Genomic DNA, 57,037 nt, shown 5'->3' on the forward strand with positions numbered 1-57,037 from the left:
CAATGAGTAGTGTCGCCGAGAAGCTCCAGAAGAAGGCGAAGCGACCCGTCGGCACCCGCCAGGTGCGACTCCGACTGGTCTACCTCGACTTCTGGTCCATGGTGAAGCTGAGCTTCCTCATCTCGTTCGCCGGGTCGATCGTGATCGTCGTGGCGACCGGGCTGGTGTGGGTCATCCTGAACCAGACGGGCGTGTTCACCCAGGTGGACTCGCTGCTCAAGGACGTCACCGGTCAAAACACCTACTCGATCATGGACCAGTTCTCGCTGGGCCAGGTCCTCGGGTTCTCCATCGTGGTGGGGATCTTGAACGTGGTCGTGGGCACCGTCCTCGGCGCGATCGTGAGCGTCCTCTACAACCTCAGTGTGCGGATCACGGGCGGCCTGCTCGTGGGCTTCACGAACAACTGACACACCCGGGCCGGGTGGGCCAGCCGCTCGATTTCGTTCTGCGAGATCGGTGGGGTAGGCTTTCATCCGGTCTGAGGGGCTATAGCTCAGGCGGTTAGAGCGCTTCGCTGATAACGAAGAGGTCCAAGGTTCAAGTCCTTGTAGCCCCACCATCCACTCCCCAGAACCGACTGACACCGCGGTAGCATGAACGGTGTTCCGGGGCCTTAGCTCAATTGGCAGAGCACCGCCTTTGCAAGGCGGGGGTTAGGGGTTCGATTCCCCTAGGCTCCACTCGTAGTTCCGGCTGTTCGACAACTTCGTTGTCTTTCCCGGTGACTCGTTCAGTGCCCATTCGCGCCGCCGCCCCTGCGGCGCGGGCGTCGTGCGTGGTGGCGGTCGCGAGTCCCGTGCCGTCCTCCGGCCCTCGTTGAGGGTCCGTTGGTGCCGACGCTGCGGCTACGGGTGCAGCGAGGTCGGGGGAAGTGCCGCGGGGGATCGCGGGCGTGGTCTGTTGTGCGACCCGGGTGGCGGGGGACGGGGTGCGGTGCGACGTCGAGGGACGAGTTGCGCTCCGGTCGCCGCGGTACACATGGCCGCTCGGCGGCTCGGAGTGCTGCAGGCGCCGGGACGACGAAGGGCCCCGGCTGGTGCCGGGGCCCTTCGGTCGAACCGTGGAGGTCAGGCGGCGGGCTTCTCCGCCGTGTCCGCGTCATCGGCGACCCAGAGGTCGTCGTCAGCGCGGAGCGTCTGGTACGCGGCGTAGGCAGCACCGGCGACGGCGACGATCCCGACGATGATCAGGGCGACTCCGCCGAAGCCGATGCCCTTCTTGTCGTTCACGCTGACCTTCGCGGCGGCCTTCTTCGCGTTCTTGCCCTTCTTCTGGGCATCCTTGACGATCTTCTGCACGCGCGGGTCCTGCACGAGGTCGCGCACGCTCAGCACCGAGCCGGCGGTGGACACGAGGCCCGGAACCACCTCGGTCTGGAAGCGGTGCGACGCGGTCTGCGCTGCGGACGTCGCGGCGTGCACACCTGTGGCGACCGCCGGGCGGATGCCGTTGTCGATCGCGTTCTGCACTCGGGGAGCGATGTCCTTGCGCGCTGCATCGGCAGCGTGCGAACGGGCCTCGGCGAGGATCGCGTTCGCGTGCTCGAGGACCTTGCGCTGCTCGCCCAGGAGCGCGGCGGTCTTGCCCTTGAGCTTCTTGATCTGCTTCCGACGCTTGCGCGGGATCTCGATCGTCGTCATCTGGTACCTCCATCGGAACGGCGTGACCCCATCCTGCCACCGCAACGCCTGACAGGTCACGGAGGCTCTCCTGTGCGTACCATCCGACCGTCAGCAGTACATGCGAGAATCGGAACATGTCTCTGCACACCGCTGTCGCAACGATCCACACGAACAAGGGCGACATCCGCGTCAACCTGTTCGGCAACCACGCTCCCAAGACCGTCCAGAACTTCGTCGGGCTGGCGACCGGCACGCAGGAGTGGACGCACCCCGGTACGGGCAAGGTCTCGACCGACAAGCTCTACGACGGGGTCGTCTTCCACCGCATCATCAAGGACTTCATGATCCAGGGCGGGGACCCGCTCGGTCAGGGCGTCGGCGGTCCTGGCTACCGCTTCGACGACGAGATCCACCCGGAGCTCACCTTCCAGAAGCCGTACATCTTCGCGATGGCCAACGCCGGCATCCAGGGCGGACGCGGCACCAACGGCTCGCAGTTCTTCATCACCACCGTGGCCACCCCGTGGCTCCAGGGCAAGCACACCATCTTCGGTGAGGTCGCGGACGACGAGTCCCGTGCCGTCGTCGACTCGATCGAGGGCGTCGCCACCGACGGCCGCGACAAGCCGCTCGAGGACGTCTTCATCCAGAGCATCGACATCGAAGAGGTCTGAGCCACCACGTGACCGACCAGGGGTACACCTCGGGCAACACCTGCTACCGCCATCCGGACCGGCCGAGCTTCGTGCTCTGCCAGCGGTGCGGCCGGACGATCTGCCCGGAGTGCCAGACACCGGCCGCGGTCGGCGTGCACTGCCCGGAGTGCGTCCGTGAGCAGCGTGCGCAGTTCTCCGCGAACCGTCGTGCCTCCGGGGCGCCGAGTGGCCTCACGGTCGCCCGACGCCGGTTCGCGATGCTCGACCAGAAGGCGACTGTGGTGCTCGTCGTCGTCTCGGTGGCGATCTGGTTGCTCGACCAGGTGACGGGCGGGTTCCTCTCGGGGCTGCTCGCGTACAACTCCGCCCTGCTGCCCACGCAACCGTGGCGGATGGTGACGGCACTGTTCGTCCACTCCGGGATCTTCCACGTTGGATTCAACATGTGGGCGCTGTGGATCTTCGGGCGGATGCTCGAGAACATGCTCGGCGCCTGGCGGTTCCTGGCGCTGTACTTCATCGCCGGGCTCGTGGGCTCGATGGCCGTGACGTTCCTCGCTCCGGGCACGTGGGTCGTCGGTGCCTCCGGTGCGATCTTCGGCCTGTTCGCCGCGTTCTTCGTGCTGCAGCGCAGCCTGGGGAACAACGCGGTGCAGCTGCTGGTGATCATCGGCCTGAACCTGGCGATCGGGTTCCTGCCCGGCACGAACATCGCGTGGCAGGCGCACCTCGGTGGCATCGTCGCCGGCTTCGTGACCGGCTACGTGTTCGCGAAGACCCGGAACATCCGGCAGCGCCCGCTGCAGATCGCGTTGCTCGTGGCCGAGGCCGTCGCCTCGATCGTCCTGACGTACGTCGGGTACGCGGTCACCTTCGGCTGAGCCCGAGCCCGAGCCTCTGCCTGGGCCCGAGTCCGAACGGCAGGGGCCCGGACAGCACCGGCTGGAACGGCCTGCACTCCACGTTCGACACGAACGCCTCAACACGAACGCCTCGACACCTCCGGTGCCGGGGCGTTCGTGGTTTCCACAGGCATCGACCGGGTTCTCCACAACTGGGGACAACTCGGTGAGTTACACGCGTGTGATTATCCCCACTGTGGATTCACCTGTGGATAACTTCGTGGTCCGGGTGTGGATGGTCGTGTGGAGAACCCGAAAAGGTGTGGAGAACGACGAGCGGCAGTGCGGAGAGCGGCCTGGTCGAGCGCGTGCGCTGTGGAGAACCTCGCCCTCGTGAGGATCACCGACGCGCGAGCGTGCACGGATGGTGACCGGCCAGCGTGGTTGCTGCCGCCCGAGGCCACGGCAGGGATCGCAGGGTGAACGACGACGCCCGCCGCACCGGAGTGCGACGGGCGTCAGGGAGCGGACGGGGTCAGCGCCAGCGAGTGGTCATGAGGAAGCCGACGAACATGATCCCGAACCCGATCAGGATGTTCCAGGAGTGCAGGGACGGAACCGGCAGGACGCCCTGCGAGATGTAGAAGACGATCACCCACGCGAGTCCGACGAGCATGAAGCCGAACATGACCGGCTTGAACCACACGGGGTTCGGTGCGTCCCCGGTGGTGTCGACCGAGTCGGCTCGGGTCTGCCGGGCGGGCTTGGTGCGGTCCTTGTCCTTGGCCATGGCCGGTATCCTACCGTCAACACGTGTGTCCCAGGGCCCGGCCCCGCTGCGCACATCCCCCACGAGTACGGTGAACCGACCATGACCAGGATCCTCGTCGTCGACAACTACGACAGCTTCGTGTACACGCTGAACGGCTACGTCCAGCAGCTGGGCGCCGACACGGACGTCGTCCGCAACGACGCGTTCCCGGAATCCGAGATCGCGGACCGCATCGCCGACTACGACGGTGTGCTGCTGTCTCCCGGCCCGGGCACGCCGGCCGACGCTGGCGTCTCGATCGCGGCGGTGCACGCCGCCATCGCGGCTGACAAGCCGCTCCTGGGTGTGTGCCTTGGCCACCAGGCGATCGCCGAGGCACTCGGAGCGACCGTGACGCACGCCGACGAACTCATGCACGGCAAGACCTCGCAGGTGGACCACGACGACAGCGCGCTCTTCGTCGGGGTGCCGCATCCGTTCACCGCGACGCGCTACCACTCGCTGGCGATCGTCGACGGGACGGTGCCGGACGAACTCACCGTCACCGCCCGGACCGGGGGCGGCGTCATCATGGGCGTCGAACACCGCGAGCACCCGGTGTACGGCGTGCAGTTCCACCCCGAGTCCGTGCTGACCGAGGGCGGGTACCGCATGGTCGGGAACTGGCTCGAGGCGACGGGCCTCCAGGGCGCCGCGGAGCGCGCCGCCGGACTCAACCCGTTGATCGCGGCGCACCGCTCCTGAGCGGCCGGTCCTCCGGGGACGGGGGCCGTCGCAACCACCGGGCCGTCGCAACATCCGGGGCCCGTCCACCGGGCCCGTTCCGCTGAGGTCATGACCCAGCCGCCTGCGGTGCCGGGTCTCGAGACGGGCTGGCGCCGCGCCTCCAGGCCGGGAGGCACGGATCACCGCCACTGACCGTCCTGCCTGATGCGGACTCGACGCCGACCCATCGGCGCCGGGTCAGACGAGCGGGGTCGCGATCACTTCCCGCCGGTGCCGCCGTTGCCGGCATTGCCACCGATACCGGCGGTGCCACCGCCACCGCTGCCCGTGCCACCGGCCCCGTTGCCCGGGGTCGCCGGGGCGGAGGGCTGGAACGAGGCCGCGCAGTAGGTGAGGACGACGGTGCTGCCCTGTGCGATGTCGCCGGCGGGCTGGTCCTGTTGGGTCACCATGCCGCCAGTGCAGGCGTAGGACGGGTTGGCGGTCACCTTGAGCCCGAGGTCAGCGAGGGTGCTGTTGGCCGTCGTGAAGGGCTGCTGCGTCACGTCCGGCAGCTGCACCTTCCCGTTCGAGACGGTCAGGTTCACCACGGTGCCCTTCGTGTGCGCCGACCCCGCTGCGGGATCGGAGCTGAGCACGGTGCCGGCCGGGACGTCGGTGGAGTAGTCGGTGCTGACGGCACCCACGGTGAAGCCCGCGGCCACGAGGGCCTGCTGCGAGGCGTCCTGCGTCTGGTTCGCGACGGTCGGGACGGGGATCTGTTGCGGGCCGGAGGAGACGAGGACGCGGACGTTCTGGTGGCGACCGACCTGCTCGCCCGACCCGGGGTCGGTGCCGATCACGGAGCCCTTCGCGACCTTGTCGGAGTTCTGGTCGACGCGGACCGGCGTGAGCTCCGCCTTCTGCAACGCCTTCGCCGCGGAGTCGTAGGTGGCACCCGACAGGTTCGGCACGATGACCGACGACGACACGGGCGGCTTGCCGGGCTGCAGGTTCGCCACGAACCAGATCGCGCCGGCGATCACCCCGATGACCAGGATGATGCCGACCCAGATCCAGGCGACGGGCGGTCGGTTCTGCGTGCGCTGCGGTCGGTGCTCCGCGGTGTCCTCGAGCTCGCGGAAGGCCACGGTCGGGTTCGACGTCGTGCGCGGGTTGACGCCGAACAGCATCGTCGACGCGTCACGAGCGCTCTGCGGCACCTTGCGGGAGGACGCGGGCACGTGGCCGGCGGCGGCCTGCTGCAGGTCCGTGCGGAACTCCGCGGCGTTCTGGAACCGACGCGTGCGGTCCTTCACCAGGGCGTGCAGGGTCACGGCGTCGAGTGCCGGCGAGACCGCGGGCGCGATCGACGAGGGTGCGACGGGCTGCTCGCTGACGTGCTGGTACGCGACGGCGACCGGGGTGTCCCCGAGGAACGGGGGGCGGCCGGTCAAGAGCTCGAACAGCACCACGCCGGTCGAGTAGATGTCCGTGCGGGCGTCGACCGTCTCGCCGCGCGCCTGCTCCGGGGAGAAGTACGACGCGGTGCCCAGGATCGAGGTGGTCTGCGCCACCGTGGCCGAGGTGTCGGTGATGGCGCGGGCGATCCCGAAGTCCATCACCTTGACCTGCCCCGTGGGGGTGACCATGACGTTCGCCGGCTTGATGTCGCGGTGGACCACACCGGCGCGGTGCGAGTACTCGAGCGCGGTCAGGATGCCCTCGGTGATGCGCACGGCTTCGTCCGGGGCGACGGGGCCGTCGCTGATGATGTCGGAGAGCGGTCGGCCCTCGACGTGCTCCATGACGATGAAGGGGACCTGGACCTCTGCACCGGAGGGCTCGGTGACGGTCTCTTCGCCGGCGTCGTACACGCGGACGATGGTCGGGTGCGCCATGCGTGCCGCCGCCTGCGCTTCCTGACGGAAGCGGGTGCGGAACGCTGGGTCGTTGGCGAGGCTGGGCTTGAGCAGCTTCACCGCGACCTTGCGGCCGAGACGGGTGTCGTTCCCCAGGTGCACCGTTGCCATGCCGCCGCGACCGATGACGTCACCGATCTCGTACCGGTTGGCGAGGAGCGTGATCCCCGCGGTCACACCTTCTGGCACGTACTCCTCCGTCTGTTCGTCCGGGCCAGTGTACGGCAGCACTTCTGACCGACACCCTGGTCACGGGGGCGTCGACCGAACCGTTACCGAACGGTGTCGAGCCCCCGTGTGGGGGACGTGTCAGTTGTTGTCCTGCGGACCTGAACTCGGGTTCGTCCCGTCCGTCGGATCGGTCGTCGGGGTGCCCGTGGACTCCCACGTCGCTGTCGCCGGGTCGGAGTTCTCCGAGGCGGTGAGGTTGCCGCAGGTCACGTTGTACGTGAACGTCACCGGCTTGCCGACGGCGTTCGCCTGGACGGTGACGGCCGGCGAGCTCGTGTCGCCCTGGAACGCGCCCGATGCGTCCTTCGCGCCGGCGACCGACCACGAGTACTTCGACACCGTGTACCCGGTGGGGCACGTGGCCGCGGACCAACTGAAGGTCACCGAGCCCGTCGAGGACACCGTGCCCGCGGTCGGGGTGTTCGGCTTGTTGACCGTCGGGGGCGCCGTGTACTGCTGGATCACGACGAGCGACCCGGGAGCCAGGCTGCCCGTCGGACTGATCGACTCGACCGTGTTCGCCTTCGCGGGGCTGTCGGCGGTGTCGCCGTCCTCCACGCGGGACGTCAGCTGCATGTCCGCGAGCTTCGCCTGGGCGTCCGCGACGGAGAGCCCCTGGAAGTCGGCCGCGTTCACGATGACCCGCACCGGGGCCGGGGTCGACGAGGGCGTCGACCGCGGGGGCTCGGGTGTCGAACTGGTCGGGGGAGTCCCGCCGGCCTTCGGGTCGTTGCCGTTCAGGGCGAGGGCGGCGATGACCCCCGCGATCGCGAGCACCACGACCGCGGCGACGAGCCACCAGATCCAGGCACGTCGCTTCTTCGGCTCGTCGTCCGTGAGGGGTGACGCCGGCGTGGTGGGACGACCCGTCAGAGCGCCGGCCTGTGTGCCGATGAGCGCGGTCGCAGCGTCGTTCCCCTGCGCGTGCGGGGGGTTGAACGCGACCGTGCCCGCCTGGGCGATGGACGGAACCGCGACGGTGGCCGCGGCGACGTCCCCGCGGCGGAGCGCCTGGGCTGCACGAGCCAGGTTCGCGGCCGTCGCCGGACGGTCGGCGGGCTTCTTCGCGATGCACGACATCACGAGGGCCGCCACCGGCTCCGGGACGTCGCCCGGCAGCGCGGGCGGCTGCTCGTTGATGTGCGCCATCGCGATCGCGACCTGCGACTCGCCCGTGAACGGACGACGGCCGGCGAGGGCCTCGTACGCCACGATGCCGAGCGAGTAGATGTCGGTCGACGGCGATGCGGGGTGTCCGCTCGCCTGCTCCGGCGACAGGTACTGCACCGTGCCCATGACCTGGCCGGTCGCGGTGAGCGGGACCTGGTCGGCGATGCGGGCGATCCCGAAGTCGGTGATCTTCACGCGGCCGTCGGGTGTGATGAGCAGGTTGCCGGGCTTGATGTCGCGGTGGACGAGGCCGACGGCGTGCGCGGCCTGCAGGGCGTTCGCGGTCTGCGCCACGATGTCCAGGACCTTGTCGACCGGCAGCGTGTGCTCCCGCTCGATCATCGTCGACAGGGCTTCGCCGGGGACGAGTTCCATGACGAGGTAGGCGCTGCCGTCTTCCTCGCCGTAGTCGAACACGTTCGCGATGCCCTCGTGGTTCACGAGTGCCGCGTGCCGGGCCTCCGCGCGGAAGCGCTCGAGGAAGCCCGGGTCACCGAGGTACTCGTCCTTGAGGATCTTGAGCGCGACGGTACGGCCGATGACGAGGTCGGTCGCCTGCCACACCTCGCCCATGCCGCCGATCGCGACCCGGGAGGAGAGCTGGTACCGCCCACCGAAGGTGAGTCCGCTGGTGGGTCTCATTTGTTCAGCACCGCCTCCATGACTTTCTTCGCAACCGGAGCCGCGACCGTGTTGCCGACTCCGGACTGGCCGAGACCGCCGCCGTTGCCGACGACGACCGCCACGGCGACCTCCGGGTTCTTCGCGGGCGCGAACCCGGTGAACCACAGCGTGTAGGGGTCGCCCGTGCCGTTCTCGGCCGTGCCCGTCTTCCCGGCGACGTCGACACCGTCGATCTTCGCATTGGTCCCGGTGCCGGCGTTGACGACGCTCTGCATCGCCTCGGTCAGGTCGCTCGCTTCGGAGGAGGACAGCGGGTCGCTGTACTGCTTCGGCGAGAAGGACTGCACGGTCTTCAGGTCGCTCGTGGTGATCGAGTCGACGAGCGACGGCTGCATCACGGTCCCGCCGTTCGCGATCCCGGCCGAGACCATCGCGATCTGCAGCGGGGACACGCGGACGCTCGCCTGGCCGAAGGAGCTCAGCATGAGCTGGGCCGTCGAGTCGACGTCGGGGTACTGGCTCGCGGTCGCCTTCATCGGCACCTCGATCGCGTCGCCGAAGCCGTACTTGTCGGCCATCCGCTTGATCGCGTCGTACCCGAGCTTCTGCCCGAGTTCCGCGAACGGGATGTTGCACGAGTGCTGGATCGCCGTGCGGAGCTTGACCTTGGCGCCGCCACCGCAGCTGCCGCCCTCGGCGTTGTTGATGAACGAGCTCGTGCCCGGGAGCTGCAGTCGGGAGGGGTTGTCGAACTCGGAGTCCAGGTTGTACTTGCCGCCCTCGAGCGCGGCCGAGGCGACGACGAGCTTGAACACGGATCCCGGCGTGTAGAGGTCACCGCCGATGGCGCGGTTCTGCAGCGGCGTCGGGGACTGCCCGAGCAGGGCGTCGTACTGCGCCTTCACCTTGGCGGTGTCGTGCGAGGTGAGCGTGTTGGGGTCGTACGACGGCTTGGACACCATCGCGAGGATCTTGCCCGTCTTGGGCTGGATCGCCACCACCGCGCCGGAGTTCGACCCGAGTGCGTCGTAGGCGGCCTGCTGCACCTTGGGGTCGATCGTCAGGTTGACGTTGTCGCCCTGGATGTCCTGTCCGGTGAGGATCGCGTTGAGGTTCTGGAAGAACGAGTCGTCGGAGTTGCCGGAGAGCACGGTGTTCTCCGATCCCTCGATGCCGGTGTTGCCCTGTCCGATCGTGAAGTAACCGGTGACGGCCGAGTAGAGCGCGCCGTTCGTGTACTTCCGCTGGTACTGGTACTGGTCGTCCACCGGGGTCGACTCGGCGATCGGGCTGCCGTTCACGAGGATCGCGCCGCGCTTGGTCGAGTAGCTGTCGAGGATGGTGCGGGAGTTGCGGGAGTCGGCGCGGAGGGAGTCGGCTGCGAAGAACTGGATGGACGTCGTCGACACGAAGAGCGCGACGAACATGAGCACGATGACGGTCGAGACACCGCGGAGCTGTCGGTTCACCGGCTGCGCTCCTTCCTGGTCCGCCCGCGCGCGGCGGGGATGGCGCCCTGCTGGACGCGTTGCTCGGCGGGGATCGCGTCGGTCAGGCGCAGCAGCATGGCCGCGATGATCCAGTTCGCGACGAGGGACGACCCGCCCGCGGCCATGAACGGTGTCGTCAGACCCGTCACGGGGATGATCCGGGTGATGCCGCCGACGACGACGAAGACCTGGAGGGCGAGGATGAAGCCGAAGCCCACTCCGAGGAGCTTGCCGAAGTCGTCCTGCGCCATGAAGCCGACGCGGATCCCGCGTGACGCCAGCACGATGAAGAGCGCCAGGATGGCGAAGATCCCGATCAGGCCGAGCTCCTCGCCGAGCGAGGCGATGATGTAGTCCGCGTTGGCGACCGGCGTGATGTACGGGCGACCCTGACCGAGCCCCGTGCCGGTGATCCCGCCGTTCGCGAACCCGAACAGGCCCTGCACGAGCTGGTAGCTGCCCTGGGTCTGCCGCGCGAAGATCTGCTGGTCGAACGGGTTGAGCCACTGCTCGAACCGGCCGTGCACGTAGACGAGGGCGCTCTGGGCGACGAGCGCGCCACCGACGAACAGCACGAGGCCGATGACCACCCAGCTGAGCCGTGCGGTCGCGACGTAGATCATCACGAGGAACAGGCCGAAGTACAGCAGCGCCGTGCCGAGGTCACGCTGGAACACGAGGACCGCCATCGCGGCGCCCCACATCACCAGGATGGGGCCGAGGTCGCGGGCACGGGGGAACGTCATCCCGAGGACCTTGCGCCCGACGATCGACAGCGAGTCCCGGGCGGTGACGAGGTACCCGGCGAAGAACAGCGCCATCGTGATCTTCGCGAGCTCGCCGGGCTGGAACGAGAACGGACCGAGCTTGATCCAGACGCGTGCGCCGCCGACGTTCTCGCCGATGCCCGGCAGCATCGGGAGGAGCAGCAGCGCGATGGTCAGGAACATGAAGATGTACCGGTAGCGCTGCAGGAACCGGTGGTTGCGCACGAGCACCAGCGTGGCGATCGCGAGCACCATCGCGAGCAGGGTCCACACGATCTGCTTCACGCCGATCGCGGACCACCCGGTCAGCCCGTTGTGCACGTCGATCCGGTAGATCTCCGCGATGCCGATGCCGTTCAGGACGAGGGCGATCGGCAGGACGAACGGGTCTGCGTTCTTCGCGACGACCCGCAGCACGACGTGCATCACGAGGGCGAGACCGAGGATGGTCGCGCCCGTCCACAGCACGGAGGTGTCGAAGATCCGACCCTTGGTGCCGAGCTGCACGAGGATCATCGCGCCGGCACAGATGCCGCAGGCGATGACGAGCAGGACGAGTTCGAGGTTCCGGGCGCGTGCCGGCTCGCGCAGCTTGATGGTGATCGCCTGGGTGAGGGACTGGGACGTCGTGGCGCTCACTTGCCCGCTCCTGACGACGGCGTCGGGGCCCGTGACGGCGTCCCGGTGGTCGACGGCGTGGGGCTCGGCGACGACGATCCGCCGTCACCACCCGTGCCGGCCTGGTCCTGCCCGGTCGCCGCGGCCTTGCGCAGACGGTCGACGATGTCCCGGGCGTCGGACAGGGACTGGGCGTTGATCGTGGAGCGGACGTTCTCGCGGGTGTAGTCCGGCAGCGTCGACACGGAGACGTCGGTGTCCTCGTAGACGTCCGAGAGCGCGATCGGCCCGATCGACTGCTGCACGCCCTTGAAGATCGCGACCTGGCCCTTGTCGGTGCCGACGTAGTAGTGGTCCTGGATGATCCGCCAGCCCAGGAACACCGCGCCCACGAGGGCGGCGACGGCGAGGACGAGCGCGATCGTCCACGAGATGCGTCGGCGGATGCCGCGGCGGCGGTCCTCGGCGATGAGCTCGGCGAAGAACTGGTCCGACTCGGGCTCGAAGTGCGAGTCCTCGGGGGCGGTGGTCACCTTGAGCGGGTGGAGCAGGATCGTCGGGAGGCGGATCGGCTTGCGCCCGGTCGACGCCTCGAAGGTCAGGGGAGCCGCGGCGGACCCGACGGTGGTCGCGGCGTCGTCGTCGTCCTCTGGCTCGGTGTCGGTGACGTCCATCACCACGACCGTCACGTTGTCCGGTGCGCCGTGGTCGAGGGTCTCCTTGACCAACCGCTGCGTGACCTGGTTGGCGTCCATGGTCGACGCGAGGGCATGCCGGATGCGTTCCTCGGCCAGGTAGGACGACAGGCCGTCGGAGCAGAGCAGCCAGCGGTCACCCGGCTGGATGTCCATCACCGCGGTGTCGACCTCCGGTGCGGCGTCGACGTCGCCGAGCACGCGCATGAGCACCGAGCGACGGGGGTGCACCGCGGCTTCCTCCGGCGTGATCCGCCCGCTGTCCACCAGGCGCTGGACGAAGGTGTGGTCCGAGGTGATCTGCTGCAGTTCCCCGTCGCGCAACCGGTAGATCCGGGAGTCCCCGATGTGGGCGATGGCGATCTGGTCGCCGACCCGGATCATCGCGGACACCGTGGTGCCCATGCCGGTGAGTTCCTGGTGCTCGAAGACCGTCTCGGTGATGAGCTGGTTCGCCGCGATGAGCGCCGACTGCAGGGCGAACTCGGCGTCGTGCGCCGAGGGGAACTCGCGATCGACCTCACGGATGCGCCGGATCGCGATCGCCGAGGCCACGTCGCCGCCGGCGTGCCCGCCCATGCCGTCCGCGACGGCGAACAGGTGCTGGCCGGCGTACCCGGAGTCCTGGTTGTTGGCGCGGATGCGTCCCACGTGGGACACAGCGGCGCTCAGCGTGCGAGCTGGCATCCGGGGGCTACCGCCGCAGCTCGAACGTCGTCGTCCCGATCGTGATCGGCGTGTGCTCACCGATGAGCACGGGGGCGGTCACCTTCTGACCGTTGACGAACGTGCCGTTCGTGGACTCGAGGTCCGTGATGACCCAGCCCTCGGGGCGGAGGTCGAGGCGCGCGTGGTTCGTCGACGTGTAGTCGTCGCGGATGACGACGTTCGACTCGCTCGAGCGGCCGATCGTGATCGGGCCGCCGCCGAGGGGCATCTCCATGCCCTCGCGCGATCCCTCGGTGATGACGAGACGGGTGGCGAGCTGCGAGGCGGGCTGCTGCGCGCCTCCCGACTGGTCGATGAGCTCGGTGAAGGCGCCGCCGGAGGCGGCAGCAGGGGCCGCGGCAGCCGGAGCCGTCGGGGTCGTCGGACCGGAGGGTCCGGCCTTCGGGTCGGTGGGGATGGTGCGCAGGCGTTGGCCGAACAGGTCGCTCCGCAGCGCGAAGACGATCACGAACACGAACAGCCACAGCACCGCGAGGAACGCGAAGCGCAGGACGAGCAGGGTCAGCCCTGTGGTCATCGAGCACCTCCGTCGCTCTCGGGGATCACCCGGAACACCATACGGGTACGACCGATCTCGATCGTCGAATCCGGCTCGACGATGGCCTGTTGGAAGCGCTCACCGTTCAGTTTCGACCCGTTCGTGGACCCGAGGTCGTTGGCCTGGGCGTGCTTGCCGTCCCAGATCACCTCGACGTGCTTGCGGCTCGTGCCGGTGTCGGCGACGGTGATGTCGGCGTCCGTGCCACGCCCGATGACGGTGCGTCCGCGGTGCAGCCGGTGCCGCTGCGAGCCGATGTCGAGGACCGCGACCCAGGCGACGTCGCGCTGCACGGTCGTGGAGTCGATCTGCAGGAGCCCGGTGGAGAGCGTGCCGTCCTGCTGCAGGCGGATCGAGACCGGTCCGGAGAACGAGTAGTTCTGCGCGACGGCGTGCTGCTGCACCATCTGCGTCAGTTCGTCGACCAGGGGACGGCCCACGTCGTTCATGCGGGAGAAGTCCGGCGGCGACAGGCGCACCGTGAACTCGTTCGGCACCAGGATGCGCTCGCGGGACACCACGGCGGCCTTCGTGTCGAGCTCGCGACGGAGCGCGCTCGAGATCTCCACGGGCTGCACACCGGAGCGGAAGGTCTTGGCGAACGCGCCGTTGACGGCGCGCTCCAGCCCTCGCTCGAAGTTGTCCAACAGGCCCATGGGTCTCCAGTGTCGTCGGTCGGGGACCCCTGCATGGTAGTGGGTGGCACCTGAGGCCGTCTGTGCGTGCTATTGTTTCGGGGCTGGCGCGAGTGGCGGAATTGGTAGACGCGCACGGTTCAGGTCCGTGTGCTGGAAACGGCGTGGGGGTTCAAGTCCCCCCTCGCGCACCAGGGGTTCTTCGAGGTGTTCCGAGTGGAATGCAGAAGGATCCAGCAGCAACAAAAGGCCGGTCCCCTCGGGGGCCGGCCTTCTTGCTTGTTGTGGGTCAGTCTTCGGAGTGGGTCTCGAGTTCGCCGAGGCCGCCGTCGAAGGCTTCGGCGGGCTGGGAGCCGTCGAAGAACCCGTTGCGTGCTTTGCCTCGTCCGGTTGCCGGCGCTCCTCGTGACATCGCTGCTCTTCGTCTGGCGCACCCGGGCAACCCCCTCTGGAGACGCGACCTGTGGCTCACCATCGGCGTGCACGCCGTGTGGAACGCGACCGAGGCACTGCTCGGCCTGGTCCTGGCCGTGGTCGGGCTCCCCCTGGCGAGCGACGCACGGACGGAGCTGCTCCTGCGGTGACGTCGATCCTGGTGACGAGCGGTCCGCGCCGGCCTCCTCTGGACCATGCCCGGCCTGGAACTGATCGGTCTACCCGCATTGAGGGCACGTCTGGTGACTTGTGAGCAATCCACAACGGCCGCTATGTTCGCTGCGGGGGGGCCACGAAGTGGACTGTGAAATGGGGGCTGTGCTGCGCGCTGAGCAGCACGGGGCCGACTACGGCATACCGGTGCGGGTGGAGACCCGTCACCGTTCGGCAGCGACGCTGCACGATGCGATCAGTGTCGTGCTCACGAGCTGGCCGTCGCTCCGATCTGTGGTCCAGGACGGTCGACTCGTCCGCATCGATGGCGATGTGCGGCGTCACCACGTGGATCACGGGCTGCTCGACAGGACGTCGCGGGCAACGTCCGGTCAGGCGTTGTTCCGCTACGCCGTCGCGGAAGACGGGAGCACCGTCGATCTCCTCTTCCACCACGCCGTCGCTGACGGTTCCGCCGTGCAGGCGTTCCTCGAGGACTTCGCTGCCGTCCTGTCCGGCGGGCGGCCGGACGGCGACGGGGTCGTCGAACCCCCGCTCGGGACCATCGACGATCAGGTCGCGTTCGGTCCCGTCGCACCGGCCGCCCGGCCCGATCCGAGCCTTCTCGCTGAACAACGCCTCACCGCGGCTGCATGGTCGTCGATCTCCGCATCGAGTCCCTCCGTGACCCCGTTCGCTCGGCTCGCGGCCGCGGTCGCCTCCGCGTTCCCGGGCCTACCGGTGCGCGCCGGACTCGACCAGCGCCTCCTGGCCGTGCGTCCCCCTCGCGGTGGCGACCAGACCGTGCTGGTCACGCTCTCCGACGGACGGCACCTGGCCGCCGAGGCCGTGCCGACGGCGATCCTGCGCGGTGGCGCTGCACCGGCTGAGCACGTGCAGGACGGCGTGGTGGTGTCACTCGCCGCCGCGCCCGAACTCGACCACGAGGACATCGTCACAGTGCGGTTGGGTGACTACACGCAGAAGTACCGCTCGCACGTCCAGGTCGTCGCCGCCTCCGACGGGGTGGTCGTGAGCGTCCGTGCCCAGACGGACGCGCAGGACAGACTCGCGTCGATCCTCACCGGACTCGGACTCGGCCTCGACCGGGGGGTCGACGAGCTCACCCGGTCGGTATCCGTGAAGACCCCGCAGGCGATACGTTCGCCACTGACCGCCCTACTCGCTGCAGAAGCGGATCAGCCGCTCTGGGAACTCGGCCTCGACTCACTCGACCTCGTCACCCTCCGTGATGAGGTGACGAACCGTCTCGGGGTCGAGATGCCGCTCGTTGCGTACTACTCGTGGGAGACCGTCGGCGACGCGCAGGGAGCGATCCGACGCGCGCTCCCCGTTGCGTCGAGGGGCGACGACCCCGAGCTCGTCGAGCTGCCCTACGCGCTCGACGTGTTCATCGACGCGCTCCGGGCGGAAGCACCGGGGACGTACGAGATCGACGTGCTCTGCACGCTGCGGGACGGCGTGGTCCTCGATGAGCTCGTCGCCGCGGTCGACCGGGTGTTCGCCACCGTGCCGTTGCTCGGGCGGTCCCTCGACTTCACGGACGGCACCGTCGTGGCGCGGCGGTCGGAGGCCGTCCGGTGTGCGGTCGACGAGGAAGCGCCTCGGCTCGCCCTGCGTGCCCCGCAACGCCTCGCCTGGTCCGGTGTCCACCGCGGACAGCGCACCTTGCAGCTGCGCCTGCATCACGTGATCGCGGACGCCGCCGGCGTCTGGGCACTCCTCGGTCTGATCGACGCCGAGCTCAGCGGACGACCGCTCCCGACGCAGCCGTCGCTGACACACCTCGCCGAGCAGTTCGCTGCGGCTCGATCGGTCGCCGTCGATCGGTGGCGCGACCGACTGGCGGCGCAGCCCTACCCCAGTCCGGCCGGGCGCGGAGCGGGTCCCGCCCGCGGCGACCACCACGAGGTCCGGGTCCGGGTGCCGCTGCGTCACGAGCAGCCGGGCGCCACCGAGGTCGTGGCTCGCGCGGCGCGCGTCGTCGGACTCGCGACGGGTGCGGTGGCGGGGACCGTCGGCGTCGGCTTCTCCGGTCGCGGAGACGTCGGTGGTTCCCGAGCTGTCGCCTCGACCGCCCGGGTACTCCCGGTCCGGTACGACCGAGAACTGCCCGGGACGACGAGTGACGACCTCGAGTTCGCCCGCTCCGCGCAGCACCTGTCCGCTACGGAGCTCGGCTCGATGGGGGCGGCCTTCCCACGCACGCTCGTGCAGTTCGTCCGCTCGGGTGCCACCCCGTCGTCCTTCGCTTCGGACGTCGTGTTCACCGGTGGTGGCGCGAAGTTCGAGCTCGGAGTCGACGTGGTCGAGTCAGCGGTGCGGGAGATCCTCGCCTACGGGTTGCGGGACCTCTACACCCTCGCCGAGATCGAGGCCGTCGCGACCCAGGTCGCCGAGGAGCTCGCATGACGGCGACCGCCCCGCTGACCGGGATGCAGACCAAGATGCTCGTGATGTCCGTCGGGGACTCCTACCGGGTCCCGGTGGTCTTCCCGATGGCCGACGGGACCGGGGCCCGCCACGCGGCCCTCCGGGTGACCGAGGCCGTCGAGCGCTTCACCACGCTCCGCAGCCGTCCGCGCCACGACCGCGGCGCGTTCACGCTCGAGATCGGTGTGGTCCCGACGCCGGACGTCGGCGTCGAGGTCGGCGACCCCGACGCCCTGCTCCGGTCCGGTGCGCTCCGGGCGACTCCGGACATGCCGTTCCGTGCTGCTGTGGTCCGCGCCGGGTCCGGCGAGGTCAGCGTCGCGGCGGAGATGCACCACATCGCCATCGACGGCCCCAGCCTGCCGGTGTTGGCCGCGTTCCTCGCCGGGACGGACACACCGCCGACGACCCCGGAGGACGTCCGGCGCGTGCAGGAGCAGGTCTGCGCGTGGGAACGGGAACAGGACACCGTCCGGGCCTCCGAGGACCCCCTCCACGACCCCGTCGTCGATGACGTGCGTATGGGTTCGACCGAGCGGCTGTCCGTCAACCTCGACGGCGACGTCGTGGTCATCGGTGCACGGGCAGCGCGTGTCAGCACCCGGGCCCACGTCCAAGCCGCGTTCGAGGTCGCCGCGGAGCGGGTCCTCTCCGGTTCCGCGTACGGCGTGACGCAGTCATGGCGGTGGGGACTCGACCTGGACCGGTACGTCGGCTGCACACCCGTCATCGTCGAACGACGGATCGGGGTCGGGACGGTCGCCGAGCGCGCTCATGCCGTCTCCACCGCGACAGCGGATCCGCGGATCCGCACGCAGGACCGCGTCGTGGAGGCCCCGACCACGGTGTTCTCGTACGAGAGCTTCGGTTCGACCAGGTACGTCGAGGTCGACCGTGTGCCCAAGTCGGTCGTGCACGTGCGCTACGTGGACCTCGGCCGGAGCAGTCGGGTCGTCTGCGAGTACGACGACCGACGGATGGGCGCCCGCACCGCGGAGGCGCTCGTGTCCGAACTCGTGTCGGCGCTCGACGCCGGGGACAGGATCGTCGTCGGCCAACGCTGACGGCATCGGAGGGGGAACGATGAGCATCACTGGAACACAGCCTGTCGGGGGACGGACCGGCGTCGGAATGGACGTCGACCTCGGTCGACGCATCGAGGAGGCCTTGCGCGCTGCCGGTCACCGGACGGTGGTCATCGGGGGGTCCCGGTCGATCAGCGGCGTCGAACTGGAGCGCACGACCCGGGTGATGGCCCGGCGGCTGATGGACGGTGGAGCCGGTCGCGGAGGCGTGGTCTCCATCCGGCAGGACGACCGGACGGACGTGATCGTCTCGGTCATCGCGACACTCCGTGCCGGAGCAGCGTTCTGCGTCGTCCCGCGCTCGTACCCGGAGGAGCGCGTCGCGATGATCCACGACGCGATCTCGCCGGTCCACGTGTTCGAGGAGCCGCTCAGCGTTGAGGAGCACCTCGGCGATGCGGCGGCGACGGAACACGACGGTGCGTACCTCCCGGTCCGTGAGCCCAGTGACCTCGCGTACGTCATCTTCACCTCCGGTACGACCGGGGTGCCGAAGGCGGTGCAGATCGCCGACCGTGGCGTGCACTACATCGCCGACCGCCCGGAGCTCTACCACGGCGGCGTCATCGGTCAGCTCGCCGCGATGCAGTTCGACGCATCCGTGTACGAGATCCTCGGCGGTCTGCTCAACGGGCTCACGATCCGGCTGCTCGACGTCGAGGGGCTCGTCAGCCCGGGCGGCGACGAACTCCTCGCCTCGGTGGACACGCTCTTCCTCACGACACAGTTGTTCAACCTGCTGTCCGCGAGGTCGCCGGATGCGCTGGCGTCCGTCGGACTCGTGCTCTTCGGCGGCGAGCGGGCCTCTGCACCGCATGTCCGGGCCTTCGCGGGACGGACGTCGCTCCTCCACGTGTACGGACCGACCGAGACCACGGTGTTCGCGACCGCGTGGCCAGTCCGAGGCGCCTTCGACGACAACGTCCCCATCGGACACGCGATCGACGGTGCCACGGTGCTCGTCGTCGACGACGCCGGTGACCCGGTCGTCGAGGGTGAGGGGGAGCTGCTGATCGGCGGCGCCGGCCTGATGCTCGGCTACCGGGACATCGCGACCGCCGGAGACCCCGTCACGGAGGTCTCCGGCGTGAGGTACTACCGCACCGGCGACCGCGTCGCCCGCCGGTCCGACGGCCTCCTGACCCACCTCGGTCGTCGTGACCGCCAGGTGAAGGTCTCCGGGTTCCGGGTCGACCTGGCGGAGGTCGAGGCGGCCGCCGCTCGGCTCGACGGGGTCGAACAGGCCGTGGCCGCGCATGTCGACGGCCAGCTCCGGGCCTACTACACCGGGATGTCGGGCAGCGCCGAGGTCCGAGACGGGCTGCGCGCGGTGCTGCCCCGCTACTCGGTACCCGTCGTCGAGCGGGTCAGCCGGATCCCGCTCACACCGAACGGGAAGACCGATCTCGGGGCGCTCGCCGCGGAGGCGGTGCGGACTGCCGGCGCCGACCTCGTCCTCAGGACCGTCCGAGAGGTCCTGCAGGTCGACGTGGCACCAGATTCGGTGACGTTCGTGGAGCTCGGTGGCGACTCCATCGCCGCGATGGACGTGGTCTGGCAGCTCGACAAGGCCGGTGTGCGGGTCGACGTGCTCGACCTGCTGACCTTGCCACTGGGGACGGTGTGCCGTGCACGCTGAGACAGCGCTCCCCGCCGAGCTGTCCGAGGCCGAGCGCGGCATCGTCATCGCGTCCCTCGGGGCCGGGCGGCCGGGGACGTACGACATCGCGTTCACCCTTGCTTTCCGGTCCGGCGTGGACGTCCCGCGTCTCCGCGACGCCGTACGGGGGTTCGCAGCGGCGAACCCCTGGACCCGCCGCCGCTACACCCGCGATGGGCGATCGCTCCGCGCCGTCCTCCACGACGCCCCGGTGGTCGTCGAGGACGGATCCGACGTGATGCGGACGCCCCTCGACGTGCTCGGCGGTCCACTCGTCCGGTTCGGCCTGACGTCACAGCTCGGCACCGGGACCGTCCACCTGGACGTGCGGATCCACCACTCGCTCGCGGACGGGATCGCCGTCGCCCTGGTACTCCGCGCGCTGTTGGACACGTACCGGACCGGGCAGGCCCCGGTCCTCCCCTTCGGCCTGGCTGACCCGGTCGTCGCAGCGGCGCTCGTGGACCGGAGGCTCGAGGAGGCGTTCACCGCCGCCGTCGTGGCGAAGCGCACCGACACCGGTCGTCCCACGCGCGTCACCTTCGACTGCCCGGACCGGGCGCCGGCGGACTTCACCGGCGGGGTCGTCCTGGCGCTGGCACGGTGGACGGGGGTGGAAGGCGTCTGCGTGGCATCGCCGGTCCTCGGACGCCGTCTCGAGCAGATGGGACACGTCGGGTCGTTCGTGCGCACTGTCCTGCTCGAGTTCCCGCGGACGACGGGCACCGCTGCCGACCTCGGGAACGCGGCGGTGACGGCGCTCCGGCAGGAGGCGTTCTCCGGTCGCTCGACGCTCAGGCCGGTCCGGTTCCCCGTGGTGATGGTCGACCGCAAGACCACGTCGATGCTCGATCGGGAGCTCGACCGGGAACTCGACGTCGTCCTGCTGGACGACCCGTTCCGCCAGACCCGGAAGTACCCGCTGCACGTCAGTTCGTACGGCGTCCGCGGTACGCAGACGATCACGATCGAGGGCGACGGTTTCCCACCCGGAACGGTGGAGGTCCTCGCCGATCTCATCCGCTCTGAACTCACCCTCGCGACCACCACGCCGCGCACCACGGCACCTGAGACCACCGGAGGAACCCTGTGACCGAGACGACCCAGGAAGGACGGGTCCGTTCGGACCTCGTCACCTGTATCCGGGACGTGGCCGAGTGGCACGGACTGATCGAGGACGACACCGAGCTCGCCGACGTCGGACTCGACTCCCTCGCCCTCGTCGACCTCCGAGACGCACTCGAACGCGACGGCCTCGCTGTGCTCACGTTCTCCGACTTCTTCACCCACCACACCGTCGGCGCGCTCACCCGCCGGATCCTGTCGCTCCGAGAGGGAGACCGATGAAGCTCAGCATGCAGTTCCCGGGCCAGGGGATCGTCCCCGGCCCCAGGACACGTTCCCTCTGGGAAGCCCCGGCCGCTCGTGCGGTCTGGGCGGAGGCGGACGAGGTCCTCGGCGAACCGACCTCGGAGTGGGCGTCGCAGGACCTCGGGCGGGACACGCGACGTGGGCAGCTCGTCTCGGTCATCGGTTCGCTCGCCACCTTCGCGACGTGGCTCGACCGGGTCGGGGTCCTGCCCTCAGTCGTGCTCGGCCACAGCGTCGGACAGATCGCGGCCGTCGGCATCGCCGCCGGTTTGCCGACCGAGCAGACCCTCCGGCTCGCCGCCATCCGTGCCGAGGCGATGCAGCGCGTGGTCGACACTGCACCACCCATGGCCATGGCGGCGCTCATCGACCCGCCGCGAGACCTCGAGGCCGTCGTCGCCGACGTGGACGACGTCTGGATCGCAAACCGCAACGGTCCCACCCAGGTCGTCGTGAGTGGCAGCGCCGCCGCGGTGGACGCACTCTCAGCCCGGGTCGCGACCAGGGTCGTCCGGTTGGCCGTACCCGCGGCGTGCCACACACCGCTGATGGCCGATGCCGCAGCCGAGTTCGCCGAACGGGCGGCTGCGGTGCGGCTGGACCTCACGCCCGGAGCCACGGTGATCAGCAACGTCACGGCCGCCCCGCTCGACTGGACGTCGCTGCTCGACGAACTCACCAGGCAGATCGAGGCGCCGGTGCTCTGGGAAGGCTCCGTCCGGGCCGCTGCCGAACTCGGCGCACAGGTCGTGATCGACGCATCCCCGAACGGCGTCGTGGGACGGATGGCGAGCGCCGAGGGCACCAGGACACTGCCGGTCGCCGGACCGGAGGAGCTCGAGACGGCAGCCGTCGACCTCCTGCACCTCGCCGAGGCGGAGACGCACTACGACCTGCCTGCACGAGCCCTCGGCGCGATCGTCTCGACGCGGAACCGGAACGAGGACGACGCCGACTACCGGGCGACGGTCCTGCCCGCGTACCAGGCCATCCGGGCGATGGTGGGCAAGCCGACCGACCTCGACTCGCTGATCGTCCACCTCACCGCTGCCCTGGAGGGGAAGCGTGTCGACGCAGCCGAACTCGCTCGGCACGTCGGTGCGCTCCGCTGGCGGTCACGATGGGCATGACGGACACCGTCTCGGTCATCGGCATCGACGTCAGGGTGCCCGGGTCGGACGACCTCGCCGGGCTCCTCGACACGCTCGGCCGTGCCGTCGTCCGGCGAGGTGCGTTCGGCGTCCGTCGACTGCGCGACGCCCTGCTCACCACCGAGCCGGAGGAGCACCACCTCGGTTCGTACCTCGACCGGATCGACGCGTTCGACGAGACACGGTTCCGGATCGCCGGACGGGTGGCGGAGGCGATGGACCCGCACCAGCGTCTGTGCCTCGAGTCGTCCGCCGACGCGATCGAGGACGCGGTCGCCAACGGTGCGGAGCGGACCCGGCGGATCGGTGTGTACGCGAGTGCCTCTGCGGCACAGCTCGGTGCCTACGAGCGGCTCCAGCGAGCGGCAGGTGGTTCCCCGGACGTCCTGGCCGTACTCGCGCCCTCACTCGCGGCGCGGGTGAGTCACGTCCTGGACCTCAGCGGCCCCGCCGTCGTCGTGGACACCGCCTGCTCCTCTGGGCTCGTCGCCGTGGCGCAGGCACGCCGTGACCTCCTCGCCGGAGCGGTCGACCTCGCAGTCGTCACCTCGGCCAACCTCCTCGTCGTCCCTGGCGAGCGTGGGACCGAGGTCATCGACGTCGTCTCCGCCGCGGACCGGACGCTCGCCTTCGACCGAGCCGCCGACGGGGCGAGCGTCGGGGAGGGGGTCCTCAGCGTCGTCCTCGGTCGGACCGGCGTCGTCGGTCGTGGGTACGGGGTCGTCTCCTCCATCGAGGTCGGCCAGGACGGGAGGACCCCGACGATGGCCGCGCCCAGCCCGACCGCGCAGACCGAGCTCGTCGACCGGGCGTGGGCAGCTGTTGACGGCGCGCTCCCGCTCGCCGTCGTGGCGCACGCGACGGGGACCACGGTCGGCGACGCCATCGAGTTCGAGTCACTTTCGCGAGTCTCGGCGTTCTCCGGGTGTCGTCCCGGATCCGTGGGCATCGTGACGCCGAAGTCGAGCCTGGGGCACCTCGATGCTGCCTCCGGGCTGCTCGGACTCGTCGTGGCGCTCGGCGTCGCGACGACGGGTGTCGTGCCGCCCGCCGCGTCGTTCGTCGCACCTCGCGACGACGCGCAGTTCGTCGAGAGCCCCTTCTACGTCCCCGCCGGGACCGAGCGTCGGCGTCCCGGCGCGGTCGGCGTCAGTGCGTTCGGTCTGACGGGCACCATCGCGCACGCCGTCGTCACGCCGGGAGTGCTGCAGCCGCGCCCGCGCCGGGCACCCCGGCAGGTCGGCGCACGCCGTTGGTTCCGATCAGCGCGCAACACCTTCGCTGACGGCACGGCGATCGACCTCGGGTCGTCCTGGGTGTACGTCGTCGACGTCGCACCGCAGCTCGCGTGGGAGATGGTCGAACACGTGGTCGACGGACGGCCGATGCTCGTCGGGTCGAGTCTGGTCGAGCTGGTCCACCGAGCGCTGTCCGGGTCTCCGTTCGACAGCGGCACGACGCAGCTGACCGACGTGGTCATCCTCGAACCGGTGGCCGCCGCGTCGACCGTGACGCTGTCCGTCGAGTTGGACCGTTCCGGTGCGGGGATCGTGCGGTTCCGCAGCGACGACACGGGATCGCGCACCTGGGCGACCTTCCGGGTCCACGAGACGCCCGTCGCGCCCTCCACGGCGGTCACCGTCCCGGAAGCAGGCCTCGTCGTACTGGGACTGGACACGGTTTCGGGTGATGACACGGCTGCGGTCTCGGTCTCCGAGCGCTGGCAGGTCGGGATCCGGCTCGCGTGGGACCCCGAGTTCCGGTGCGGTGTCCTCCACGCACGTCCGAACGCGAGTGACGCGGCGAACGCGCGGACCTACGACTTCTACCCGGCCGTCCTCGACGCCGCGCTGAACGCCCTCAACGCGACGTTCGAGCCGACGAGCCTGCTCTTCCCGTGGTCGACTGGTGCCCTCTGGTTCGACCGTTCGGGGTTGTCCGACGGCGAGGTCGTCGCGTCGATACGGGAGACCGATCGTGTGCGCACCGCTCGTGGTGACGTGGTGCTGACCGTCGACGTCGACGTCCGTGACGCCTCGGGTCGTCTGCTGCTCGCCGCACGCGACCACCGTGTCAAGAACACGGTCGAGGGCGCCGTGGTCCCTCCTCGTGGCGACGAGCGGATCCCTGGCGGAGGACGCTGGCACGACATCGTCCCCGTGGAGGTGCCGAGCCTCGGCGGTCCCGTCGGGGGACGCCGGTCCGTCGTCGTCGAGGCCCCTGCGACGAGCCAGCCGCTCGCGGAGGCCTGTTCTCGGTTGGCAGACCACCTCGTGCAGCTGAACCGGTCTGCTCCGGTGGACGTGGTCGTCGTCCGGGCTGAGGGCGCCTTCGGCATCGCCGCACCACTCGACCCCTCCGTTGCTGCGCTCGCTGCCACGGCGTACTCGATGCGGACCGAGGTCGGATTCGACGTCGCCGTCGTCGACGCCACGGCCGCGGCGCTCGCGGCCATCGAGACCGACACGATCCCGGTGGGGCTGGTCGGGGTCGACCCGTCAGGCCGCGCCCACGCCGTCCGGTCCGTCCCCGTCCCCGAGCCGGCGCAGGCACCAGCACCGACGGGCACACTGCTCGTCCTCGGCGCGAGCAGCGGTATCGGTCATGCCTGGGCCGAACACGTCGCGGGGTCCGGACGGCGCCGGGTGGTCCGCGCGGCGCGGCGTAGCGCAGCGCCCGGGTCGACACCGTACCGCCGGGCGGACGTCGTCTCAGCGGCGGACCTCGCCGCGCTCCACCGCGAGTTCCCTGACATCGACCAAGTGGTCTCCTTCGCCGGGGTGCCGGCGAGCGGTCTTCACCTGCACACCGACCTGGCGGCGTTCGACGCTGTCCTCGCGGCGAAGACGACCGGTGCGAGGAACGTCCTGTCCGAGTTCGGTGCCCACGCCGACGTGGTCCTCGTCGGGAGCGTCGCGGCGTACTCGGGGGCCCTCGGCCAGGCGGAGTACGCGGCTGCGAACGCCTACCAGCACGCACTGGCGCGGTCCGAGGGTGCTCGATCTGTCCTGCTCGGTGGGTGGTCCGAGACCGGTATGGCCGCGGGACGGGGCGACGACGTGTTCGAACGGGTCACCACGTCGCTCGGACTCGCCGAACTGGACCGGTTCGCCGCCTCAGGACTCGCCGCTGCGGCTGTCTACGGACTCGGGGCCGGCGGGACCGCTGCCGGCGCGGTCTTCGACGACCGCCCGGAACCGACACCGGTCCGGCGGTCCGTCCCGACCCGGGCGCCGGCCCCGTCGGTCGTGGGCGGGGGAGGCGATCCGCGGGCGCAACTCGAGGACACCCTCCGGCGCGCTTGGGCTGAGGTCCTCGGTGACATCGCCTTCGATGCCGACCGGAGCTTCTTCGACTACGGCGGAGACTCCGTCTCGATCGTCCGACTCGGTGAGGTCCTGGAAGCGCACCTGCCCGGGGTGTTCGACGTGACGTCGTTGTTCTCGAGTCCGACGATCGCCGACCAGATCGAGCACGCACAGACTCGAATCGGGTCGACCACCAACCACGACGTCGTCGACGTCACCACGATCCAGGAACTGCTGCGGCAGGGGGGAGCCTGACGATGGAACTGGCACAGTACATCTACAAGCAGATCGCCGAGGGGAAGCTCGATGAGCTGACCGGTCGGAAGTACCTCGAGGAGGCGCTCCCGGACGATGTCGCCGTCGTCGGGATGTCCTGCGAGTACTCCGGAGCGCCCGACCTCTTCTCTTTCGAACGCATGCTCAGAGCGGGTCGGAACGGGTTCGCCCCGTTCCCTGAGGGTCGGAAGGAGTACTTCCCGCAGGGCCACCGGTACCTCGCTGAATCCGCCGCGTTCCTCGGGGTGGACCCCGCGACCGTGTTCGACCGCATGACCGAGCAGCGCGGCTCCTACCTCGACGACGTCGACGAGTTCGACGCGGCGTTCTTCGAGATCCCCGAGGCGGAGGCGCGGTACATCGACCCCGCTCACCGACTCGTCCTCAAGCACGTGTTCCTCGCACTCGAACACGCGGGTGTCACTCGTCAGCAGATCAAGGGCACGCGGACGGCGGTCTACATCGGCAAGGACCGCTCCGTCGACGGTTCGTACGCCAGCGAGATCGAGAACGACTCCGAGCTCATCAACGCCGGCACCTGGGAGGGCATCCTCGCGAGTCGGGTCAACTACCTCTGGGACCTCACCGGTGGTTCGCTCGTCGTCGACACCGCCTGCTCCTCGTCGCTGGTGGCGATGCACATCGCCCGGGGAGCCCTGACCTCCGGCGAGGTCGACACCGCCCTGGTCGGCGGTGTCGCACTCGGGCTCGCGCCGCGGCAGGGTTCCGTCTTCGGCGACCGCGGGGGGGTCGAGACCGTCCGCGACTACCTGACCGTGTTCGACGACCAGTCGCGGGGGACGATCTTCGGCGAGGGTGCCGGGATCGTCGTCCTGAAGCGTCTCCGCGACGCGATCGCCGCGGGCGACCACGTCTACGCGGTGCTCCGTGCGTCGGGGATCAACAGCGACGGGCGGTCGAACGGGCTCACCGCGCCGAACCCGAAGGCGCAGGCGCGACTCATCGAGGAGACGTACCGGACGGCTGGCATCTCACCTCGGTCGATCGGGTACGTGGACGCACACGGTACCGGTACCAGGCTCGGTGACCCGATCGAGGTGCGCGGGCTCACGGACGCCTTCCGGAAGGGCGGGCGTGACGACTTCGGCACCTGTGCACTGACCACCCTGAAGGAGAACGTCGGCCACACGGTCGGTGCCGCGGGCGTCGGCGGCGTCATCAAGATGAGTCTCGCGCTCGACTCCGGTGTGGTGTTCCCAGCGAGCGCGTTCACCGCACCCAACGACTTCGTCCGGTTCGCCGACACGCCGTTCTACGTGCCCGACGGCCTGCAGGAGTGGCCATCCACCGGCGGCCCTCGACGCGGGGCGGTGAGCAGCTTCGGGTTCTCCGGTACGAACGCACACGTAGTGCTCGAAGCCGCGCCCGGACAGCGGCACGTCGGATCCACCGAGAGCCACGGTCCGTTGCCGTTCCTGCTCTCGGCACCGACACCGGAGCAGCTCCTCGACCGGATCGATGACCTCCTGGACGCCCGCGGCCAGCTCGAGCGCCTGGCCCTCGTCGACGTCGCTGCGACGCTCGTCGGCCGCCGGGAGCGCTTCGACGAACGGCTGGGCTTCACGGCGTCCGACCACCGCGGGTTCTTCGCGGCGCTGACGAACGCACGTCTCGCCGTGACGGACCCGAGCGGCTGGCGTCCGGAACGCGGGGAGTTGCACCGGGGCACGGCCAGCACCCGGACAGATCAGGAACGCGCGACCACGGCGTTCCTCATCGAGCGGTCCGCGACGGTCCCGGGGATCCTGACCACGGAGGATCGGGTCCGGCTCGCGGTCGCCGGGGCCGACGAACTCCTCACCGTCGCGGAGGCCCCGGGCGGCCACGTCGTCGGTCTCCCCGGACTGCGCCTCCGAGGTGAGCGCCTTTGGGCGACGGTCCGGCAGTACGCGATCGCGCCGCCGGCGGCCGCGTCCTTCGGCACGCCGGTCGATGGTGTGCTGATCGGCTCGCAGGTCCTCGCCGGCCCGACGGTGGACCTCTTCACCGTCCACCTCGACCTCACACGTTGGTGCGTCGCCGACCACCGGATCGGTGGCCTCCCGACGCTCTCCGGCACCGCCTACACGCAGCTCGCCGCGGATCTCGCTCGCCACTACTTCGGGACACCCTCCTACGAGCTCACCCGCATGACGTTCCGGGGGCTCCTGCAGGTCGAGCACGAGCGGACGGTGTTCGTCGAGGTGCGACGGGGCGAAGCCGGCCGGCTCGAGGTCGAGGTCTTCGTGCGCGAGGGCACGGCGAACACCGCGTTCGCGACGTTCCGCATCGCGCCGTCCACAGAGCAGTCCCCGGTGGCTCCCGTCGCTCCGTTCGAGGCCGCCGAGCACGCGGACCTCGAGGGCCACAGCAGTGACATGCTCTCCTTCTCGGGTCGCTGGGACACGACCGGCCGTCCGCTCGGTCTCCGGCGCCGCGACGACCGGGTCATCGAGACCGAGCACCGGCTCGACCCGATGTTCACCGAGGACCTCGAGGCCTGGGACCTCTCCCCGGCCGTCGTCGACCTGCTCGCCGGTGCGATGAGCTGGGAACGCGGCGTCGCCGTCGGGCGTCAGTTCCTCCCGCTCTCCTACGGGGCCGCCCGTGCGACCGGTGCTCGTCTGACCGCCACGAACCGGGCCCGCACGACACTGCGATACGACCCGGAGGCGGACCCGCGCGTCGTGTCCGCAGACGTCACCATCCTGAACGACCGTGACGAACTCGTCCTGGCGATCGACCGGTACTCGATGCGCGAGTACGTCGCCGGTACGTCGCCCAGCCGTGCCGAGGTCGACCTCCACCCGATGGGTGTCGAGGCTCCCGCTGGCGGGCTGCCGACGGGCGAGGTCGTCCTGCTCGTGGAGGACGACGACCGGGCTGCCGTGCTCGCTCCTATCCCGGTCGAGGAGCGGGATCGCGTCAGCTTCCTCGCTCGTTCCGGCCTCGACGACCCGTCCGCCGGACGCGCCGATCACCTGGTGGTCGTGCCGCCGCGAGTCCCGTCGGACCCCTCGTCCGTCCGGGCGGCAGCACAGGACTTCCTCGAAGTCGCCCGTGCGCTGCCGCGCCTGGTGCGGTCCGGCGGACAGGTCGTCGTGCTCGTACGGGCCGGACTCGGAGCGCTCGGCGACCACGATGTCGATGCGATGGACCATGCGCGCATCGCGGCCGTCCGTGTCGTGGAGGCGGAGAACCCGGGCTTGCGGCTCACCGTCGTCAGCGATGTCGAACTCGATGTGGCCCGTGCACTCGCGATCGCTTCGGAGGAGCTCTGGCAGGGCAGACGCGCACTCGTGCGTGACGGCATGCTGTACGGGGAGTTCCTCCGGATGCCGGCAGCGCCGGGAACGGCTCGGAGACTGCCCGAAGGCTCGACGGTGCTGGTGACCGGTGGGTTCGGCGGGATGGGCGTCGAGTACCTCGAGGCGCTCTGGCGTGACCACGGCGCTTCGGCGGTCGTCGTCGGACGTCGCGCCCTGGACGTGCTCAGATCCTCTGACTCGGAGGACGACCGCCAGCGTGCGGGGCGGGTCGACCTGCTCGTCGGCGAGGGGATGCGTATCGACTTCGCGGCGTGCGACCTCGGTGACGCGGAGGCGTTCGGCGCGCTGCTCCGGACGGTCGAGGCGTCCCACACCATCGCCGGGGTCGTCCACCTCGCCGGCGTCCCGGAGGCCGGCATGCTCTTCCGCAAGAGCAGCGCGGACCTCGACCTGGTCTTCGGGCCGAAGGCGGTGGCCGCCTCGGTCGTCGCGGAGCACTTCGTGGGGCGCATCCCGGAGCTGTTCCTCGCCGCCTCCACCATGACGACGCTCGCGGGTGCGCCCGGCCAGTTCGGGTACACGCTGGCGAACGCCTACCTCGAGGGGATCGCCCGCAGCGGCGTCGGACTCGATGTCACCCGGTGGCCTGGTCTCCAGGACACCGGGATGGCTCTGCGCTTCGGGGTCGGCGACGCACCGGACGAGTCGTTCCTGCTCGCGCCGCTGCGTTCGGCCGACGCGGCCGGGTACGTCGCTGACTCCATCCGTCGCCGGGGCACCGACACGGTCGTCGGACGCCTGACCGACACCGGGGCAGCGGCCCTCGCCGCGACGATGACCGTGCCGGGTCTCGACGAGCCCGCCGTGGAGGCACCGACGGCCGCACCCGGCGCCGGGGCCGGCGACCTCGTGATCAAGGACATCGCCGAGATCGAGATCGTCGGGGTCGACCGACCGCTCGACGAGCTGGAGCAATTCGTGACGGTCCTGTTCGCGAGCATCCTCGAGGTGGACCGGGTCGATGTGACGATGAGCTTCACGGACATGGGTGGTGACTCACTGAAGGCGTTCAGCATCTACACGCCACTCGTCGAGCAGCTCGACGTCGACCTCGAGGTCGCGGACGTGTTCGTGTACCCGAGCGTGCTCGAGCTCAGTGGGCACGTCCGGGAGCTCCAGGATGCCTGAGCACGTCGTCCGGATCGCTGCGACCGTCGCAGCGATCGCCAGCGGTTCCCGAGCTGGGTCCTCAGCGGTCGCCGCCGACGCGGGCGCGGTGTGGTCAGCGCGGATGCCGCAGCTGCTCCAGGAGGTCGGCGCGCCGTCGCGGGAACCGAACCACTCCGCCCACGGCTTCTTCTTCGAGGATCCGCGCAGGGCGTTCCCGGCGCGCAGACTCGACGAGCCGGGGGCGGCACCGTCGGCTACCGTCGACCGGATCGCCACGAGCATGCTCGAAGCGCTCGCTCGCACGGTCGAGCGCCCGGGCCATGTCGCGCTCGGTCTCGCCGGCGACACGGTGCAGTTCGAATCGGTGCTGCTCGGGGTCGGTGCGGTGCTCGAACCGGCGACACTCATGACGTCGGCAGACCCGCTCGCCGCTGGGATCCGCGCCGATCTCGGTGGGATGCCCTCGGTCAGTCGGCACACCGCGGCGTCCTCGAGCGGTATGCACGCTCTCGTCGCCGCTGCTGGTCGCGTGGCGACGGGGGCCGACGAGAGGGCGTTCGCAGTCGCCGCGAGCGCCGCGGACATGCCGCTGCCGTTCCCCGTCGTCGAACTGGGTCGCGGTGCCGACCGGGATGAACTGCCGTTCCATCCGGACTCGGATGGACACCACTACGCCGAGGGCGGGATCGGTTTGGCCCTCGTCCGGGGCCGTCCAGAGCCGGGCACGCTGCGGGAGGATGACCGCTGGTTCGCGATCCGGGGGTGGGCCTCCGGTTCCTTCGGGACGGCCGTCGTCAACCGTCATGTCGTCGCCGCCACGGTCGAGCGAGCCCTCGAGACCGCGGGGGTCCCCGAGCACGATCAGGTCTTCGTCGACCTCTACGGGCGTGGCAACCCGATCGACGACGCGGCCGAACTCAGTGCGATCGCCCTCCTGCGGCGGCGTCGGCCTGGCGTCCGTGCCGGGTACCTCAAGGGTGACGCCCACTACACGGTCGGCGCGCACGCGCTCCGTGGACTCGTGCGCCTCGTCGAGCGCAGTCGGGACGGTGCGGGGGGAACGATCCACCTCAGCAGGAACCACCTCGTCGGGCGCTCAGGGGTACAGCTCGACGCCGACCCGGAAGGGATTCGCTGGTTCGTGTTCCCGTCGTACTCCGTGCGCGGGGACTGCACTGTGCTGGTCGTCAGGGAGGAGCGCGCATGAGTGCGACCATCCTCGGTCTGCCCTTCGCCGGAGCCCAGGCCGATCCGTTCCAACGCGTCCGCGCGGCCCTCCCCGAGGAGGTCCGGCGGAACTTCCGGACGCACACGTACCCGGGTCATGGACGTCGCGCCTCCGAGCCGTTCGCGTCGACCGTCGCCGCGATGGCGGACGACGTGGTCGCAGCGACCCGCTCCGACCCACCGGTGCACCTCGTCGGATGGAGCATGGGGGGCGCGGTCGCCTACGAGGTCGCTGCACGGCTGATGGACGCCGGCTCGCCCGTCGCGTCCGTCACGTTCCTGGCGTGCGCTCCGCCGCCTGAACTCGCCACCGACGGGCTCGACCTCGGGACGGACGACCTGTTGCTCGACCACTGCGAGCAGTTCGGCCTGGTGGACCGGACGATGTTCGCCGACGCCGGGCTCCGACGGCTGTTCCTGCCGGCGCTCCGCAACGACATCGCAGCCGTGGACCGGTACGCCCGGGAGGACCGCCGCGGGCTCCTCGCCGACACGACGTCGATCGCAGTCGTGCAGGGCAGTGCAGACCGCACGGTGACGACGAGTTCGGACTGGTCGGCGGTCGGCGGTCGCGTGGTGCTCCGGCGCACGCTCGCCGGCGGGCACTTCTTCCCACAGGACCAGCCGCAGGAACTCGCGACCCTCTGGTCCGAGTTCCTGCTGACGACGACCACTGCACGATGACCGACACCGAGGTGACCGAATGACCAGCATCCCGTCCGCGATCGCCGAGGCCGCGAGGAGGACGCCTGACACCATTGCCCTGGTCGACGGCGGGGCGTCCCTGACCTACCGGCAGCTCGCGTCCCGAGCGGACCGCGTCCGCGCCGCACTCACCGCTCGGGGGATCGGTCAGGGGCACACCGTCGTCGTCGACCACCCGCGCGGTGCGGTGGCGATCGTCCTCGCCCTCGGCGCGATGATGGCCGGTGCCGCGTACACGGCGCTGGCGCTCGACGGCTCGGAGCACGTCCGCCGTCGGCTGGATGCGCTCCGGCCAGATGCGGTCCTCGATGCCGAACCGGACGACCGGCAGGACGTCGTCGCGGCCGGACCGGAGCCGACGGAGGGGGACCTGGCCTACATCGTGTTCACCTCGGGCACGACCGGCGAGCCGAAGCCGGTGGGCGTACCACACCGCGCGGTCCTACGCCTTCTGGGCGATCCGCGTCTCGGCCTCGTGGGCGGGCGACGGATCGCCCACACCGCGCCGCTGGAGTTCGACGCCTCCGTCTACGAGGTCTGGGGAGGGCTCGCTGCGGGCATGACCGTCGTCGTCGTCCCCGCGGCCTCCGTCGCCGACCCGACGGTGCTCGCGACGTACCTCCGGCAGGTCGACGTCGCCTGGCTCACCGCGTCGGTGTTCGCCCTGGTGGCTCAGCACCGACCCGACGCGTTCGACGGACTCGAACGAGTCGTCGCCGGCGGGGAGCAGCTCGACCTGACGAGCGTGAACACCGCAGTCCGGCGCACGGTCGTCGTCAACGGGTACGGGCCGACCGAGAACGGGGTCTTCACGCTCCTGCACGAGATGCGGTCCCCGGTCGAGGAGGTCGCGATCGGCACCCCAGTCCACGGCACCCGCGTCGCATCGGACCCGTCGACCACGGTCGACGGGACCGCCGAGTTGGTTGCGTTCGGCGACGGACTTGCGATTGGATACCTGAGGGGGCCCGATGGGGGATTCACCGATGTCGGTGGAGAACGGGCCTACAGGACGGGGGACCGAGTGCGCGTGCACGGCGACGGCGTCCACGTGTTCGTGGGCCGCGACGACCGCCAGGTGAAGGTCTCCGGACACCGGATCGAACTGGGTGCGGTGGAGGCTGCGTACGTCGCGGCGGGGGCCGAGGCCGCTCGGGTGGTCGTCCTGGCGGACGGCCGGCTGGGGCTCGTCCACGTCGGCGAGGCCGAGATCGCCCGGGTACGCACGGCACTCCCGAGTTGGTCGTTGCCGTCCTCGTCGGTGCGAGTCGACCGGATACCGCTCCTGCCGAACGGCAAGACCGACGTCAAGGCCGTCACCGCCCTGGCGGCCGGCGCGACGTCGGGTGTGGACACCACGCCCGCGTCGCCGAGCTGGCGGGGAGAGGTCGCGAGTGCGGTGGAGGCCACGACCGGACGTCGACTCGCCGACGACGCCGACGACCTCTTCGCCCACGGCATCGACTCCATCGCCCTCTGGCGGGTCCTGATGACCATCAACGACCGGCACGGCACGGAACTCACCCTGCTGGACGTCTTCGCCTCGCCCTCTGTCTCGACCATCGAACAACTGCTCATCGACGCGACTGCTTCAGCGGTCCCGTCCGGAACACTGGGGACCACGTGACCACCACCTTCGCGGAGACCTTCCGCATCGAGGCCAGTTCGGAAGCCATCGCACGCGTCCTCGCGGACCGATCGACGGTGCTCGCACGGCTGCACGCCGCCGGTCGTGACGAACCGACGATCGAGTCGATCGGTCAGCAGGACGACCGACTCCGCCTGACGACGACCTACCGCGTTTCAACGGCGGCCATGCCCTCCTGGATGGCATCCCGCTTCACCGATGGCGGTCCGCGCAACCGCAGGACCGAACGGTGGACCCTCGCCGAGCAGCCCACGGCCGAGGTGTCCGTCGAGTCCCTCGACGGTGGTGTCCGGTTCGAGGGGACCTACGCCCTCGAACCGGACGGCCAGCACACGAAGTGGGTCGTCCACGGCACCGTGCGGCACCCTGTCCCGGTGATCGGCAGGCGGGTCGAGCGCTTCACCGCCGACAGCCTGGCTGCCGGCTACGCGCAGGAGGCCGTCGCGCTCGCTTCGGCGGTGCACGCATGACCGTCGAGGCGGCGGTGCCGCTCCCGAACACGGAGGCACCGCGACCGACCGAGCAAGCGGCGCTCGTCGTCCGTGGGGTCGAGTTCGGGTACGACGTGAAGCGCCGAGTCCTCGACGATGTCTCGTTCTCCATCGAACGCGGCGCGATCTACGGGCTCCTCGGACCCAACGGTGCCGGGAAGTCGACCCTCATGAAGTGCCTCCTCGGACTCGTGCGACCGCAGCGTGGCAGCGTCGAGTGGTTCGGCGAACGGCTGACCACGTCGGTGCGGCGGAGGATCGGGTACGTCCCACAGGACCTCGCCCTGATGTACGACCTCAGCGCCGTCGACAACGTGCGGTTCTTCGGCCGGCTGTACGGGCTCCGCGGTGCGCGGCTGCAGGAACGGGTGCGCGTGGCCCTCGAGTTCGTCGGGCTCTGGGACGAGCGCGCGAAGAACCCGAGCAAGTACTCGGGCGGCATGAAGCGACGCCTCAACATCGCCTGCGGGATCGTGCACGCTCCCGATGTGGTCATCATGGACGAGCCGACGGTCGGTGTGGACCCGCAATCGCGGAACGCGATCCTGGAGTCCATCGAGCAGATGCAAGCTGGCGGCACCACCGTGGTCTACATCTCCCATTACATGGAGGAGGTGGCCCGCCTGTGTACTCGCATCGGCGTGATGGACGGCGGGGGGTTCCTGTGCGAGGGAACGCTCGATGAGCTGCTCGACCAGTACGCGCCGGAGGCGGTCGTCACCATCACCGCTACGGACGGCGAGCAGGACATCGCCGCATCGGTCGACCTCGACGGGTTCACCGTGGTGGCGCAGGGCCCGGACTCCATCAGTGTGTCGATCCCGAACGGACGACTGGACGCGTTGGGTCGTCTCGCCGAGGCTGCATCCGGCACGGTCGGCTTCAGCTACCTGGCACCGAGTCTCGAGCAGGTCTTCTTCCGGCTCACGCAGAAGAACCTGCGGGACTGACCGATGATCCCCCTCGTCCTCTACGGACTGAAGCGGAAGATCCGCCAACCGGTGCTCATCGTCAACCTGACGCTCCTCCCGCTGCTCCTCATCCTCATCCTGGGGTCCGCGCTGGCCGGCACGTTCTCGAGCGATTCGTCGACCTCGACCACCGGAGTCTCCGTCGACCTCGGTGTGGTCGACCTGGCGTCCGGTGCGGATGCGGAGCAGTTCTCGGCCTTCGTCGACGACGCCTCGGTGTTCGACGTCCACCGCTACTCCTCGGAGGCCGCGGTCGACCGCGCCGTCCGCGACGGTGACGTGGAGGTCGCCCTGGTGGTCCCCGCGTCGTTCGGCGAACGCCGCGCCGCTGGTCGGAGCGCCACGGTGTCGCTCCGAGCCGTCGACTCCAACGTCGACTCCCTCCGCGCTACGCAGGTCGCGGTCCAGGCGTACAGCGAGGCGGTGGCGACGACCACGTCCATCGCTGAGTCCGGTCGCACCCCGACGTCGGCCTGGAAGCTCGTCGACCACGTGCCCGCCGCCGCCGGCCCGAGCGACCCGTCGACCGGGGTCAGCGGCATGACCTACTACGGCATCACGATGCTCGTGCTCGTGTTGATCTACGGCCTCGCCAACACCATGAACTTCGTGAAGGAGGAGTACGCCGAGGCGCTCGGGGACCGCTACCTGATCGCGCCCCGGAGCCGCTTCACGATCGTGTCGGCGCAGGTGGTCACCGGGATCATCATCTCGATGGCACAGGCGGCCGTCGTCGTCATCGCCGCGCACGCCGTCTTCGGCGCGGACTACGGCACGCGGACCGGGGCGTTCGCCGCCGTGGTCTTCCTGCTCGCGGTGTTCTCGAACGCGATCGGGCTGCTGCTCGGGCTCATCGCGCGGGCATGGTCGCTGCTCGATCCGGTGGTCACGATCGCGATCCCGGCGATGACCTTCCTGGCAGGCGGGTTCGTCCGCCTCGACCTCGGTGGGCTGCAGAACCTCACCCTGAACGGCGTCTTCCAGCGCGCGATGTTCCAGCTCGCATCCGGGAAGACGCTCGACACCACCCCGCTCCTCGTGATGTCCGTCCTCGCGGCGCTCGCGCTGCTCGTGTCGGCCGTCATGATCGCACGACCGGAGAAGCGATGATGGCCGTCTTCCTCTTCTACGCGTACCGGGTCCTCAAGCGCCCCATGACGCTGATCATCTCCCTGCTGCTGCCCGTCGCCCTGGCCGGCGGTGTCTTCGCGCAGTACCAGGCAGCGACCTCGGTGTCCGTGACGGTCGCGGTTCCCGACACGACCCTCCGGGCCTTCGTCCTCGACCGTCTGCACGGTGAGGACGTCGCGACCGACGTCGTCTCATCCGACAAGGTGGGCAGCGCCACCGGGGTCGTCCTCGAGATCAAGTCCTCCGCGGAGGAGGTCCTCGACGATCCCGACGGCGTCGACGCCACGGTCTCCGGCGCATCGACGGGCGCTGCGGCGGCACTCCTCGCCGTGCGTCTCAACGCCCTCGTCTCCACGATCCAGTACTCGGCTGGCCAGAGCACGTCGCTGTCCGAGTTCAAGTCGACGCTCCGCTCCGTCGAGGAGGCGAAGGACCCCGTCACCGTCACCCGGACGGTGATCGGCAACGAGGACAGCACGATCCTGGTCTCGACGTTCAACATGATCGTCTTCGTCATGCTGCTCCTGACGATGACGAACATCCTCATGTTCATGCGCGACAAGGCGAACTCGACGACGCAGCGGATCCTCGTGTCCGCGCGGAGCACGCTGAGCTACCACGTCCAGATCGTGGGGGTGTACGCCGCGATCGGCGCGGCCCAACTCGCCGTCATGGTCCTGGCGATGCAGTACCTCTTCCGGGTCGACATCGGTCTCCAGCCCGCCAGGCTCGTCGTGCTCTTCGTCGCCTACGCCCTGCTCAACGTGTTCGGCATCTGCCTCGGCATGCTCATCGTGAGCGCGACGACCAAGGTGTCCGTCGGCAGAATCGCGGTCACGGCGATCGTCCTGCCTCTGTGCATGCTCGGCGGCGCTCTCTGGCCCTCGTCGATCATGCCGGAGTGGATGCGCACCATCGCGTGGGTGCTCCCGACGCGCTGGGTGACAGCGCTCAACGAACACCTCTTCAGCGGGTTCGCCGTGACGCAGTGGGACGTCTGGCGTCCGGTCCTGCTGCTCGTCGCCGCGTGTGCGCTGCTCTTCGCCCTGCTCCGCCGCGTGCCGGCGGACCGGGTCTGACCCATCCCCGAAGTCCGAACCCACCGAAGGAAGACCACTCATGACCGCTCTCCGCATCCTCCGCATCGTCGGTTGGATCTTCGTCGCCCTCGGGTTCGGATCGATGATCCTCCGGACCTGGTTCAACGCCGACACGCCCTTCACCACGTGGATGGGCGGTGCTCAGCCGTACTCCGGAGCCGCTATGGGGGTCGTCGGTGTCGTCATCGTGCTCGTCGCCGTCTCGGCACGCCGTCGGACCGTGGCGCGCGCGGAGGACTGACGCCGTGCTGTCGGCGACCGTCCTTCGCGGGCCGGTACCACGACGACCAGCAGACCGGTCGATCGCGGGCGACCACGCTCTGATGGTCCACCTCGCGTCCGAGGGCATCACGACCAGGGTGCGTCGAGGACCGCTCGGCGCGCCCGAGATCGACGGTGGGGCACGGGTCAGCGTCTCCTACACGTCTGACGCCGTCGCCACCGCCGTGTCGCACGAGGCGCCGTGCGGGATCGACATCGAGCCGGTCGACCGCAGCCTCCCCTCTGGGTTCGCGACGCCGGCAGAGGAGCACGCCTGGGCTGCGCTGGACCTGCCTCCGATCGGCATTGCGTGCGCCAAGGAGGCCATCGGGAAGGCGCTGGGGTTCGGACTGCTCGCGGCTTGGGACTCCTACCGTCTCGGCGACGTGCGACGTCTGAGGGCCGCCACGGGGCTCGTGACCCTGTCGTCCTTCCCGTTCGTGCGGGCCGTCGTCACGACCACCGGCTCCCTGTGCCTGGGTCTCGCGACCACGCGGACCTCGTCGGCGGACCCGGAACCGTCCCTCGTGGCGGCGGTCGCGGTACTGCGGGTGGCCGACGGCGCCTGGACGAGCGGGGAGGGCGCACGACCAGACTCACGATCACGTCGGGGGCGCCGCGGCGGTGACCGTGCCCGGGTTGCGCTGCACGGATGCTTCGCCGAGGGCGCAGGCGAAGATAGGACGAGCCCGTTTTGACGCTCTACGCGTCGTGGAACCCGCCTGGACGGGGCTTTCTTCGAAGAACCACCAGCGCTCGTTGCGGAGTTGGCAGAACTGAGAAGGCCCCCGAAGGAATCCGGGGGCCTTCTCCGTTACCACTGGCGTCGGCGTGCTCCGGCCAGGAGGCGCGGCTCGGCTCCGACACGCCGTCCGTCCCGTGCAGGCCGGAGGAGATCCCGCCCACACCCGAGAGCCGTCCGATGGAACCGATCAGGCGTCGGCGCGGCGGAAGTACGGGCGCACGGACGGCAGGAAGCACAGGACCGCGGCCGCGATCGACAGCGCGATCGTCGCGATCGCGAGGTCACCGCTCGTCAGGCTCACGACCGCCCGGAACACCGCGATGACGACGAGCACGATGCGCGCCGTGGACGAGCCGGCAGCCATGCGGAACGCCGCCCAGGTGACGAGGCCCCACACGACGAGCGCGACCAGGAAGGCCGGCAGGGCACCGAGGTCCGCCGTGGGGGTCGTGAACTGCAGGACGGTCGCGATCACGCACGCCGCGATCCAGACCAGCCAGAGGGCGAACGACACCGTGACGAGCTGGGGACGCGGTCGAGCGCGTCGCCTCGGTCGGTCCGTCGATCCCGCCATGGTGTCCCTCGTCCCCGCCGGGCCCTGATCCGGCGAGCCGAGCCTACTGAGCAGTGCGTCCCCGGGTGGCCGACCCGCTCGCGTCGAGCAGGTCCGCGCCGGGTGCTCGGGCCTGAGGCGCCCGTCATCCGCCGCAACGATCCGGCCCCGCGTGCCGGATGGCCGAGACTGGAGGCATGACCACCTCCAGTGACGTCCGTGCAGCAGCCGTCCGCCGTGTTCCGACGGCAGAACCCGCGGAAGAACGCTGGATCGCCGCGGGCACGAGTACCGAAACCCCCTCTGGGGGTGTCGTGATCAGCGCTCCCGGCGCCCATCTCGGGAACGCGACCCGGCCCGGTGAGGTCGAGCTGCGCCTCCAGGGCGGCAGTGCCGACGCGACCACCGGGCGCGACCTGCGGACCCTCGTGGACCACGTCGTCGACCGCGCCCGTTCGCGGTTCGCCGTGGCCGTGGTCGCGGACACGACGGGATGGTCGGACGGCGCTCGCCGAGTGCTGGCGGACGCGGGCTTCCGTGGAGGCGACGTGCGCGGTGCCGCACTGCGGGTCCTCGACCTGTCCCTGGCCGAGGACGGCACACCCACGCGCGTGCTCGACGCACCCGCGCTCGCGTCGTTGAACGGTGCGCACGCCCGCTTCGCGGAGCGCCGGGGTGAGGTCGCCCGCTACCTGCCTGACGTGTCCGTGTGGACCGGGGTGCCGCAGCCTGCCACGGCGTCCGACTGGGCGGACGTCCGCACCCTCCTCGGTCCCGGAGCGGGGATCGGGGTGTCGGCGGCGACGGTGCTGCCGGACGGGTGGCACCCGATCGACGGCGCCAGCGGCGTCCAGCTCACCGGGGAGGCGGTGCAGGGCGCTCCCGATGCGGAGGCCGTCGACCTGACCGCGGACGACGTGCCGGAGATGACGGCGCTCGTCGAGCGGACCAAGCCCGGCCCGTTCCTCCCGCGCACGATCGAGCTCGGACGGTACCTCGGGATCCGACGTGACGGGCGCCTCGTCGCCATGGCGGGGGAGCGACTGCACCCACCGGGCTGGACCGAGATCAGCGCCGTCTGCACCGACGAGGCGTACCGCGGGCAAGGACTCGGGCGCCGGCTCGTGCTGGCCGTTGCCCACGGCATCCGCGAGCGTGGGGAGACACCGCTCATGCACGCGGCGGCGGGCAACCCGGGAGCGATCGGGCTCTACCGGCACCTCGGGTTCCAGTTGCGCGACCGGGGTGCGCTGCGGTTCGTGCAGGTGCCCTGACCAGGTCTTTCCCGGTCCGGGCGACACGTGTGAGCCGACCGTGCGGGTGTCCTGTCACGCCGTGCCGATGTCGTGTCACGCCGTGCCGGTGTCGTGTCACGCGGTGAGGTCGCGCTCGTCGAGCCCCACCGCGCGAGCGACACCCGCACGGACCAGGTCCTCGCGCGTCCGTCGGTCGAGGTACTGCACCAGGGCGTACCCGTTCGTCGCGTCGACCAGGGCGAAGAGCAGTCGGGCGACGGCGTCGGGGTCCTCGGTGCGGAGCACGCCGGCGGCGACACCGTCGGTGACGACACTCGTCGCCAGTCCTTGCCAGTCGTCCATGACCTCGCGCGCTGCGGCGGCCAACGCGTCGTTCGTCCGACCGATGCTCCACGCGTCGGCCCAGAGCGCCGCGACGTCGTCCCGCGCCGGGTCGCTGATGCAGTCGAGGAGCGTGCGCAACGGCGCCAGCGGATCCGCGGTCGAGGCTGAGCCGACGATCCGGCGCACCTCGGCGACCTCGGCAGCGGCGATCGAGCGGAACGTCGCGCCGACCAGGTCCTCCATGCTCGGGTGGTAGTGCGCCACGAGCGACGGGGCGACGCCGACGGACGCGGCGATCCCGCGGAGGGTCACCGCCGAGAGGCCCTCGGCGCGGGCGAGGTCGATCGCGGCACGGCCGATCTGCGCGCTCCGCTCGGCGGGGCTGAGACGTCGGCGGGGCGGTGGCGTCGGCACGCACCCACCCTAGGCGCGGGCGTCGGGCTCGGGTGGTCGCGTCGGTCGCGCCTGTCGTACCTGTCGCGCCGGTCGCGCCTGTCGTCCTCGTGACTGGAGGCGTGCACCGGCCCCGCCGCACCGCCTCCGGCCCGACGCGGGTCACCGCCCCTGGTCGGTGACGACGAAGGCCGCCCACAGGTCGGCCCGGGTCGCGAAGACGGACAGGTCCCGCTCGAGCAGTCGCCCCGCGTGCTCCACCCGTGCACGGGCGGTGTGCCGGTGGATGCCGAGCGACTGCGCGGTCCGGTCGTACTCGCAGTTCTCCTCGAGCCAGGCCCGCACGGTCCGCGTCAGCTCGGTGCCCGCCGCGGCGTCGTGCTCGACGAGGGGTGCGAGGAACGCCCGCGCCACCGCGCCGGCGTCGACGTCCACGTGCGCCAGGTGCGCCAGGACGCCCTCCCGCGCGAGGTCGCCGAACTCGGTGATGCCGGGACGGCCCTCCCGTCGACGGTCGAGTGCCTGCACGGCCTCGGTCCTGGCCCGCCCGAACGATCGGTAGGCGGCACCGTCCGACAGTCCGGCCCGCAGGTCGAACCGGGCGACGAGGTCCTCGACGAGCCCGACGTGGTCGGCGGTCACGCAGAGGAACAGCGCGTCGTCGACCGCGAAGAACAACTGCCCCGGTCGGTCCTGCACCCACAGTTCGAGCAGGTCGACCACGGTGTCGAGGTCGTGGTCGGAGACGTCGACCGCGGCGATCCGCACCGGTTCGACCGGGAGCGGACCCCAGACCTCGCGGGAGGTCCGGTCGACGACCTCGGGGTCGCCCACCGACAGCATCGTGAGCAGCCCGGTGCGGAGGAGCCCGCGGGCACGCGCCAGCTCGGTGTTCTGCTGCAGTGCGAGACCGGCCAGCGCGATGACCGACGTCACGACCTCCCGTCCCGCCTGGTCGAGCGCGCTCTCGTTCGCGATGGCCAGCACGCCGCTCAGGTGTCCGCCACTGCCGAGCGTCTGCAGGGTGAAGCCGGTGTGCTGGGTCGCGACGGGCAGGCTCGCACGCTGCCCGGCGCGGAGGAGGCGGAGCGCCTGGCCCTGCACGAGCGCCAGGTCGTCCGCGGTGACGCCGTCGACGGGGTGGCTCCGGTCGAGCCGGCCGGAGACGTCGATCAGTCCGACCCACCCGTCGAGCTGGTGCGAGAGTTCCGCGATGGTCGCGCCGAGCCCGTCCGGGCGCATCGCGGCGAGGGAGATGGCCCGCTGTGCGGACAGGGCCCAGGCGTTCCGGGCGTTCGCGTCGCGTGCCACCGCGTCGGCGTTCGCCTGGGCGACGGCGATGAACGACGTCTCGTACGGCACCTCGACCAGGGGGAGTCCGTGTCGTTCGCACGCGGCGACGAGCGCCTCCGGGGTGCCCGCCCGGACGACCTCGGTGCCGAAGCCCAGCGTGACCAGCCCGCGGTCCCGGAGTCGGGCGACGTACGCGTCCACCATCTCGGCCGAGACGTCGGCGTCGGTCCCGAACTGCGTGCCCGTGGTGAGGAGGCCCTGGCCCGCCGCCAGGAAGGGGGTCGGGTCGGCGAGGTCCGAGCTGTGCAACCAGGACAGCGGCGCGTCGAGCAGGTCCGATTCGGTCCCGGTCCGGAGGTGGAGACGCAGGTCGGCCCGGTGCAGGAGGGTACGCAGCGTCGCGGGCATGCGAGCACCTTATCCGCGAAGGCGATCGGCGGTCGATCCGGTGTACGCGGTGGACAGTGGGGACACACGGCTCCGGCTCCTACCATCGCCGCATGTCCTCCACCGAAGCACCCTCGGTCAGTGCACCTCACGGCGGCCCCACGCTGCCGCAGGAACGACGGGTCGTCACGGCCATCCCCGGACCCCGGTCCCAGGAGCTGCTCGCCCGGAAGTCCGCCGCCGTCGCCGCCGGTGTCGGAGTCGCCGTGCCGATCGCCGTCGTCGCCGCCGGTGGTGGCGTCGTCGTGGACGCGGACGGCAACTCGCTCATCGACCTCGGATCCGGGATCGCCGTCACGAGCGTCGGGAACGCGCACCCGGCCGTCGTCGCCGCGGTGACCCAGCAGGTGCAGGCGTTCACGCACACGTGCTTCACCATCACCGCCTACGACGGCTACATCGCGGTCGCCGAGGCCCTGAACCGCCTGACGCCCGGCGACCACGAGAAGCGCACCGCGCTGTTCAACTCCGGTGCCGAGGCTGTCGAGAACGCCGTCAAGATCGCCCGCAAGCACACCGGACGACAGGCGGTCGTGGTGTTCGACCACGCGTACCACGGTCGGACGAACCTGACGATGGCGCTCACGGCGAAGAACCAGCCGTACAAGAACGGCTTCGGCCCGTTCGCTCCCGAGGTCTACCGGGTCCCGATGTCGTACCCGTTCCGTGACGGCGGCCTGTCCGGTCCCGAGGCGGCCGCGCGTGCCATCCTGCAGATCGAGAAGCAGGTGGGGGCCGAGAACACCGCGGCGATCCTCATCGAGCCGATCCAGGGCGAGGGCGGCTTCGTGGTCCCCGCTCCCGGGTTCCTCCGGGCGCTGTCCGAGTGGGCCACCGCGAACGGCGTCGTGTTCATCGCCGACGAGGTCCAGACCGGCTTCGCCCGCACCGGCGCGATGTTCGCCAGCGAGCACGAGGGCATCGTCCCCGACATCGTGACGACCGCGAAGGGCATGGCCGGTGGCCTGCCGCTCTCGGCCGTCACGGGACGCGCGGACGTGATGGACTCGGCGCACGTCGGCGGACTCGGCGGGACCTACGGCGGCAACCCGATCGCGTGTGCCGCCGCCCTCGCCGCGATCGACGCGTTCGAGCACGACGGGCTCGTCGAACGGGCTGCCGAGATCGGCACGATCGTGCTCGACGCGCTCCACGAGGCCCAGGCCCGTGACCCGCGCATCGGTGACGTCCGGGGACGCGGCGCGATGATCGCCATGGAGCTCGTCGACCCCACCACGGGTGAGCCGGACGCCGCGCTCACCGGCAGGGTCGTCCGGTACGCCACCGAGCACGGCGTGATCGCCCTGACGGCCGGCACGTACGGCAACGTCCTACGCTTCCTGCCGCCGCTCGCCATCGACGACGACCTGCTCCGCGAGGGCCTGTCGATCGTGCTCGACGGACTCGCGGCCCATGCGCCCGACGCGCCACCAGCCGAACCGGTCTCCACGCAGTCCGCCACCACCGCGGCGGTGGCGTCGTGATGGCCCCGCAGCCGGCAGCGACCGGCCCCGCCGTCGAGCAGGCCGTGCTCGACCGGGTCCCGCAGGGCCTGTACATCGACGGGTCGTGGGGCCCGTCTGCCGACGGCGGGACCTTCGCCGTCGTCGATCCCTCCACTGGCGAGACGCTCAAGCGCATCGCCGATGCCACCCCGGAGGACGGCCTGCGTGCGCTCGCCGCCGCTGACGCCGCCCGCCACAGCTGGGCCGCCACCCCGCCGCGCGTGCGCGCCGAGATGCTGCGTCGCGCGTTCGACCTGCTGCAGGAGCGTCGCGAGGACTTCGCGCTCCTGATGACCCTGGAGATGGGCAAGCCCCTCGCCGAGGCCCGGGGCGAGGTCACGTACGGGGGTGAGTTCCTCCGCTGGTTCTCCGAGGAGGCGGTCCGCATCGGCGGCTCGTACGGCACGAACCCCGAGGGCACCGGCCGGACCATCGTCAGCCACAAGCCCGTCGGTCCCGCGTTCCTGATCACCCCGTGGAACTTCCCGCTGGCGATGGCGACCCGGAAGATCGCCCCGGCGCTCGCCGCCGGCTGCACCGTCGTCGTGAAGCCCGCCGAACTCACTCCGCTGACCACCCTGCTGTTCGTCGACCTGCTCGCCGAGGCGGGTGTGCCGGCCGGCGTCGTGAACGTGATCCCCACCACGACGGCGGGCGCGGTGTCCGAGCCCGTGATCACCGACCCGCGCCTGCGCAAGCTCAGCTTCACCGGCTCGACCCCGGTCGGCCGGACCCTGCTCGCCCAGGCGGCACAGAACGTGCTGCGGACCAGCATGGAACTCGGCGGCAACGCCCCGTTCCTGGTGTTCGCCGACGCCGATCTCGACCTGGCGGTGGAGGGGGCGCTCGCCGCCAAGTTCCGGAACACCGGGCAGGCCTGCACCGCCGCCAACCGGTTCCTGGTGCACGAGGACGTCGCGGAGGACTTCGCCGCCCGCGTGACCGCCCGCGTCGAGGCGATGCGCGTCGGCCGTGGCACTGAGGACGGAGTCGCGATCGGACCGCTCATCGACGACCGCGCGGTCGCGAAGGCACACCGCCTGGTCACCGACGCCGTCGAGCGAGGCGCCGTGGTCCGCACCGGCGGGCACCCGGGCGAGGGCACCGGCACGTTCTACGCGCCGACCGTGCTGACCGACGTGCAGCCCGGCAGCGACATCCTGCGGGACGAGATCTTCGGGCCCGTCCTGGCCATCCGCACCTTCCGCACCGAGGACGAGGCCGTCGCGGCCGCGAACGACACCGAGTACGGTCTGGTCGGCTACGCGTTCACCGAGGACCCGGCGCGCGGGCAGCGTCTGATGGAGCGGCTCGAGACGGGCATGCTCGGACTGAACACCGGGATCGTCTCGAACGCCTCGGCGCCCTTCGGCGGCGTCAAGCAGTCCGGCCTCGGCCGTGAGGGCGGCGGCGAGGGCATCGGCGAGTACCTCGAGACCATGTACACACTGACGCCCGACCCGTTCGGGCGATGAAGGGAGCACGACGATGACCGAACGCGACGTCGTCATCATCGGCGCCGGGGTCACCGGGCTGACCGCGGCGAACCGACTGCGGGCCGCGGGCCTGACGGTCGCCGTGCTCGAAGCCCGGGACCGCGTCGGCGGCCGCACGTGGACGAACGACATCGAGGGTGTCACGCTGGAGATCGGCGGCCAGTGGGTGTCCCCGGACCAGACCGCGCTGCTCGAGACCCTGGACGAGCTCGGCCTCGAGACCTACGACCGCTACCGCGAGGGGTCCAGCGTCTACATCGACGCCGACGGCACGCGCACCGAGTACACCGGCGACATCTTCCCGCTGCCCGAGGCCAGCGCGGCGGAGATCGAGCGACTGGTCGAGGTCGTCGACGGGTACGTGTCGCAGGTCGACCCGGACCGTCCGTGGGCGGCTCCGGACGCGGCGGCGCTCGACGCGATCTCGTTCCGTGCGTGGCTGCACGGCCTCAGCACCGACCGGGTCGCGACCGACAACGTCGAGCTGTTCATCGCCGGCGCGATGCTCACCAAGCCCGCGCACACGTTCTCGGCCCTGCAGGCGCTGCTCATGGCGGCGTCCGCCGGCAGCTTCGCGAACCTGGTCGACGCCGACTTCATCCTGGACAAGCGCGTGGTCGGTGGGATGCAGCAGGTGTCCGAGCGGCTCGCCGAGCGCCTGGGCGACGACGTGCACCTGAACGCGCCGGTCCGCACCCTGCGGTGGTCCGACCAGGGCGTGGTGGCGCTCGCCGACGGCGGGATCGAGGTGCACGCGAAGCAGGCGCTCGTCGCCGTGCCGCCGCCCCTGTACTCGCGGATCTCGTACGAGCCGCCGCTGCCCCGCCGGCAGCACCAGCTGCACCAGCACCTGTCGATGGGCTTCGTGATCAAGGTGCACGCGGTCTACGACCGGCCGTTCTGGCGCGATGCGGGACTGTCGGGAACCGCGTTCAGCCCGTACGAGCTGGTGCACGAGGCGTACGACAACACGACGCACGGCGAGACGCAGGGGACCCTCGTCGGGTTCATCTCCGACGAGCACGCCGACGGTGTGTTCGCGCTCTCGGCCCAGGAGCGCAAGGCGAAGGTCCTGGACTCGCTCGCGCACTACTACGGCGACGAGGCACGGCGCCCGGTCGTCTACTACGAGAGCGACTGGGGGACCGAGGAGTGGACCCGCGGCGCCTACGCGGCGAGCTTCGACCTGGGTGGCCTCGCCCGCTACGGTGCCGATCAGCGTGCCTCGGTCGGCCCGATCCGCTTCGGGTCGAGTGACCTTGCCGGACACGGGTACCAGCACGTCGACGGCGCGGTCCGGATGGGCCGGCTCGTCGCCGACGAGATCCTGGCCGCGGTTCCGCAGGCAGCGTCGGTGCGGTAACCGACCGGACCAGTCGCAGACGGGAGGCGCGGTGCCAGCTGGCCCCGTGCCTCCCGTCCGTCGTTCAGTCGCCCTCGCGGATCGGCTCGCCCGTGTTCGGGTCCCACGCGACGACACGCGGTTCCGGTGGCCGTCGGACCCGAGGTGGCGCCTTCGGGAAGAAGGGCCGGGCGGCCGGGACGTAGGTGAGGACCGCGACCGCACCGGGGAGCAGTCCCAGGACGGTGTTGAGCCCGTACGGCGGCGCGAAGGCCCCCAGGAAGGACAGGGCCCCGAGGACCGCGACCCAGAACCGGGCGCGGGCGGAGCCGAGGAACACGCGCCAGCCCAGCCAGCCGAAGAACACCCAGATGCCGATGACGACCACGGCGGGGATGATCGACACCGCCCCGTCCCGCTCGGTGGTCACGACGGCCCGTACCGCCGTCGACAGGACGCCCGCGGCGCTCGACAGCCACCACAGCGCCACGGCCACGGTAACGACGGTCGGACGGGGGCCTCGCGCCGCAGGGTCGCTCATGTTGCGATCCTAGGGGCGCCCAAGCGACGCGAGGTGCTCAGCCCTCGGGTGCTGCTTCGCGTTCAGCGGCGCTCGCGCCGTCGAGGAGACCCGGCCGCGGGTGCGCACCGTCGTCGAGCGCGCGGGCCAGCTCGGTGATGAGTGCCACCGCCCGCTTCTTGTCCCGGTTGCTCATCTTCGCGACCACGGTCTGCAGGAGCACCTGGGTGTCGCCGATGATGTCGGTGAGGAGGGCCTTCGTCTCGTCGGTCAGCGTCAGCAGGCGGAACCGGGGTCGCTCCGGGTCCGTTGTGCGGACCAGGTGTCCGGCGCGGATGAGGCGGTTCACGACGGCGGTGACGGCGGGCGCACTGACGCCGAGGACCGCGGCGAGGTCCTTGGAGTAGACGGTCCGACCGGCGGCGTCCGCGCGGGCGAGGTACTGCACCGCGGCGAGGTCCGTGGCGTTCAGGTGCAGCCGATCACGGAGTCGGGACCGGATGCCGGCGTCCGCCATCTCCAAGCGCATGAGCGCGGCGACGACGTCGAACTCCGGTTCCGTCATGGGTTCCGGCACGGCCTGCTCGACGTCGTCGGGGGTGCTGGTGTCCATGATCGATCGTGTCCGGCTGCCGTGGGGCGATGGCGCGACACGGAGGCGGCTGCGGCCTCCGGTGCCGACTCGCGCGATGCGAGGTGTCTCCACCGTACCTCGTGCCCGGATCGGGCCAGCCAGCGAGCCCCGCCGCCGAGCGCGTCCCGCCGTCAAACGCGGCGGAGCGTCTCCTTCGGGTACTCACCGTGCTGTTCGAGGTACGCCGCCGAGAACCTGCCCGCGTGCGCGAATCCCCAGGTCCGGGCGACGTCGGCGATGCTCGTCGTCCCCGGGTCGCCCATGTGCAGGGCGTCGCGGACGCGGTCCAGGCGAACCGTGCGGAGGTAGGTGTTCGGCGTCATCCCGAACTGCCGTTGGAACGCCTGCTGCAGCGCGCGGAGGCTGAGCGACGCGATCTCGGCCAGGTCGGTCGAGGTGATCGGCAGGTGCGCGTGCGCGTGGACGTACTCCACGGCCCGCCGGATGTGGTCGTTCCTCGGGAGCAGCAGTTCGGCGGGCAGGACGTCGGCCGCGACCGGGTACAGCTCGAGCAGGGTGAGCGCGCCGAGGCGGCTCATCTCGGCCTGCAGGAGTGGCGGGGCGTTCCGGTCGAGGACGGTCTGCGAGATCAGGTGGAGCGTGTTCTTCCACATCAGCAGCGACCGCTCGTCCGGCGTCACCAGGTGGTCGAGGCGGAGGTGGTCCGCGGCGAACCCGCGTTCCTTCGCGACCTCCTCGACCGCCGAGCGGTTGACCTGCACGAGCTGCTGGTCGTAGTCCTCGAACGTGAAGGCTGCGCCCTGCTGGGGCCAGAGCTGCGGGACGCCCAGTCGCAGGTCGATGCGGTCGTCCCGTTCGCCGAGGACCGCGGCGCCGCGGGTGATCCACTGGACCACGAAGTCGTCCGACGGGGTCATCACGCCGGAGATCCGCCCGTCGAAGTGGACCGACCGGAGCGTCATGTTCGCGTCGCCGACGGACGAGTACCCGAAGGAGAACGGCGCGGCCGTGGCGTCCGCGTGCCACTCGATCCCGTCGTACGCCGTCGAGAGCACTGCACGGGCCTCGTCGAGGTCTTCTCCGTGCGCGCTCTCGCGGATGTGCTCCGGATGCTTGTCAGTCATGGTCCACCGCGGAGGAGTCTTCCATGTTCACGAATTGAACTCGTGGGGATGGCCGGTATGCGTGACGACCGTGCGGCCCCGTTACCGGATGTCCTGGGCGACACCACGTCCGATAGTCGCGGGGAACCGGTTCTGATGGTGGCCCCCGGCGAGTGCGGCCGTACGTTCGTCATACCGGAACGCAACGGGGTGCAGCCACCCCAGGAAGGGGATGACGACATGAACGCCATCACCGAACCGGACCTCTCCTTCGGCCCGAAGGCCGCCCACGACGCCGTGTCACACGGCCGTCGTCACCACCACCGCAGCACCTTCTCCGAGGTGCGTGCGGCCCAGCACCAGCGGACCCTGGCGATCGCCGCGACCGCCACCGGCATCGCGTCCGTCACGATCGCCGCGTCCGCCGCCGTGCTCCTCGGGCTCACCGCATGACCCGGCACCTGACCATGTCGGAGGGACTGCCGACGCAACAGATCGACATGGCCGCGCTCCTCGCGGCACAGGAGGCACTCCATGAGTGACCACACCCTCGACGAACTCCGCCAGTTCCCCGGCGAGTGGCGTCGGCGCGGGCTCATGCCGCCGCACGCCCTCGAGGCGATGGTGGCCGCTCGTCTCGCCATGCACCACCACACCGGGACCCCCGACCCGACGTACGCCGACTTCTTCTCCGCATGACCGGCCGCACCGCGGGGGACGCGGCGCGGAGGACGTCCTGATGCCCGCGACACTCACCCTGACACCGACCGAGCCGCTCAGTGACACCCAGCGTGTGGCTGCCGCGGCTGCCGACGAGCTGTTCACGCTCTACGGCGTCGTCCCGATCACCGTCGAGCACGTGGCCGAGCACGCCGAACTGACGGTCGACGAACTCACTTCCGCGTACCCGACGAAGCAGCTCCTGGTCGTCGCGGTCCTGCAGCGGTGGCACGGCGCGTGGCGCCACGCGGTCGAACGGATCGCGGACGCGGTCTCCGACCCACGGGACGAGGTCCTCGGCATCTTCGGGTTCCTCGAGGAGTGCTTCGACGACGCGAGCTGGCGCGGTTGCGCCTTCATCAACGGCCATGCCGAGCTCGGTCGACAGGACCCGGTCATCGCCTCGCTCGCCGCAGAACACTTCAGGGACGTGGAACGGCACCTGACCCTGGTGTGCGCCCGTGCCGCGATGCCGGCGCAGGTCGCCCAGACCCTGACCCTGCTTGTCGAGGGTGCCCGCGTCGAGTCCGCCGTGCAGCAGTCGTCGCAGCCGGCCCGCACCGCTCGCCTCGGCGCAGCGATGCTCATGTCCGTCTACGCCACCACCGACCGCTTTTGACGTCCGTCCCCCTCCGGACCGACGTCCCCGACGTCCGTCCGCCCCTGGGCTGACCGTCTCGGCCGCTCGCTGCTGCGCAGTGTTCCCCTGCTGCGTTGTGCCGCTCCGCCGCGCGTGCCGCCCGGCGCTGCTGTGAGCGACCCCCGCACTCCCCGCGCGCCGACCCCGGCGCCGACCCGTCTGACGGCCGAAAGGAAGACATGTCCTCGTACGAGAGCGACCCCGTGACCGAACCCCTGCGCATCGTGTCGATGCGGCGGATGCAGAAGATGCACCGACGTGGGCTGACCGGCGCCGACGAACTGGGCGAACCCCTGATCGACGACCTGTTCCTGCACATCGCGCCGCGGGTGCAGGCCCCGCCGCGCATCGACCGGAACGGCCCGCCGCGGCACTGACCGGTCCCACGTCGGTCGTCGCCCGGCTGCGGCAACGACGACGACCCGCCCCGTCCAGGTGATCCTGGCGGGGCGGGCGCGGTGTTCGTCGTGCTGGCTACTCGGCGTCGCCGTGGAGGCGGCGGCGTCGTCGTGCGATGAGCAACACTGCCCCGGCGCTGAGCAGCAGTGCCGCGGACCCGAGCAGGCCGCCGCCGTTGCTGAAGCCCGTGTAGGCGAGCTTTCCGAGTGCCCCCGGGACGCGGTGGGCTCCGTGGGGCGCGAGCGCGGCGGCGATGGTGACGGTGCCGGTTGCGGTGCTCTCCGCGTAGGAGGCGTCCCCGGAGTACCGGGCGGTGATCGTGTGCCGGCCGGCCGCGAGCACCGTTGTCGTGCACGACCGATCCGGCAGGGTCACGGTGCAGAGCGCCTTCCCGTTCGTGGTGAACGCGACCGTTCCGGTCGCTCCGGCGGCCACACCGGCGACCGCCAGCGTGGTGGTGTGCCCGGTCCCGTGCGTGGCGACGGTGCTGTGCTCGGTCATCGTCGTCGGTTCGGCAGCGATCCGGAGCATCACGACGGGGCCGACTGCGGCGTCGTGGTTGCCGTCGCCGCTGTAGTGCGCCGTGATGGCATCGGTGCCTCCGGCCAGGCCGGCCGGGGTGTCGCACGTCGTGTTCGGGAGCGTCGTCCTGCAGATGACGGTGCCGTCCGCGGTCTCGTAGGCGACCGTCCCGGTTGCGCTGGAGGGGACGCCGGTGCTGTTCAGCCTCGCTGTGTGGCCGTGGACCACCGTTGCGGTCGGCAGCCCGTTGACGGTTGACGCGAGCGTGGTCACGCCGCCGCGGGTGATGTGCAGCGTCACGCCGGTCGTGGTGGTGACCGGCTCGTTGTGCGCGTCGCCGGTGTACGTGGCGGTCACGGTGTGGTCACCCGCAGCCAACTGCGGGTCCGTGGTGCAGGAGGTGGTCGGCAGGGTCGCGGTGCAGACGAGGTCGCCGTTCTGGTCGAGGTACTCGACCGTTCCGGTGGCGCCCGTCGGGTAGCCGGCGGAGTCGAGCGTCGCGGCGGTCCCGTAGCTCGTCGCCGCGGACGGACCGCCGTTGACGGTGTCCGTGAGCGCGGCCGTGGCCTTGGCGACGGTCAGCGAGACCGCCGGGCTGGTCTCCGCCTGGTGGTCGTGGTCGCCGGAGTACACGGCGGTGATGCTGTACGCGCCGGGCTCGACCGTTCCGCTCGTGTCGCAGGTCGTGGTGGGCAGCGTGGCCGTGCAGAGCGCGGTGCCCCCGGCCTGGTAGGCGACGGTCCCGGTCGCCGACGGTGCGAGGCCGGTGGAGTCGAGCGTCGCGGCGGTGGCGTAGACGACGGTCGCGTTCGGGCCGTCGTCCACCGATGCCTGCACGGTCGCCGTCGCGGGGGTGACGGTGAACGGGATGGCGGCGGCGGTGGCACCGCTGTGATCGGTGTCGCCCGAGTACGTCGCGGTGACGTCGTACGAACCGGCTGGCAGCGTCGTCGCCGTGCCGCAGGACGTGGTCGGCAGCGTCGCGGTGCAGAGGACGGCGCCGTCGGCGGTGGTGTACCGCACCGTGCCGGCGTCGCCGGATGGGATGCCCGTCGTGGTGAACGTGCCGGCGGCGCCGTACTCGACCGAGGAGTGGTCCACCTGGGCGGTGATGGTCGGTGTGGGTGCCGTGGTGATGGTCAGGACCGTCGGGTTGTTGCTGGTCGCCGCGGCCCGCTCGGCGTCCCCCGGGTAGTCGGCGTTCACCGCGTAGGTGCCGGCGTCGAGCGTGCCGGACGTCGCGCAGGAAGTGGCGGGCAACGTCGCCGTGCAGAGCGTGACGCCGGTGTTCGTGTCGGAGAACGTGACCGTCCCGGTGCTGCCGGAGGCGAGCCCGGTGACGGACAGGGTCGCGGGGGTGCCGTACACGGTGCCGGTTGCAGCGTCGACGGCGGCGGCGATGTTCGCGGTGGCCTTGTCGATGGTCAACGGGGTGCTCGCGCTGCTCGACTCGGCGAAGTCCGCGTCACCGTCGTACTTCGCGGTCACCGCGTACGTGCCGGCGGCGAGGTCGGCGGCCGTTGTGCAGTGCGGTGCATCAGCGGTGGTCGCGCACAGGACGGTGTTGCTCGCGTCGGTGAAGCGGACCGTCCCCGTCGCGCCGGACGGGATGCCGGTCGCGGTCAACGTCGAGGTGGTGCCGAAGCTGGTCTCCGCCGGGCTCGCCGACGCGGTGATGGTGGACGCCGCCTTCTGCACGGTGGTGGTCGCGGTGCCGGTGGAACCCGTGCCGGCGGCGTCGCCGCTGTACGTCGCGGTGATGGTGTGCGCACCGAGGGGGCCGGTGTTGGTGGCCGGACAGGTTGCTCTGCCGGACGAGACGGGCGCGGCTGCACACAGCGTCGCCCCCGTGGTCGAGTCGACGAAATCGACGGTTCCCGTGGCGGACGAGGGGGTCACGGTCGCGGTGATGGTCTCGCTGGTGGCGTAGTCCACCGATTGCGGCGCGCTCACGGTGGTCGTCGTCGTGTGCTTGACGACGGTGATCGAGGAGGACGTCGTGACCGTCGTTGCGTCCGCGGAGGACACCTGCGACGTGATCGACTGCGCTGTGCTGCTGACGGGGCCGGTCGCGGTGAACGGGAGTGCCAACGCCGGCAGGGAGGCACCGGCCGCGGTCGTTCCGGTGTACGTGCAGGTCTCGGTCTGCCCGCTGATCGTGCAGGTGTAGTCCGTGCTGATGGAGGGGGCGGGAGTGGTGCGGGACGGGAACGTGGTCGTCACCCGTACCGGCTGCGTCTCGGAGCCGCCCTGGCCTGACACCGCTGGGGTGACGGTGTAGGTGTCCGAGGAACCCATGCCGGGGGCACTGTCGTCCACCGTGGAGTCAGCGGTGAGTTCCGGTACGGGGCCGTTGAGTGTCTGCGCGGAGAAGTTGTTCACCTCGTGCACGTCGGTGTTGCCCCCCGTCGACGCGACCCACCCGAACGTGAGCTTGTAGGGCAATCCCGTGGTCGGGTCGTACCAGGCGGACGGGAACAGGCCGCTGTAGGCGGGCGTGCGGAGGTCGGGGAGCGTCCCGGTGACGACCTTCTGACTGGTCGCACCGATGGTCTTGAACACGATCGCGTACGACATCGCCGGAACCGAGATCGAGGTCAGGTCGCTGGTCCCGGCGGAAGCAGCGATGGTCGAGGCCGGGTTGACGATGACCTCCACGGGAACACGGGATGCGGCTCGCGACGTGCTCTCCAGGGCGTTCTTCCCGCCGATGCTGGCGTTGTACCCGGGAAGGACGCAGTACCCGACGGATCCGTTCCCGGGGCCGCGGACGGACACGTTGGTCGCTTGTGTGCCCGATCCCGGGGCAGTGGAACAGCCGGACCCGTCGAATCCGCTGCTGAGGTAGTTGCCGTACTCGTCCAACCCCAACCCGAGGTAGCCGTGCGCGAGGCCGGCACTGGCGCCGGTGGGGCTGTACCCGAGCGAGCCGCCGGCCTGACCGATGACCGTCGGCACCTGAGGGTTGTACGGGTCGGTTGCCGCGAGGTAGAACGCGATCCCGTCCGCCCGGTTCCCGCCGTACTGGTAGGAGTCGAAGACCGCGTCCAGTCCCTTCGAGATGGGAACGGACTGCGTGGACCCGACGCCACCTTCGAGCGAGTTGGCGTTGCTGGTCAGCCGGAGTGCGCCGCTCCCGGTGGGATCGATCGCCGTCGCCGAGCATCCCGGGACTCCGGCAGACGTGTCGGTCCCGGCTGTCAGGCACGCCACGTTGGACCCGCTCGGCGCCGACGGCTCGATGTAGCCGGGCGAGGTCGGGCCGGTGAACGGGGTGGTCACGAACACGGTCTGCGGGGTGGCAGCCTCTGCGGCACCACTCGTCGAGAAGCTCACGCCGACCATCGCTCCGACGACGGCAACGACGGCGAGTGCCTGCGTCGCCCGACGTCGCGGCCGGGCAGTCGGGCCGAGGGAAGAGAAGAACACGGAAGATCCTGTCCGAGAAGCCGAGCCCTGGCGGGCTGCGGTGAACCAGTCGGGACCGGAAGAAGTCGAACGGCCCCAGCGATGCGGGACGAACGTATCGGCGTGGTTGTCCCCCGTATAGCCGCCATTTCGGGGGACGTTCTGCCGTCGAACGGCGTCGGTTCACGCGGAACCGTCCTCCCGGCACGAAAAGACCCGCCTCGTCCAGGGGGTTCCTGGCGGGGCGGGTCTCTCGGCGCTGACGATCTCGAGTGGGGACTCAGCAGGGTGGTTCGAGGAAGCAGTCGTCGTAGGTGAACTCCACCGGGCGCTCGTCACCGAGACGGCTGGTCTGGAGCAGGTCGGCGTCGGCTGACGTCCGGGTCGCGCGGACACCGCGTCCGCTGCGGTCGAGCCGGTCGGCGCTCACGAGAGCACCTCGGCACCGCGGGAAACGGGGGACGACGACCCGTGACGGGTGCCGGAGAGGGCCTGGACGCGCGGGTACCGAACAGTTCCCACCTGGAGGGGCAGGGACGGGAAGAAGTGGAACGCTGTGGCGGTCATTGAGGACCGACCTTCCATGAGGCGTCGAAAGCCTCATTGCCACCGGACCGTCTCGGGGTGTCAGCGCTTCGCAGAGGTGCGAAGGCCATCGTGACGACGAGACCGCAAATGCAATCCGGTCCCTGAAATCTACGACCTCCCGACGCCGAGATGTACCGGAAGCGTGAACTGTTCGCATGATGGACGTTTCACGAACTGAACTATCCACCTGTGGCGGCAGACCGCGATCACCGTCCCCCGACGGCGCCCTGGTGGTCGACGACGCGGTCCAGCCACTCGGCGAGTACGGCCCGTTCCGCGGGTGACAGGGGATCGAGGTCGGCGGCGACCGCGCGGAGCGTCAGGGCTGCGGTCCGCGTCGAGGACGGGGACGAGGAAGAGGAAGAGGACGACTGCGCCGGCACGGGTGCGGGCGCGAGGATCTGCGAGAGGACCCCCTCGAAGACGACGTCAGCGAGACGTGGGTCCCGCGCCCCCTCGGGCTCAGCCAGGATCGCGAGCACGGCACCGGTGCCGGCCGCGTGCACCAGGCGCACCGCCTCCTGCTCGCGCACCACGAGCCTCCCGGCCGCCGCGACGCGTCGGAGGCGCTCCTCGAGAAGCCGCAGACCGGCGGCGACCGCCGCTGACCCGCGGCCCCGGCGGGGGTCGCTCATGATCACGAAGAGGTCCGGATTGGCGAGCCCGAACCCGATCGTCATGTCCCAGCCCGTGCGGAGGTCCGCCACCGGATCGACGTCCTGCGCACCGGCCGCTCGGACGGCGGCGGCCTTCTCGGCGCTGAACTCCGCCATCGCGTGTTCGGCCACGGCATCGAGCAAGCCGTCCTTGTCACCGAACAGGCGGTAGATCGTCGGCGGCTGTGTTCCCGCACGTTCGGCGACGACCCGTGTGGTCACCGCTGCAGCACCCTGCTCGTGCAGGAGTTCAGCAGCGGCAGTGACGACCCGTGCCCGGACGTCGTCCCTCGGGTTCGGCGCGTCGGTCACGGATCAACGATAACAACTCCTTGCTACCACCGTGTTTCCGATGATAGCGTCCGGTTGTTTCCGATGGTACTGGAAGAAGGACACCCATGATCACGATCACCGGCGCGACCGGCGCCCTCAACGGCGCGACCACCGCGCACCTGCTGGATCGACTCCCCGCCTCCGAGCTCACCGTCGTCGCGCGGGACCCGGTGAAGGCGGCGCACCTGGCAGACCTGGGCGTCGCCGTCCGGGGGGGCGACTACGACGACCCCGAAAGCCTCCGCACCGCCTTCGCCGGTGCTGACCAGCTCCTGCTCGTCTCGTCGAACGACCCCGTCGGCGACACGATCACC

51 protein-coding genes and 3 tRNA genes (2 of these 54 cut by a window edge) are annotated in these 57,037 nt (G+C 70.5%); 35 read left to right on the forward strand and 19 right to left on the reverse strand.

The annotated features are described in order from the left end of the window. From gyrA to J7E22_RS06400, 4 genes are all read left to right on the forward strand, one after another. Window positions 1-10, forward strand: partial view of a DNA gyrase subunit A gene (gene gyrA / locus J7E22_RS06385; protein WP_214979957.1) — the final stretch only. The gene continues 2,666 nt to the left of window position 1, outside the view; only the last 10 of its 2,676 coding nucleotides appear in the window; its start codon lies beyond the left edge, outside the window; its stop codon occupies window positions 8-10. Next, on the forward strand, window positions 3-410 hold the full coding sequence (locus J7E22_RS06390; protein ID WP_214979960.1) for a DUF3566 domain-containing protein: 408 nt from the start codon (window positions 3-5) through the stop codon (window positions 408-410). The genes gyrA and J7E22_RS06390 overlap by 8 nt, the downstream gene beginning before the upstream one ends. A gap of 75 nt (window positions 411-485) precedes the next feature. Next, a tRNA-Ile gene (locus J7E22_RS06395) sits at window positions 486-562 on the forward strand. 48 nt (window positions 563-610) lie between these two features. Continuing rightward, window positions 611-683 (forward strand) — tRNA-Ala (locus tag J7E22_RS06400). 387 nt (window positions 684-1,070) lie between these two features. Here J7E22_RS06400 and J7E22_RS06405 read toward each other — a convergent pair. Beyond that, window positions 1,071-1,643, reverse strand: coding sequence for a hypothetical protein (locus tag J7E22_RS06405; protein ID WP_214979962.1), 573 nt, complete (start codon window positions 1,641-1,643; stop codon window positions 1,071-1,073). 116 nt (window positions 1,644-1,759) lie between these two features. Between J7E22_RS06405 and J7E22_RS06410 the strand changes: the two genes are divergently transcribed. Together J7E22_RS06410 and J7E22_RS06415 are read left to right on the forward strand one after the other, a co-directional pair. Next, window positions 1,760-2,299 (forward strand): peptidylprolyl isomerase, encoded by a 540-nt coding sequence (locus J7E22_RS06410; protein ID WP_214979964.1) that lies wholly within the window; start codon window positions 1,760-1,762, stop codon window positions 2,297-2,299. An 8-nt stretch (window positions 2,300-2,307) separates the two neighbouring features. Further along, a complete protein-coding gene (locus J7E22_RS06415; protein ID WP_214979966.1) occupies window positions 2,308-3,162 on the forward strand; it encodes a rhomboid family intramembrane serine protease in 855 nt (284 codons plus the stop codon). Between the two features lie 496 nt (window positions 3,163-3,658). Here J7E22_RS06415 and J7E22_RS06420 read toward each other — a convergent pair whose 3' ends face one another. Then, entirely contained in the window at window positions 3,659-3,913 is a 255-nt protein-coding gene (locus J7E22_RS06420) for a cell division protein CrgA (RefSeq protein WP_214979969.1), read from the reverse strand. An 81-nt stretch (window positions 3,914-3,994) separates the two neighbouring features. On the opposite strand from J7E22_RS06420, the gene J7E22_RS06425 reads away from it, so the two are divergent. After that, window positions 3,995-4,639, forward strand: coding sequence for an aminodeoxychorismate/anthranilate synthase component II (locus tag J7E22_RS06425; RefSeq protein ID WP_214979971.1), 645 nt, complete (start codon window positions 3,995-3,997; stop codon window positions 4,637-4,639). A gap of 239 nt (window positions 4,640-4,878) precedes the next feature. Here J7E22_RS06425 and pknB read toward each other — a convergent pair whose 3' ends face one another. From pknB to J7E22_RS06460, 7 genes are all read right to left on the reverse strand, one after another. Continuing rightward, the gene (gene pknB, locus J7E22_RS06430) at window positions 4,879-6,699 is read right to left on the reverse strand and encodes a Stk1 family PASTA domain-containing Ser/Thr kinase (protein ID WP_214980669.1); all 1,821 of its coding nucleotides are present in this window, start codon (window positions 6,697-6,699) and stop codon (window positions 4,879-4,881) included. A 132-nt stretch (window positions 6,700-6,831) separates the two neighbouring features. After that, window positions 6,832-8,565, reverse strand: a complete 1,734-nt coding sequence (locus tag J7E22_RS06435) for a serine/threonine-protein kinase (protein ID WP_214979973.1) — start codon at window positions 8,563-8,565, stop codon at window positions 6,832-6,834. Beyond that, window positions 8,562-10,016, reverse strand: a complete 1,455-nt coding sequence (locus tag J7E22_RS06440; RefSeq protein WP_214979975.1) for a penicillin-binding protein 2 — start codon at window positions 10,014-10,016, stop codon at window positions 8,562-8,564. The genes J7E22_RS06435 and J7E22_RS06440 overlap by 4 nt, the downstream gene beginning before the upstream one ends. Then, window positions 10,013-11,443 (reverse strand): FtsW/RodA/SpoVE family cell cycle protein, encoded by a 1,431-nt coding sequence (locus tag J7E22_RS06445; RefSeq protein WP_214979977.1) that lies wholly within the window; start codon window positions 11,441-11,443, stop codon window positions 10,013-10,015. Before J7E22_RS06445 ends, J7E22_RS06440 begins: the two co-directional genes overlap by 4 nt. Next, entirely contained in the window at window positions 11,440-12,804 is a 1,365-nt protein-coding gene (locus J7E22_RS06450) for a Stp1/IreP family PP2C-type Ser/Thr phosphatase (protein ID WP_214979979.1), read from the reverse strand. The genes J7E22_RS06445 and J7E22_RS06450 overlap by 4 nt, the downstream gene beginning before the upstream one ends. A gap of 7 nt (window positions 12,805-12,811) precedes the next feature. Further along, entirely contained in the window at window positions 12,812-13,363 is a 552-nt protein-coding gene (locus J7E22_RS06455) for an FHA domain-containing protein (protein WP_214979981.1), read from the reverse strand. After that, window positions 13,360-14,040 carry a DUF3662 and FHA domain-containing protein gene (locus J7E22_RS06460; RefSeq protein WP_214979983.1) on the reverse strand — a complete coding sequence of 227 codons (681 nt, stop codon included), beginning with the start codon at window positions 14,038-14,040 and terminating at the stop codon, window positions 13,360-13,362. The genes J7E22_RS06455 and J7E22_RS06460 overlap by 4 nt, the downstream gene beginning before the upstream one ends. Window positions 14,041-14,126: 86 nt before the next feature. Between J7E22_RS06460 and J7E22_RS06465 the strand changes: the two genes are divergently transcribed. From J7E22_RS06465 to J7E22_RS06555, 19 genes are all read left to right on the forward strand, one after another. After that, window positions 14,127-14,213, forward strand: a tRNA-Leu gene (locus J7E22_RS06465). 183 nt (window positions 14,214-14,396) lie between these two features. Next, window positions 14,397-14,603: a hypothetical protein gene (locus J7E22_RS06470; protein ID WP_214979985.1), complete on the forward strand. Its 207-nt coding sequence runs from the start codon at window positions 14,397-14,399 to the stop codon at window positions 14,601-14,603. 403 nt (window positions 14,604-15,006) lie between these two features. Beyond that, on the forward strand, window positions 15,007-17,040 hold the full coding sequence (locus tag J7E22_RS06475; protein ID WP_214979987.1) for a phosphopantetheine-binding protein: 2,034 nt from the start codon (window positions 15,007-15,009) through the stop codon (window positions 17,038-17,040). Then, on the forward strand, window positions 17,037-18,125 hold the full coding sequence (locus J7E22_RS06480) for a hypothetical protein (protein WP_214979989.1): 1,089 nt from the start codon (window positions 17,037-17,039) through the stop codon (window positions 18,123-18,125). Before J7E22_RS06475 ends, J7E22_RS06480 begins: the two co-directional genes overlap by 4 nt. A 19-nt stretch (window positions 18,126-18,144) precedes the next feature. After that, window positions 18,145-19,785: a non-ribosomal peptide synthetase gene (locus J7E22_RS06485; RefSeq protein ID WP_214979991.1), complete on the forward strand. Its 1,641-nt coding sequence runs from the start codon at window positions 18,145-18,147 to the stop codon at window positions 19,783-19,785. Beyond that, window positions 19,775-20,899 (forward strand): hypothetical protein, encoded by a 1,125-nt coding sequence (locus tag J7E22_RS06490; protein ID WP_214979993.1) that lies wholly within the window; start codon window positions 19,775-19,777, stop codon window positions 20,897-20,899. The genes J7E22_RS06485 and J7E22_RS06490 overlap by 11 nt, the downstream gene beginning before the upstream one ends. Next, window positions 20,896-21,153: an acyl carrier protein gene (locus tag J7E22_RS06495; protein WP_214979995.1), complete on the forward strand. Its 258-nt coding sequence runs from the start codon at window positions 20,896-20,898 to the stop codon at window positions 21,151-21,153. The genes J7E22_RS06490 and J7E22_RS06495 overlap by 4 nt, the downstream gene beginning before the upstream one ends. Then, entirely contained in the window at window positions 21,150-22,307 is a 1,158-nt protein-coding gene (locus J7E22_RS06500) for an ACP S-malonyltransferase (protein WP_214979997.1), read from the forward strand. Before J7E22_RS06495 ends, J7E22_RS06500 begins: the two co-directional genes overlap by 4 nt. Next, window positions 22,304-25,891 carry an SDR family NAD(P)-dependent oxidoreductase gene (locus J7E22_RS06505; RefSeq protein WP_214979999.1) on the forward strand — a complete coding sequence of 1,196 codons (3,588 nt, stop codon included), beginning with the start codon at window positions 22,304-22,306 and terminating at the stop codon, window positions 25,889-25,891. The genes J7E22_RS06500 and J7E22_RS06505 overlap by 4 nt, the downstream gene beginning before the upstream one ends. A gap of 2 nt (window positions 25,892-25,893) precedes the next feature. Further along, window positions 25,894-30,369 carry a beta-ketoacyl synthase N-terminal-like domain-containing protein gene (locus J7E22_RS06510; protein ID WP_214980000.1) on the forward strand — a complete coding sequence of 1,492 codons (4,476 nt, stop codon included), beginning with the start codon at window positions 25,894-25,896 and terminating at the stop codon, window positions 30,367-30,369. Continuing rightward, on the forward strand, window positions 30,362-31,558 hold the full coding sequence (locus J7E22_RS06515) for a hypothetical protein (protein ID WP_214980002.1): 1,197 nt from the start codon (window positions 30,362-30,364) through the stop codon (window positions 31,556-31,558). The genes J7E22_RS06510 and J7E22_RS06515 overlap by 8 nt, the downstream gene beginning before the upstream one ends. Continuing rightward, window positions 31,555-32,262: a thioesterase II family protein gene (locus J7E22_RS06520; RefSeq protein WP_214980004.1), complete on the forward strand. Its 708-nt coding sequence runs from the start codon at window positions 31,555-31,557 to the stop codon at window positions 32,260-32,262. Before J7E22_RS06515 ends, J7E22_RS06520 begins: the two co-directional genes overlap by 4 nt. A 19-nt stretch (window positions 32,263-32,281) precedes the next feature. Next, window positions 32,282-33,910 (forward strand): non-ribosomal peptide synthetase, encoded by a 1,629-nt coding sequence (locus J7E22_RS06525; RefSeq protein WP_214980006.1) that lies wholly within the window; start codon window positions 32,282-32,284, stop codon window positions 33,908-33,910. Further along, entirely contained in the window at window positions 33,907-34,401 is a 495-nt protein-coding gene (locus tag J7E22_RS06530; protein ID WP_214980008.1) for a DUF2505 domain-containing protein, read from the forward strand. Before J7E22_RS06525 ends, J7E22_RS06530 begins: the two co-directional genes overlap by 4 nt. Further along, window positions 34,398-35,372: an ABC transporter ATP-binding protein gene (locus J7E22_RS06535; protein WP_214980010.1), complete on the forward strand. Its 975-nt coding sequence runs from the start codon at window positions 34,398-34,400 to the stop codon at window positions 35,370-35,372. Before J7E22_RS06530 ends, J7E22_RS06535 begins: the two co-directional genes overlap by 4 nt. Before the next feature lie 3 nt (window positions 35,373-35,375). Beyond that, the gene (locus J7E22_RS06540; protein ID WP_214980012.1) at window positions 35,376-36,503 is read left to right on the forward strand and encodes an ABC transporter permease; all 1,128 of its coding nucleotides are present in this window, start codon (window positions 35,376-35,378) and stop codon (window positions 36,501-36,503) included. Beyond that, on the forward strand, window positions 36,503-37,603 hold the full coding sequence (locus tag J7E22_RS06545; protein ID WP_214980014.1) for an ABC transporter permease: 1,101 nt from the start codon (window positions 36,503-36,505) through the stop codon (window positions 37,601-37,603). Before J7E22_RS06540 ends, J7E22_RS06545 begins: the two co-directional genes overlap by 1 nt. 40 nt (window positions 37,604-37,643) lie before the next feature. Beyond that, a complete protein-coding gene (locus J7E22_RS06550; RefSeq protein WP_214980016.1) occupies window positions 37,644-37,865 on the forward strand; it encodes a hypothetical protein in 222 nt (73 codons plus the stop codon). An 82-nt stretch (window positions 37,866-37,947) separates the two neighbouring features. Next, entirely contained in the window at window positions 37,948-38,583 is a 636-nt protein-coding gene (locus J7E22_RS06555) for a 4'-phosphopantetheinyl transferase superfamily protein (RefSeq protein ID WP_214980018.1), read from the forward strand. 234 nt (window positions 38,584-38,817) lie between these two features. On the opposite strand, the gene J7E22_RS06560 is transcribed toward J7E22_RS06555, so the two are convergent. Then, window positions 38,818-39,204 carry a hypothetical protein gene (locus J7E22_RS06560; RefSeq protein WP_214980020.1) on the reverse strand — a complete coding sequence of 129 codons (387 nt, stop codon included), beginning with the start codon at window positions 39,202-39,204 and terminating at the stop codon, window positions 38,818-38,820. Window positions 39,205-39,380: 176 nt separating this feature from the next. Between J7E22_RS06560 and J7E22_RS06565 the strand changes: the two genes are divergently transcribed. Next, entirely contained in the window at window positions 39,381-40,457 is a 1,077-nt protein-coding gene (locus J7E22_RS06565) for a GNAT family N-acetyltransferase (RefSeq protein ID WP_214980023.1), read from the forward strand. Window positions 40,458-40,553: 96 nt separating this feature from the next. Here J7E22_RS06565 and J7E22_RS06570 read toward each other — a convergent pair whose 3' ends face one another. Both J7E22_RS06570 and J7E22_RS06575 read right to left on the reverse strand, forming a co-directional pair. Beyond that, window positions 40,554-41,177 (reverse strand): TetR/AcrR family transcriptional regulator, encoded by a 624-nt coding sequence (locus J7E22_RS06570; RefSeq protein ID WP_214980025.1) that lies wholly within the window; start codon window positions 41,175-41,177, stop codon window positions 40,554-40,556. 141 nt (window positions 41,178-41,318) lie between these two features. Next, complete coding sequence (locus J7E22_RS06575; protein ID WP_214980027.1) at window positions 41,319-42,857, reverse strand: PucR family transcriptional regulator; 1,539 nt, start codon at window positions 42,855-42,857, stop codon at window positions 41,319-41,321. Window positions 42,858-42,949: 92 nt separating this feature from the next. On the opposite strand from J7E22_RS06575, the gene gabT reads away from it, so the two are divergent. From gabT to J7E22_RS06590, 3 genes are read left to right on the forward strand one after another with little or no spacing between them, the layout of a single operon-like run. Next, a complete protein-coding gene (gene gabT / locus J7E22_RS06580) occupies window positions 42,950-44,380 on the forward strand; it encodes a 4-aminobutyrate--2-oxoglutarate transaminase (RefSeq protein WP_214980028.1) in 1,431 nt (476 codons plus the stop codon). After that, window positions 44,380-45,876: an NAD-dependent succinate-semialdehyde dehydrogenase gene (locus J7E22_RS06585; RefSeq protein ID WP_214980030.1), complete on the forward strand. Its 1,497-nt coding sequence runs from the start codon at window positions 44,380-44,382 to the stop codon at window positions 45,874-45,876. The genes gabT and J7E22_RS06585 overlap by 1 nt, the downstream gene beginning before the upstream one ends. A 13-nt stretch (window positions 45,877-45,889) precedes the next feature. Next, on the forward strand, window positions 45,890-47,260 hold the full coding sequence (locus J7E22_RS06590; protein ID WP_214980032.1) for an NAD(P)/FAD-dependent oxidoreductase: 1,371 nt from the start codon (window positions 45,890-45,892) through the stop codon (window positions 47,258-47,260). Window positions 47,261-47,324: 64 nt separating this feature from the next. Here the strand turns inward: J7E22_RS06590 and J7E22_RS06595 are convergent, their stop codons facing one another. The 3 genes from J7E22_RS06595 to J7E22_RS06605 all read right to left on the reverse strand — a co-directional run bounded on the left by J7E22_RS06595 (window position 47,325) and on the right by J7E22_RS06605 (window position 49,478). Beyond that, window positions 47,325-47,780 (reverse strand): hypothetical protein, encoded by a 456-nt coding sequence (locus J7E22_RS06595; RefSeq protein WP_214980034.1) that lies wholly within the window; start codon window positions 47,778-47,780, stop codon window positions 47,325-47,327. 37 nt (window positions 47,781-47,817) lie between these two features. Further along, window positions 47,818-48,372 carry a MarR family winged helix-turn-helix transcriptional regulator gene (locus tag J7E22_RS06600; protein WP_214980036.1) on the reverse strand — a complete coding sequence of 185 codons (555 nt, stop codon included), beginning with the start codon at window positions 48,370-48,372 and terminating at the stop codon, window positions 47,818-47,820. A 152-nt stretch (window positions 48,373-48,524) separates the two neighbouring features. Continuing rightward, window positions 48,525-49,478, reverse strand: a complete 954-nt coding sequence (locus J7E22_RS06605) for a helix-turn-helix domain-containing protein (protein ID WP_214980038.1) — start codon at window positions 49,476-49,478, stop codon at window positions 48,525-48,527. 219 nt (window positions 49,479-49,697) lie between these two features. Here J7E22_RS06605 and J7E22_RS06610 point away from each other — a divergent pair, with 219 nt between their 5' ends. From J7E22_RS06610 to J7E22_RS06625, 4 genes are all read left to right on the forward strand, one after another. Then, window positions 49,698-49,910 carry a hypothetical protein gene (locus J7E22_RS06610; RefSeq protein ID WP_214980040.1) on the forward strand — a complete coding sequence of 71 codons (213 nt, stop codon included), beginning with the start codon at window positions 49,698-49,700 and terminating at the stop codon, window positions 49,908-49,910. An 81-nt stretch (window positions 49,911-49,991) separates the two neighbouring features. Beyond that, window positions 49,992-50,156 (forward strand): hypothetical protein, encoded by a 165-nt coding sequence (locus J7E22_RS06615; protein WP_214980042.1) that lies wholly within the window; start codon window positions 49,992-49,994, stop codon window positions 50,154-50,156. Window positions 50,157-50,196: 40 nt separating this feature from the next. Then, window positions 50,197-50,796, forward strand: a complete 600-nt coding sequence (locus tag J7E22_RS06620; RefSeq protein ID WP_214980044.1) for a TetR/AcrR family transcriptional regulator — start codon at window positions 50,197-50,199, stop codon at window positions 50,794-50,796. Between the two features lie 200 nt (window positions 50,797-50,996). Further along, window positions 50,997-51,194 (forward strand): hypothetical protein, encoded by a 198-nt coding sequence (locus J7E22_RS06625; RefSeq protein ID WP_214980046.1) that lies wholly within the window; start codon window positions 50,997-50,999, stop codon window positions 51,192-51,194. Between the two features lie 97 nt (window positions 51,195-51,291). Here the strand turns inward: J7E22_RS06625 and J7E22_RS06630 are convergent, their stop codons facing one another. The 4 genes from J7E22_RS06630 to J7E22_RS06645 form a co-directional block, all read right to left on the reverse strand. Next, entirely contained in the window at window positions 51,292-55,167 is a 3,876-nt protein-coding gene (locus J7E22_RS06630; RefSeq protein WP_214980047.1) for an Ig-like domain repeat protein, read from the reverse strand. A 259-nt stretch (window positions 55,168-55,426) separates the two neighbouring features. Continuing rightward, complete coding sequence (locus tag J7E22_RS06635; RefSeq protein ID WP_214980049.1) at window positions 55,427-55,576, reverse strand: hypothetical protein; 150 nt, start codon at window positions 55,574-55,576, stop codon at window positions 55,427-55,429. After that, window positions 55,573-55,713 carry a hypothetical protein gene (locus tag J7E22_RS06640; RefSeq protein WP_214980051.1) on the reverse strand — a complete coding sequence of 47 codons (141 nt, stop codon included), beginning with the start codon at window positions 55,711-55,713 and terminating at the stop codon, window positions 55,573-55,575. The genes J7E22_RS06635 and J7E22_RS06640 overlap by 4 nt, the downstream gene beginning before the upstream one ends. A gap of 227 nt (window positions 55,714-55,940) precedes the next feature. Then, window positions 55,941-56,702 carry a TetR/AcrR family transcriptional regulator gene (locus J7E22_RS06645; protein WP_214980053.1) on the reverse strand — a complete coding sequence of 254 codons (762 nt, stop codon included), beginning with the start codon at window positions 56,700-56,702 and terminating at the stop codon, window positions 55,941-55,943. 86 nt (window positions 56,703-56,788) lie between these two features. On the opposite strand from J7E22_RS06645, the gene J7E22_RS06650 reads away from it, so the two are divergent. Continuing rightward, window positions 56,789-57,037 carry the start of an NmrA family NAD(P)-binding protein gene (locus J7E22_RS06650; RefSeq protein WP_214980055.1) on the forward strand. Its footprint extends 621 nt past the window's final position, so the window shows 249 of its 870 coding nt (coding positions 1-249); the start codon lies at window positions 56,789-56,791; the stop codon falls past the right edge of the window.

The organism is Curtobacterium sp. ISL-83 (assembly GCF_018613895.1).
Taxonomy (GTDB): Bacteria; Actinomycetota; Actinomycetes; order Actinomycetales; family Microbacteriaceae; genus Curtobacterium.

Excerpts from the sequence above, each read along its gene's own strand:
- J7E22_RS06520 (WP_214980004.1), top strand. The coding sequence starts at position 31,555 with ATGAGTGCGACCATCCTCGGTCTGCCCTTCGCCGGAGCCCAGGCCGAT.
- J7E22_RS06500 (WP_214979997.1), top strand. The coding sequence starts at position 21,150 with ATGAAGCTCAGCATGCAGTTCCCGGGCCAGGGGATCGTCCCCGGCCCC.
- J7E22_RS06615 (WP_214980042.1), top strand. The coding sequence starts at position 49,992 with ATGAGTGACCACACCCTCGACGAACTCCGCCAGTTCCCCGGCGAGTGG.
- J7E22_RS06435 (WP_214979973.1), bottom strand. The coding sequence starts at position 8,565 with ATGAGACCCACCAGCGGACTCACCTTCGGTGGGCGGTACCAGCTCTCC.
- J7E22_RS06620 (WP_214980044.1), top strand. The coding sequence starts at position 50,197 with ATGCCCGCGACACTCACCCTGACACCGACCGAGCCGCTCAGTGACACC.
- J7E22_RS06640 (WP_214980051.1), bottom strand. The coding sequence starts at position 55,713 with ATGACCGCCACAGCGTTCCACTTCTTCCCGTCCCTGCCCCTCCAGGTG.
- J7E22_RS06590 (WP_214980032.1), top strand. The coding sequence starts at position 45,890 with ATGACCGAACGCGACGTCGTCATCATCGGCGCCGGGGTCACCGGGCTG.
- J7E22_RS06485 (WP_214979991.1), top strand. The coding sequence starts at position 18,145 with ATGAGCATCACTGGAACACAGCCTGTCGGGGGACGGACCGGCGTCGGA.
- J7E22_RS06565 (WP_214980023.1), top strand. The coding sequence starts at position 39,381 with ATGACCACCTCCAGTGACGTCCGTGCAGCAGCCGTCCGCCGTGTTCCG.
- J7E22_RS06510 (WP_214980000.1), top strand. The coding sequence starts at position 25,894 with ATGGAACTGGCACAGTACATCTACAAGCAGATCGCCGAGGGGAAGCTC.
- J7E22_RS06505 (WP_214979999.1), top strand. The coding sequence starts at position 22,304 with ATGACGGACACCGTCTCGGTCATCGGCATCGACGTCAGGGTGCCCGGG.
- J7E22_RS06605 (WP_214980038.1), bottom strand. The coding sequence starts at position 49,478 with ATGACTGACAAGCATCCGGAGCACATCCGCGAGAGCGCGCACGGAGAA.
- J7E22_RS06600 (WP_214980036.1), bottom strand. The coding sequence starts at position 48,372 with ATGGACACCAGCACCCCCGACGACGTCGAGCAGGCCGTGCCGGAACCC.
- J7E22_RS06450 (WP_214979979.1), bottom strand. The coding sequence starts at position 12,804 with ATGCCAGCTCGCACGCTGAGCGCCGCTGTGTCCCACGTGGGACGCATC.
- J7E22_RS06595 (WP_214980034.1), bottom strand. The coding sequence starts at position 47,780 with ATGAGCGACCCTGCGGCGCGAGGCCCCCGTCCGACCGTCGTTACCGTG.
- J7E22_RS06545 (WP_214980014.1), top strand. The coding sequence starts at position 36,503 with ATGGCCGTCTTCCTCTTCTACGCGTACCGGGTCCTCAAGCGCCCCATG.
- gabT (WP_214980028.1), top strand. The coding sequence starts at position 42,950 with ATGTCCTCCACCGAAGCACCCTCGGTCAGTGCACCTCACGGCGGCCCC.
- J7E22_RS06585 (WP_214980030.1), top strand. The coding sequence starts at position 44,380 with ATGGCCCCGCAGCCGGCAGCGACCGGCCCCGCCGTCGAGCAGGCCGTG.
- J7E22_RS06515 (WP_214980002.1), top strand. The coding sequence starts at position 30,362 with ATGCCTGAGCACGTCGTCCGGATCGCTGCGACCGTCGCAGCGATCGCC.
- J7E22_RS06535 (WP_214980010.1), top strand. The coding sequence starts at position 34,398 with ATGACCGTCGAGGCGGCGGTGCCGCTCCCGAACACGGAGGCACCGCGA.
- J7E22_RS06575 (WP_214980027.1), bottom strand. The coding sequence starts at position 42,857 with ATGCCCGCGACGCTGCGTACCCTCCTGCACCGGGCCGACCTGCGTCTC.
- J7E22_RS06555 (WP_214980018.1), top strand. The coding sequence starts at position 37,948 with ATGGTCCACCTCGCGTCCGAGGGCATCACGACCAGGGTGCGTCGAGGA.
- J7E22_RS06455 (WP_214979981.1), bottom strand. The coding sequence starts at position 13,363 with ATGACCACAGGGCTGACCCTGCTCGTCCTGCGCTTCGCGTTCCTCGCG.
- J7E22_RS06610 (WP_214980040.1), top strand. The coding sequence starts at position 49,698 with ATGAACGCCATCACCGAACCGGACCTCTCCTTCGGCCCGAAGGCCGCC.
- J7E22_RS06420 (WP_214979969.1), bottom strand. The coding sequence starts at position 3,913 with ATGGCCAAGGACAAGGACCGCACCAAGCCCGCCCGGCAGACCCGAGCC.
- J7E22_RS06525 (WP_214980006.1), top strand. The coding sequence starts at position 32,282 with ATGACCAGCATCCCGTCCGCGATCGCCGAGGCCGCGAGGAGGACGCCT.
- J7E22_RS06390 (WP_214979960.1), top strand. The coding sequence starts at position 3 with ATGAGTAGTGTCGCCGAGAAGCTCCAGAAGAAGGCGAAGCGACCCGTC.
- J7E22_RS06560 (WP_214980020.1), bottom strand. The coding sequence starts at position 39,204 with ATGGCGGGATCGACGGACCGACCGAGGCGACGCGCTCGACCGCGTCCC.
- J7E22_RS06405 (WP_214979962.1), bottom strand. The coding sequence starts at position 1,643 with ATGACGACGATCGAGATCCCGCGCAAGCGTCGGAAGCAGATCAAGAAG.
- J7E22_RS06425 (WP_214979971.1), top strand. The coding sequence starts at position 3,995 with ATGACCAGGATCCTCGTCGTCGACAACTACGACAGCTTCGTGTACACG.
- J7E22_RS06480 (WP_214979989.1), top strand. The coding sequence starts at position 17,037 with ATGACGGCGACCGCCCCGCTGACCGGGATGCAGACCAAGATGCTCGTG.
- J7E22_RS06410 (WP_214979964.1), top strand. The coding sequence starts at position 1,760 with ATGTCTCTGCACACCGCTGTCGCAACGATCCACACGAACAAGGGCGAC.
- J7E22_RS06540 (WP_214980012.1), top strand. The coding sequence starts at position 35,376 with ATGATCCCCCTCGTCCTCTACGGACTGAAGCGGAAGATCCGCCAACCG.
- J7E22_RS06625 (WP_214980046.1), top strand. The coding sequence starts at position 50,997 with ATGTCCTCGTACGAGAGCGACCCCGTGACCGAACCCCTGCGCATCGTG.
- J7E22_RS06550 (WP_214980016.1), top strand. The coding sequence starts at position 37,644 with ATGACCGCTCTCCGCATCCTCCGCATCGTCGGTTGGATCTTCGTCGCC.
- J7E22_RS06460 (WP_214979983.1), bottom strand. The coding sequence starts at position 14,040 with ATGGGCCTGTTGGACAACTTCGAGCGAGGGCTGGAGCGCGCCGTCAAC.